Here is a 56,919-nt window from a genome sequence, read left to right as displayed (position 1 = left end):
CAGGGTACCGTCATATTTCAGGCCGGTGCCGTCATCCATGATGATGGCGGTGCCGGTGTAGCCGATACCGCTGCCATTGGTGGCGGTCAGGCCGAAGTTCTCGGGGCCTTCATAAATGTCGTCAGGGTTGATGGCGACCCGGACAAACAGGCTGCCATCGGCGGCCAGGGTGGCGGAGGTGGCGTACGAGTCCCAGTGCGAGGTGCCCGGATTCCAGACTTCCAGCGCGCTCGCGTAGTCGGCGGTGGCGGTGGCCGAGCCGCTGGCGAGCGCCAGGGTGATCACCTGGGCCGCGGCGCCGGTGATCTTGAAGACGGCGTGGGACGAGGCTTCGTTGACGGTGAGGTCGGTGACGGTCAGGGGGCGGTCGTCGTCCAGGCTGGCGGGGTAGCCGACACCGGACGTGTCGGGGGTGCCGGTGGTGTTGCCTTCCAGGAAGATGGCGCCGGTGCCGTCGTCGGCGATGCTGCTGGTGTTGGTGGTGCCACTGCCGGCGCCGTTGGAGGCGGTCAGTTGCAGGGACTCCACGCCTTCGTGGGTGGTGTCCTGGAGCACGGGCAGGCGCACCAGCAGGGTGGTGCCGGCCATGGTCACCGGCGTGCCGGAGTAGGCTTGCCAGCTGCTGCCGTCGAAGTACTGGAGGTTGCTGATGAAGTCGGTGCCGCTGGTGGCGGAGGTGCCGCTGACGGACAGGCTCACCAGTTGGCCGGCTGCGCCACCGACCGTGAAGAACACGAAGGGGGAAGCCTCGTTGACCGCCGTGCCGCTGACGGTGAGGGGGCGGTTGTCGGCGGTCACGGTGATGCCGACCACGTCCGTGTCGGTGAGGCCGAGGGCGTCGGTGCTGATCATGCGCAGGGCATCCGCGCCCGAATAGCCGCTGGTCGGTGTGTAGATCACCGTGCCGAGCATGGCCTGGACATCGGCGGCGCTGCCGGACAGCAGCAGGGGGCTGGCGTCCGTGCCGGCGCCGCTGAGGGTGCCGGCGCCGCTGGCGGTGGCCGACAGGCTGCCGTGGGATACGCTGAGGGCGACCGCGCTGCTGGTGGCCAGGTTACCGTCGGGGTCGGTGACGGACAGGCCGCTGATGGCCTTGGTCTCATAGCTGGCCAGGGTCTGGCTTGCGGGCACGGTGTTGACGGGCGCGTCGTTGGCGCCCGTGACGGTGATGCTGAGTACCGCCGTGTCGGTCAGGCTGCCGTCGCTGACGGTGTAGTTGAAGCTGTCGGTGACGGTGGTTCCGGCCGCCAGCGAATTGGCCGCCGTTTCATTGACGGTGTAGGTGTAGCTGCCGTTGGTGTTCAGGGTCAGTGTGCCGTAGCTGCCGTCAAGGCCGCTGCCCAGGCTTCCGGCGGTGCCGGCGCCTTCGGTGCCGCCGACGCGGATGGCCGAGACGACCTTGGTGCTGCCGTTGTCCACATCGGTGTCGTTGGTCAGCACATTGCCGCTGGCGCCCTGGCCGGTTGTGCCATTGGCGGTGCCGCCGGCCTCGGTGGCCCAGCCCACGTCGTCCGTGGCAACCGGGGCGTCGTTGGCGCCGTTGACGGTGACAGTCAGGGTCGTCGTGGAGAAGTTGCCGCCGCTGTCGGTGATGCGGTAGCTGAACACGTCGGTGAGGTGTTCGCTGCTATTGAGCGCATCGACGGTGCTGTTGGAACTGCTCGCCGTGTAGGTGTAGGTGCCGTCGTTCTTGATCGACAGGTCGCCGTAACGGCCGTGAATCACTACGTCGGTGGCGCCCACGGTCGTGTAGCTGGCGTCGGTCGGGCCGGCTGCAGCCACGACGGAGATCGATCCAGCGACGTTGGGCGTCGTGTCGGTGCCGGCCCCGGAGGCGGGCGTCACGTCACCGGTGACTTGTCCCGTGCCCGTGCCGTTATTGGTGCCGCCCTTTTCCGTCACGCTGGCGGTATCGGCGACGGCGGTCGGCGCGGCGGCCGCTGCCACGTTGATGGTGACGGTAAGGGTCGCGGTGGCGGTCGCGTTGCTCGAATCCTTGACCTGGTAGGAGAACTGGTCCGTGGCTCCGTTCGATACGCCGGTATCGGTCACCGTGTAGGTATAGGAGCCGTCAGACTGCAGCAGCAGGGTGCCGTGGGTCCCGGTGAGGGTAGCGCCGCTGGAGCCAATCGTGACATCGGTGCCGACCGTTGCCGTCAGGGCCTTGTCGATTGTCACGAGGCTAAAGCCGCCCGTCGCGGTGGTGACACCCGTGACCTTGGTGCCGCTGGGAATCCCGGTACCGGTGATGTCCATGCCGGCGCTGATTGTGCCGACCGGCGTGTCCATTGCGATCACGGTCGACGAGGACGTTACCAGGGTGGCGACCGTATCGCCGGTACCTCCAACGGTGATTGCCTGGCCAGCCGTCAGTGCGGCAGGCGTACTGATCGTCAGCGTCTTGGAGCTTCGGGCCGTAACCGTAGTGCCGGCGGGAATGCCGTTCCCCGTTACCGCATCGCCGACGGCTGCGCTGGCATTGCCGACCGTGAACACCGTGTACGTCGTCCGCTCGCCGGTCGGGGAGATGCTGGTCGATCCAATCGTTGAGGCGGTTCCCGCATTGAAGGCGCTGCCGGCGTTGGCGAGCACGACGGAGAACGTATCGCCGCTATCCGGATCGGAGTCGTTGGTCTTGACGTTGCCGCTGGGATTCGAGCGGTAGCTCGACGTGGCACTCCAGATGGCCTGGGCGGCGTCGTTCACCGCGGTGGGTGCGTCGTTGACCGCCGTGACGTTGAGGGTGATGGTGTTGGGCGTCGGGTCGAGGTTCTTGCCGCCGTTGGCGGTACCGCCGTCGTCCTGCACCTGGAAGGTGAAGCTGGCGTAGCTGGTGCCGTTGGCGTTGCTGGCGGGCGTGTAGGTCAGCTTGCCTGCCGCGATGTCGGCGGCGCTGATCAACTGGCCGGCGGTGACCGCAACGTTGTTTAGCTTGAGGCTGCCGGCCTGGGGCAGCGTGGCGATGAGGACTGCGCCGAGGGCGTTGGCGGATGCATCGGTCGGGTCGGTGAAGCCGAAGTCGCTGGCAGCGAAGGTCTTCGTGCTGTCTTCGTCGATGGTCAGCGTTGCATCGCTGCCCGCGGGGGCGTCATTGACGGGCGTGACGTTGACCGTGAGGGTGTTGTCACCGCTGAACAGGGCGCCGTCCCCGACCTGGAATTTCAGGGTCGTGTAGGCAGTGCCGTTCCCGTTGGCGGCCGGGGTGTACACCAGTTTGCCGGCGCTGATGTCGCTGGCATTGATGGATTGCCCGCTGCTGACCGCGGTGCCGTTGAGCGTGAGGGTTCCCAGAGCGGGCAGGGTCGTAATCTTGACTGCGGCGAGCGGTGTGCCTTCGGCGTCGCTGTAGCTGCCGAAGTTCGCCAGGGACAGAATTTTCCCCGCGTCCTCGAGGGTGGTCACGCTTGCATCGGTGGACGTCGGGGCGTCGTTGACCGGCGTGATCGTGAAAGTCAGGCTGGCGGAGCTGCTGCCGCCGTTGCCGTCCGAAGTCGTGTAGCGGATGACCGGAACGCTGCCGTTGTAGTTGGGCAATGGGGTAAAGCTGTAAGCCCCGCTGGCGTCCAGGGTGAAGGTGCCGACGCCCGCAATGGTGTTGGACGCACCGAGGGTGCCTGCCACGCCGCCGATGGTGAAGCTGGTGACGGTCAGCGCATCGCCGTTGGCGTCGGTGTCGTTGGTTAGCACATTGCCGCTGGCCGGGTTGTCTTCATTGAGCGTGACGGCGTCGTTGACGGCGGCCGGCGCGCTGTTGACCGGCAAGACGCTGTTCATCGAGCTGTCGACCCGGTCGGAGCTGCTGCCGATGTTGGCCGTGCTGTTGAAGTAGCTGTTGTCCAGGCTCAGGATGAAGGCGGTATCCGCTGCCGAGCCATTGTTGTTGTGATCGTTGTCGAGCCAGACGTAGAAGCCCTTGACCACGCCACCCACCTTGATCGGGCGGCTGGCCAGGCCGTCGAAGGTGATCGTCGTTCCACCTGCGTTCTTGTAGCTGATGGTGCCCAGCACGTTGTTGCCGGAGAACTGGATGCCGGCCTGGCTGAAGGTGACGTTGTTGGAGGACAGGGGCGTCGTGTTGATCGTGACGCTGTTGGTTTCTTCCCCGTAAAAGGTATCGGATGCGCCGCTGGCGGTGGTGGTGTAGATACCCTGGAGCTTCAGGGTGACGAGCTGGTGGTTCCAGCTGGCCGTTGCCTGGGTTCCGAAGACCAGGGCGCCATCCAGCGGGTCCTGCCGCTGCGGGGCTTGAAGTGACCAGTGCCGCTCGCCCGAGTCGCTGTCCCAGCCCAGGCGTCCCTTCGAGACAAAAACTTCTGCTCCGGTGAGGCGCGACAGCGTCTCGGCGAATTCATGGTTCAGCCCGAGTTCGCACACCCACAGGGCTACCCGGCGCACATTCCAGTGCATGAGCAGATGGGCGTTGCGCAGCAGGCTGCCTTGATCCACCCAGTTGCCGCCGATCTCGAAGCCGCCAATGTGCCCGTGGGCCACGATGTGCAGTACGTCCAGCGTTTCTCCGGCGAGCGCGGTGGTCAGAGCCTGCAGTGCGTCGTGGGCTTCGCCCAGGCAGAGGGTGGGAGCCTTGGCGTCCTGGATGAGCGTCAGGATCTCCGGTGCAAGACCGTCCGCAATGATCAACTCGTGCTTGCGGCTCCCTTGCAGGATCTGGGGAGCGGATGTGTGCAACATGGCTGTCGTTCTCGGGTGAAGGTTGTTTCTGGGCGGTGCCTTGGTAAGGGGGTTCCTACACTAAAGGCGATGCCGTGGGCATTGCAAGCAGCGGCTGGTTGGAGCGTGAGCTGGAGGATGGGCCGGCTTAAGGGTTGAAATGATGAACTACGGATCGATAGCGATTCGTTAAATGGTGTTATAAACGTTATTTTTAATAATTTTCACATAATCGGCATTATTGATAGTGTGACGATGTTGTCAGTGCGGCCCTGAAAACCAAAATGGCCTCTCCTCGGTATGAGGAGAGGCCATTCGGTCGGACTTTGTGGCGCGGCCTGTTCGTAGCGGCAAGCGCCGTCGGTGTCAGGCCCTGGAGGGCCCGGGTGCATGGCGCTGGGAGTGCGGGTCAGGGCTGTTTCGTTGTTGGGTAGCCGGCCTCGCTCAGCAGGCTGTTCCAGCCCGCCTCGGCGAAGCCGCTCTCCAGCGTCTTGCCCACCAGCAGGCTCGGCGCGACCGGGTCCTTGCTGAAGCGACTCTTGAAGGCCGCGACTTCGGCCTCGGTCTGCAGCAAGGCTTCCGAGAACGGAATCCCGCGTTTGTTGAGCAGCGTGCGCGCGCTATCGCAGGCCTGGCCGCAGTCCTTGCCCACGTAGAGGGTCACCGGAAAATCGGCGGCAGCCTTGCGGGTAGCATAGGACTGCTGCTGGGCGTTGGCGCGGTTGGCTTGCAGCTTGCGCTCCTCGAACTTCTTCACGGACTGGGGCGGCGGCTGGTCGCTGTATTGCACGCGTCCCTTTTCGTCCACCCAGCGGTAGGCGTTCTGGGCCGCCGCCGGCAGTGCGGCGGCCAGAAGCAGCAAGCCGAACAGCCGCCGGGCCGTCATGCCGGCACCATGCCGCTGTGGCGCAGCAGGGCGTCCACCTGCGGTTCACGACCACGGAAGGCCTTGAAGGAGTCGAGCGCCGGGCGGCTGCCGCCGACGGCGAGGATCTCGTTCCAGAAGCGTTCGCCGGTGTGGGCGTCGAGCACGCTGCCCTTCGGGCGCCCCTCTTCCTCGAAGGCGGCGAAGGCGTCGGCCGACAGCACCTCGGCCCACTTGTAGCTGTAGTAGCCCGCCGCGTAGCCGCCGGCGAAGATGTGACTGAAGCTGTTGGGGAAGCGGTGCCAGGCCGGTGGGGTGAGCACGGCGACCTCCTTGCGGACTTCGGCGAGCAGATCCATGACGTCCCGCTGGGCAGGGTCGAAGTCCATGTGGATCAGCAGGTCGAACAGGGAGAACTCTAGCTGGCGCACGGTCTGCATGCCGCTCTGGAAGTTCTTGGCGGCGAGCATCTTGTCGAACAGTTCCTTCGGCAGCGGCGCACCGGTCTCGCTGTGGGCGGTCATCTCGCGCACCACGTCCCATTCCCAGCAGAAGTTCTCCATGAACTGGCTGGGCAGCTCGACGGCATCCCACTCGACGCCGTGGATGCCGGACACCGCCAGGTCGTCCACCTTGGTCAGCAGGTGGTGCAGGCCGTGGCCGCTCTCGTGGAACAGAGTGATCACGTCGTCGTGGCTGAAGGTGGCCGGCTTGCCGCCGACCGGGCCGGGGAAGTTGCACACCAGGTAGGCCACCGGCGTTTCGATGCCGCTGGCGAGACGGCGGCGGGTGATCGCCGAGTCCATCCAGGCGCCGCCCTTCTTGGTGTCACGGGCGTAGAGGTCGAGGTAGAACTGGCCGACCAGCTGGCCGTCGCGCTCGATGCGGAAGAAGCGCACGTCCGGATGCCACACCGGGCCGGTGTCGGGTTTGATGCTGACGCGGTAAAGCTTCTGGATCACGCCGAACAGGCCGTCGAGCACCTTGGGTTCGGGCAGGTATTCCTTCACTTCCTGTTCGGAGAAGGCGTAGCGGGCGACGCGCAGCTTCTCGGAGACATAGGCTACGTCCCACGGTTCGAGCGGGTCGAGGCCCAGTTCGTCCTTGGCGAAGGCCTTCAGCTCGGCCAGGTCGCGCTCGGCAAAGGGCTTGGCCTTGGCGGCCAGCTCGCGCAGGAAGCCGAGGACCTGTTCCGGCGTATCGGCCATTTTGGGCACCAGCGATACCTCGGCGTAGTTCTTGTAGCCCAGCAGCGTAGCCTCCTCGGCGCGCAGGGCGAGGATCTGCTTGATCAGCGGGCCGTTGTTCCACTCCGCCTTGCTGAAGCCGTTGTCAATCTCGGCGGCGCGGGTGGCATAGGCGCGATAAAGGGTTTCGCGGAAGCCCCGGTTGTCGGCATACTGCATGACCGGTAGATAGGATGGCATCTTGAGGCCGAACTTCCAGCCGGTGGCGCCGGCCTTCTCGGCGGCCTCGCGGGCCGCGGCGATGACGTCGTCGGGGAGGCCGGCCAGCTGGGCTTCGTCGGTGACGATGTGGGAGAAGGCGTTGGTGGCGTCAAGGAGGTTTTCGGAGAACTTGGCGCCGAGGCCGGCGAGTTCTTCCTGAATGGCCTGGAAGCGGGGCTTCTGCTCGTCCGGCAATTCCGCACCGGAGAGGCGGAAGCCGCGTAGCTCGTTGTCGATGATGCGCTGGCGGGCCGGGCTCAAGGTAGCGAACTCGGGGCCGTTCTTGATGGACTTATACTTCTGGAAGAGCTTCAGGTTCTGCCCCAGCTCGGCATAGAAACGGGTGACCTCCGGCAGCATCGCGTTGTAGGCTTCACGCCATTCGGGGGTGTCCATCACGCTGTGCATGTGGGCGGCGACACCCCAGGCACGGCCGAGGCGTTCTCCTTCGTTTTCGATGGGCTCGACGAAGTTGGCCCAGGTGGGCGTGGCAGGATCGTCCTGCAGGCGTTCGACGGTGGCGCGCAGGGCGTCCAGCAGGCTGCGGACGGCGGGTTCCACGTGGGCCGGCTCAATCGCGTCGAAGCGTGGCAGGCCGGAGAGTTCGAGCAGGGGCGAGGTGGCTGGGGTGTTGGTCATGTTCTTTGGGTGATCGGTTGAGTGGTTTTATTGTGCCGAATTCTGCGCGGAGTGTCGCCCTTGGCGACAGGCGCGGAGCGGCCGGGTTGAGGGGGAACGAACAGTGAGCGACAAGGCATTGAATCTGGCGGAGCAGGCTTTCCTGCATACCGTTACCAAGGAGCTGGAGGAGGGCGAGCTGCGCTTTCCGACCTCGATGGAAGTCACGATGCGGGTGCTCGAGGCCCTCGACGTGCCCGACATGGAGGTGTCGAAGATCTCCGCGATGGTGTCGGCCGAACCCTTGCTGGCGGCGCGGACCGTGGCCCTTGCCAATTCGGTCTGGTACAACCCGAGCGGACGCCTGGTGACCGATGTTCCGAAGGCGCTGGTGCGCATCGGCTTTGGCAAGCTGAGGGCGCTGGCGATGGCGGTGACCGCCGAGCAGTTGCTGCACCGGGACATGCTGGGGCCGTACCAGCCGTTGATCCGCAAGCTGTGGGCCCACAGTGTGGATGTGGCGGCAACCGCCTGCGTGCTGGCCCGCCGGTGCACCCGGCTCGATCCGGATGCGGCCTTCTTTGCCGGCATGGTGCATGACATCGGCCAGTTCTTCCTGCTGGCGCGGGTGTGGGAATACCCGGAGATGCTCAGCGAAGACAGTCCCCTGTCGGACCTGGTGCGGATCTGGCACGCGCCGGTTGGTCGGGCGGTGCTGGCGGCGATGAACATGCCGCGGGAACTGGTGGATGCCGTGGACAACCCGGAGATCTATGGCGGCTCCTGGCCTCCGACCACGGTCTCCGACCTGATCTTCATCGCCAACCTGGTGGCCGAGACACGCAATCCCTTCACGCCGGAGACGGAAACCGAGGATCTGCGTCACGGCCTCGCCAAGGCGGCGACGCTCGGCCTGGATGAAGTCAAGCTGGCGGAAGTGCTGGAAGAGTCGGCGGAAGAACGCAAGGCACTGATCGACATCTTCCACGTGGGCTGACGAGGCTGTAAACGACACAACCCGCCGTAGCGGGTTGTGTCCGGGACGATCACCTTCCTGGTGTGCGAGCCGGGGCGTGAACCCGTTTGGGCGAATGCATTCGCCCAAACACGGTGTCCACCTTACAGCGTGTTGCCGGTCAGCTTCTCGTAGGCTTCCACGTACTTGGCCGCGGTGCGTGCGACAACCTCTTCCGGCAGCTTGGGCCCCGGGGCGACCTTGCCCCAGTCCAGGGTTTCCAGGTAGTCGCGCACGTACTGCTTGTCGTAGCTCGGCGGGCTGATGCCTTCGGCGTAGCTGTCGGCAGGCCAGAAGCGCGAGGAGTCAGGCGTCAGGGCCTCGTCGATGAGGTGCAGCGTGCCGGCGGCATCGATGCCGAACTCGAACTTGGTGTCGGCGATGATGATGCCGCGGGTGGCGGCATAGTCGGCGGCCTCGGTGTACAGGCGGATCGCTGCGTCGCGGGCTTCGGCCACCAGCTGGGCGCCGGTTTTGCCGGTGCCCTTGAGGGCGTCGGCGAGCAGTGCGTCGGTGCGTGTCTGGGCCTGTTCGAAGCTGATGTTCTCGTCGTGATCGCCGACGTCGGCCTTGCTGGCCGGGGTGAAGATCGGGGACGGCAGCTTCTGGGCCTGCTTGAGGCCGGCCGGTAGCTCGATGCCGCAGATGGCGCCGGTGTCCTGGTAGTCCTTCCAGCCGGAGCCGATCACGTAGCCGCGCACCACCGCCTCGATGGGCAGCGGGGTGAGGCGCTTGACGACCAGCGCGCGGCCGCGCACCTGCTCGGCTTCGTCAGAAGCGACGACGCTGGCCGGGTCGATGCCGGTCAGCTGGTTGGGGACGATGTGACCGAGCTTGGCGAACCAGAAGTTGGCCATGGCGGTGAGCACTTCGCCTTTGCGGGGAATGGGATCCGGCAGGATCACGTCGAAGGCCGACAGACGGTCGGAGGTGACGATGAGCAGCTTGTCGGCGTCGATGGCGTAGATGTCACGCACCTTGCCGCGGCCCAGCAGGGGCAGGCTGCGGATGGAGGATTCGAAGAGCGGAGTGGTCACGGTCTGTCAGGTCCGTTGGACAAAACGCGATTATACCGACGCAGCGTGAGCTGAGTGAGTGACGCTCATGTTCCGTGGAGGCGAACCCCTCTGGCTCCACGGAACATGCTTACGAATGGCCCTCGGCGGCGGCCAGATGCTTGCGCATGCGATGGGTACCGACGGCGACCAGCGCGGCGATGACCGGGATCGCCACCGCGGTGATGCCTTCCGGCGTGAAGGGTTCGATGTAGTGCTTCACGCCCTTGGCCAGGTATTGCACCAGCTGCGAGGCGTAGTAGGTGATGGCCACCACCGACAGGCCTTCGACGGTTTCCTGCAGGTGCAACTGGAGCTTGGCGCGGCGGTTCATCTGGGCCAGCAGCTCCTGGTTCTGACGTTCCAGTTCGACCTCGACGCGGGTGCGCAGCAACTGGCTGTTGCGCGCCACGCGGCTGGACAGGTCTTCCTGGCGGCGGGCCATCGTCACGCAGGTGTTCATCGCCGGCAGCAGGCGGCGCTCCATAAATTCGTGGAAAGTCGGCAGGCCGCTGATGCGCTGTTCGCGCAGTTCGGTGATCCGCTGCATGACCAGGCTGTGATAGGCCCGTGCGGCGCCGAAGCGGAAGGTGGTGCGGGCCACCGAGTGCTCGATCTCCGCAGCCATGGTGGTCAGGTCGGCCAGGACGCTGCGCTCGTCTTCCGGGTTGCGGGCCGAGCCGGTGCGGTCCATCAGGTCGGCGAGGCGCTGCTCCGCAGCGCCGATCGTGCGGCCGACGTCCTTGGCCACCGGGAAGGCTAGCAGGGCCATCAGGCGGTAGGTCTCGATCTCGACCAGGCGTTGCACGGTGCGGCCGGCCTGGCGGCGGGTCAGGGAGACGTCGATGATCAGGAAGCGCGAGAAGCCTTTCTCGAACAGGAAATCGGTGAACACCCAGGCAGCGCCATCGGCCACCTTGGCACCGACCATCTGGTTGCCGGTCGGCGACAGCTTTGCCATCACGCTCTCGGGGGTGATTTCGGCGACGCTGCGCAGTTCCACGTGGGTGGCGACGATCAGCTTGCCGGGCATGCTGCGCAGCCAGGCCTCCGGCACTACGGCCAGCGCCGAAGTGGGCTGGTCGAGGCCCTCACCGTGACTGACCTTGCGGAAGAAGGTGTAACTGGAGAACTCGTTGTGCAGTTCCCACTTGAGCTGGAAGCTGCCGAAGTCGATCAGGCTGTGGCGGCCGTCGCTGTCGATCGGGCGCTCGAGGAGCTTGCCGAGGGCGAGCAGATGCTGCAGCGCGGCGTCGGGGGCGTCCTCCGCGTGGTGCATCGCCAGGTAGCTGATCAGCTGGGGGCTTTCCAGCGGCACCGGTGGCCGGGCGTGGAATTCGTCGTTGAGGGCCTGGCGCTGGTCGTGCTCGATGAATAGGTCGGGCAGGGTCATGGTGGCGGCTCTGCGGCGCTGTCGGCCGGACTGGGTCGGGCCGTCATCTTGCCGTTACGGCAGGGGCGCTGGCAAGGGTGCCTGCCGCAGCGGCGTGCAGCGGGTCACTCTGAATGTTGCGGCGCAACAACGATCAGCGTAAGAGGCTGGCGACGAACGCGACGGCAAGCAGCAGCAGGCCGCCGCCGAGAATCTGCACGCGGCGGCGCAGGGCCTCGGCGGCACGCACGAGTTCGGCGTTCTGGGCGGCGAGCAGTTCGGCGCTGTCCTGCTGGCGGGCCTCAAGCTCGGCAAGGCGGGCATCGATGGCGCCAAAACGGGAATCGGGATCGGTGGTCGCCGGCGCGGCAGGTGCTTCCGTTTCGTCGGCGTGATGCTTGCCGACCTTTTGCCACAGCTTGCGGGCGCCCTTGGCGACGGTCGGGGCATGGGCGATTACGTCGGACCAGGGGATTGCGCTGAACAGGGCGGACCAGGGGGCGGCCATCGGGGGCTCCTTTGGAACGGGGGGAACGGGTTAGGTAAAGGGGGCGTAGGGCTGGCTGTTGGGCAGGCGGGAGGGCGAACAAGTTCGCCGCGACAGGACGCTTGCAGGATGCTCCATGGAAAACGGGGCCGTCAGGCCCCGTTCGATGACTACCGGCGAGACAGGGGAGAGCGTTCCCCGTATCTGGCTCAGCGGACGATCTGGTTCAGCTCACCGCTCTTGTAGCGTGCAGCGATCTTGTCCAGGGATACCGGCTTGATCTTGCTGGCGTTGCCGGCGGTGCCGAAGGCCTCGAAGCGGGCCTTGCAGACCAGCTTGGCGGCTTCGCGGGCCGGCTTGAGGAACTCGCGCGGGTCGAACTTGGAGGGGTTCTCGACGAAGAACTTGCGCACCGCGCCGGTCATGGCCAGACGGATGTCGGTGTCGATGTTGATCTTGCGCACGCCGTACTTGATGCCACGGACGATTTCCTCGACCGGCACGCCGTAGGTTTCCTTCATGTCGCCGCCGTACTCGCGGATGATCTCCAGCAGCTCCTGCGGCACCGAGGAGGAACCGTGCATCACCAGATGGGTGTTGGGGATGCGGGCGTTGATTTCCTTGATGCGCTCGATGGCGAGGATGTCGCCGGTGGGCTTGCGGGTGAACTTGTAGGCGCCGTGGCTGGTGCCGATGGCGATGGCCAGGGCGTCCACGTTGGTCTGGCGGACGAAGTCGGCGGCCTGGTCGGGGTCGGTCAGCATCTGGGAGTGGTCCAGCGTGCCTTCGGCACCGATGCCGTCTTCTTCGCCGGCCTGGCCGGTTTCGAGGGAGCCCAGGCAGCCCAGTTCGCCTTCGACGCTGACGCCGATGGCGTGGGACATCTCGACCACGCGGCGGGTCACGTCCACGTTGTATTCGTAGGAGGACGGGGTCTTGCCGTCTTCGAGCAGGGAGCCGTCCATCATCACCGACGAGAAGCCGGAGCGGATGGCGCCCTGGCAGACGGCGGCGGACTGGCCGTGGTCCTGGTGCATGACCACCGGGATGTGCGGGTAGGCCTCGACGGCGGCATCGATCAGGTGACGCAGGAAGGCCTCGCCGGCGTATTTGCGGGCGCCGGCGGAGGCCTGCATGATCACCGGGCTGTCGGTTTCCGCAGCCGCTTCCATGATGGCCTGGACTTGTTCGAGGTTGTTGACGTTGAACGCGGGCAGGCCATAGCTGTTTTCGGCAGCGTGGTCGAGAAGCTGGCGCATGGAAACGAGAGGCATGGTTTTTCTCCGATGGCCGGAAGATCGGCCGGGTATAGACGTAAAAAACGGAATTCTAGCGTGGCGGCATGCCGCCTGCGCGTTTGGCGGGGCAGGAGTTTATCCCGTAATTCATGCCGTTGTGCTGAATGCTTGCAGGGGGCCGGGCTTCGGGGTGTCGCCGACACGCACGATCTTCATCGTGTTGGTGCCGCCAGCGGCGCCGATGGGCTCGCCGATGGTGAGCACGATAAGGTCGCCGTACTGCACGACGCCCTGTTCGAGCAGGATCTGCTCGGCTTCCCAAAGCAGCACGTCGCGGTCGGCGTGGACTTGCGACATCAGCAGCGGGTAGACCTCCCGGTAGAGGGTCATCTGGTTGCGTGCCGAGATCTCCGGCGTCAGCGCGTAGATCGGCACGCCGCTGTTCAGGCGGCTCATCCACAGGGCAGTGGAGCCGGTCTGGGTGAGGGAGGCGATGGCCTTTACCTTCAAGTGGTAGGCGGTCCACATCGCTGCCATGGCGATGGACTGGTCGATGCGCGTGAACACCCGGTCGAGGAAGTCCCGGTCCATCGTCACTTCGGTGGATTTCTCGGCTTCGAGGCAGATGCGCGACATGGATTCGACAACCTCCACCGGGAACTTGCCGGAGGCGGTCTCGGCGGACAGCATCACCGCGTCGGTGCCGTCTAGCACCGCGTTGGCCACATCGGACACTTCGGCGCGGGTCGGTACCGGGCTGTGGATCATCGACTCCATCATCTGGGTGGCGGTGATGGCGAGTTTGTTCTTCTCGCGGGCCAGCCGGATCATGCGTTTCTGCAGCGCCGGCACGGCGGCGTCGCCCACTTCGACGGCCAGGTCGCCGCGGGCCACCATGATGCCGTCGCTGGCGTCGAGGATCTCCTCGAGGTTGGCAACCGCTTCGGTGCGTTCGATCTTGGCGATCAGTACCGCGCTGCTGCCCGCGGCGCGGAGCAGCTGGCGGGCCATGTACATGTCGGCGGCGCCCTTGGGGAAGGAGATGGCGACGAAATCCACCCCGATCAGCGCGGCGGTCTTGATGTCTTCCATGTCCTTGGCCGTCAGCGCCGGGGCGGTGAGGCCGCCACCCTGGCGGTTGATGCCCTTGTTGTTGGACAGCTCGCCACCCACCTTGACCTTGGTGTGGATCTCGTGGCCGAGCACGCGCTCGACGCTCAGCTTGAGGCGGCCGTCGTCGAGGAGCAGCACGTCACCGGGCTTCACGTCGCGGGGCAGATCCTTGTAATCGAGGCCGACCCGGTGGGCGTTGCCAAGCTCGCACTGGGCGTCGAGGATGAAGGCGGCGTCCTTGTGCAGGGTGACCTTGCCCTCCTCGAACTTGCCGACACGGATCTTCGGGCCCTGCATGTCGGCGAGGATGCCGACCGGCCGCCCCACCAGTTGGGACACCTCGCGGACCTGGCGGGCGCGGGCGATATGGTCGTCCGCCTTACCGTGGGAGAAGTTCAGGCGCACCACGTCCACGCCGGACTGCACGAGGCGTTCGAGCACGGAGGCGTCGGAGGAGGCGGGGCCGAGGGTGGCGACGATCTTGGTATGACGGGACATGGTGTCTCCAGGTGTGGGCGCGACGGACGGCGGGGATTCTAGAAGGAGGTCCGGCGGCAAGTAAATCGCGGCGTTTCAAGCGGCGTCGGTGGCCGCCGTGGTTCCGTCGCGGCCACCCTGCTTGGCGCGGTACATGGCGGTGTCGGCGCTGCGGGTGAGGGTTTCCAGATCCTGGCCGTGGTCGGGATAGAGGGCGATGCCGATGCTTACCGAGACGGAGCAGGGCTGCCCGTCCAGCGAGAAGGGTGCGCTGATCGCCCGGCGGATCTTGTCGGCGACGTGCAGGGCTTCGTCCACACTGTGCACGTCGTGGAGCAGGGCCAGGAATTCGTCGCCGCCCTGGCGGGCGAGCATGTCGCTGGCCCGCAGGCAGCGGCGCATGCGGCGCGCGGTTTCGATCAGAAGGGCGTCACCGGCGGCGTGGCCGAGGCTGTCATTGACCTCCTTGAAGTGGTCCAGGTCGAGGAACAGCAGCGCGAAGCGTGTCTGGTGGCGCTGGGCAATCAGCAGGCTGTTGTTCATCTGCTCCATGAACATGGCGCGGTTGGTCAGGCCGGTCAGTGGGTCGTGGGTGGCGAGATAGCGGATGCGCTCCTCCGACGCTTTGCGCTCCGATATATCGGTGAGGGTCAGGATCGAGCCCAGCAGTACACCGCCGTCGTCGATGTGGGGGGCATGGGTGATGATGAGGGTGACCAGCCGTCCGTCGGCATTGCGCACCTGTTCTTCCCAAGTGGCTGCTTCGCCGCGGCGCAGGCGTTCGATGAGGAAGTCGCGGTGAGCGGCGTCTTCGGCCGGCCACAGGCTGTCGAAGCGGCGGCCGAGCAGTTCCGTCTCCGGGAAGCCGAGCAGCTTGAGCAGGCGCGGGTTGAGATAGGTGAAGCAGAGCTGGGCGTCGAGGGCGGCGATGCCGTCCTCGGAAAGATTGACCAGGGTGGCATAGCGGGCCTCGCTGCGGCGCAGGGAGGCGCTGATGCGGGTCAGTTCGAGGGCCCGCTGGCGGGCGGCGCAGAAGAACGTGGTCAGCAGCACGAACAGGCCGGCGATCAGCACGATGGCCGCCTGCTCAAGACGCCATTCGGGAGGCGTGGCGGCCAGTTCCGGCGTGCTGTCGAAGACCAGTGTCCACACCCGGCCGTCCATCTCCAGTGTGCTGCGGCTGCCCAGCCTGCTCTGTTCCGGTAGATCAGGGTGGCTGTCGAAGAGCAGCGTCGCGGGGGTCGGGTCGTGGCCGTCGTAGATCCGCAGGTGCACGCGGGGAGTTGTGTCCCCGAGGGTGCCGGTGATCAGGTCGTTCATGCGGAAAGGGCTGTACACCCAGCCGAGGAAGGCGGCCTCGCGCTGGGCCGGGGTGGCCAGGGGCGCGTCCTGCCGGAAGACCGGCAGATAGAGCAGGACCCCGGCCTGGGGAGCGGTGGCGGTCTCCTGTACCAGCCTGACCTTGCCGCTGAGGCTGGGGGTCCCCAGCTCGCGGGCACGCGCCATTGCGGCGTGGCGCACCGGCTCCGAGTACATGTCGAAACCGAGGGCCCGCTGATTGCGCCAATCGAGAGGTTCCAGGTAGAGGATCGCGGTGTATTCGGCGCGCTTGCCGGGGGGGCTCAGCTGGTAGCCAGCGAAGCCCTGTTGATGCATCGCCCGTTCGTGCCGGCTCACCTCGGTGGCTGGCACTGGTACCGCAAACCCGACCCCCTGGATGCCGGGATAGTCCTCAGGCAGGCGCAGGGCGTCTACGTATTGTCGCCATTCCTCGCGGGTTACCTCGCGGGAGGCCGCAAACAGGGCCCTGGCGCCGCGGAGGACCTGCCGGTAGGCCTTGACGCGCTCGTCGATCTTCAGCGCGATCTCGCTGCTTTTCGCATCGAAGACCCGCTGCTGGGTTTCCTGGTGGGCTGCCTCGATACGCTGCCAGGCCATGCCACCCGCGACCGTCCCCAGAATGAGGGCGGTCAGGCTCGGAATGACTATCGCAGGCCGCAGGTAGCGCAGCATCCTGTCCTCTTCAAAGACCGTGAAACCCTTCCATCATGCCGTAATTCCTCGACCCCGACGGCATTCTCCGCACAGAATCAGTGCCACACTCTGGTTGCCGCGAGCGCAGCTTTTCGATGGGTGAGATAATGCAGCGGCTTGTCGAGCGGATGTCACCAGGCTTTGGCGACGGGTGTTGCGGCGGGCCAGGTTTGTCATAATTCACACTGAATAGTTTAACCAAGGACTTCCATGATTCTCGTAACCGGCGGCGCTGGCTTCATCGGCGCCAACTTCGTACTGGACTGGCTCGCAACCCGTGACGAGCCGGTGCTCAATCTGGACGCCCTGACCTACGCGGGCAACCGCGAGAACCTGGCCTCCCTGGAGGGCGACGCGCGGCACGTGTTTGTGCACGGCGACATCTGCGACCGCGCCCTGATCGACCGTCTGCTGGCCGAACACCAGCCGCGCGCGATTGTGCACTTTGCCGCCGAAAGCCACGTGGACCGCAGCATCCACGGCCCGGGCGAATTCATGCGCACCAACGTCGAAGGCACCTTCACCCTGCTCGAAGCCGCCCGTGCCTACTGGCAGGGCCTCGACGGCGAAGCCAAGGCCGCCTTCCGCTTCCATCACGTGAGCACCGACGAAGTTTACGGCTCCCTCGGCCCGAACGACCCGGCCTTCACCGAAACCAAGACCTACGAACCGAACAGCCCGTACTCCGCCAGCAAGGCCGCCTCCGACCACCTTGTGCGCGCCTGGCACCACACCTACGGCCTGCCGGTCACCACCAGCAACTGCTCCAACAACTACGGGCCGTACCACTTCCCCGAGAAGCTGATCCCGCTGATCATCAGTAACGCCCTGGCCGGCAAGCCCCTGCCTATCTACGGCGACGGCCAGCAGATCCGCGACTGGCTGTACGTCACCGACCACTGCAGCGCCATCCGCGCCATCCTCGACAAGGGCACCCCCGGCGAGGTCTACAACGTCGGCGGCTGGAACGAGAAGCCCAACATCGACATCGTCAAGACCCTCTGCGCGCTGCTCGACGAACTCAAGCCCGACCCCGCCGGCAGCTACAGCCGCCTCATCACCTACGTCGCCGACCGCCCTGGCCACGACCGCCGCTACGCCATCGATGCCCGCAAGATCGAACGCGAACTCGGCTGGCGCCCGGCCGAAACCTTCGAAACCGGCATCCGCAAGACCGTCGAGTGGTACCTCGCCCACCAGGACTGGGTCGCCCACGTGCAAAGCGGCGCCTACCGCGAATGGGTCGAAAAGAACTACGCCGCCCGCTGAAGGACGCCCTGATGAAGATTCTCCTCTTCGGCAAGAACGGCCAGGTCGGCTGGGAACTGCAGCGCAGCCTCGCCCCCCTCGGTGAGGTCATCGCCCTCGACCACGACGGGCTCCCGGGTCTGTCCGGCAACTTCGCCGACCCGGACAGCCTGGCTGCCACCGTCGACGCCGTCGCCCCGGACCTCATCGTCAACGCCGCCGCCCACACCGCCGTCGACAAGGCCGAAAGCGAACCCGACTTCGCCCGCGCCCTCAACGCCCTCGCGCCCGGCGTGCTCGCCCGCGAAGCGGCCCGGCGCGGCGCGCTGCTCGTCCATTACTCCACCGACTACGTCTTCGACGGCAGCGGCGACACCGCCCGCAGCGAAGACGCCCCCACCGGCCCGCTGTCCGTCTATGGCCGCACCAAGCTCGAAGGCGAAGACCTCATCCGCCAGAGCGGCTGCCGCCACCTCATCTTCCGCACCAGCTGGGTGTATGCCGCCCGCGGCGGCAACTTCGCCAAGACCATGCTCCGGCTGGCCGCCGAGCGGGCGCAGCTCACCGTCATCGACGACCAGCACGGCGCCCCCACCGGCGCCGAACTCCTCGCCGACGTCAGCGCCCACGCCGCCCGCGCCACCCTCGCCAATCCCGAGCTCGGCGGGCTGTACCACCTCGTCGCCGGCGGCGAGACCACCTGGCACGCCTACGCCCGCCACGTCATCGAATTTGCCCGCGCCCGCGGCGTCCCCATCCAGGTCGCCGCGGACGCCATCCGCCCGGTGCCCACCAGCGCTTTCCCGACCCCGGCGGCCCGCCCGGCCAACTCCCGCCTCGACACCCGCAAGCTGCAGGCCGCCTTCGGCCTCACCTTGCCCCCGTGGCAGCAGGGCGTTGACCGCATGCTCACCGAAATCCTGCCATGACTGGCTGGGGGCCTGCAGGGGCGAATTCATTTGCCCTCAGCGCCTCGAACCACACCCCGCGGGCGAATGAATTCGCCCCTACAGAATTGACTTGAAAGAGACCCGAACCATGCAACGCAAAGGCCTCATCCTCGCCGGCGGCTCCGGCACCCGGCTCCACCCCGCCACCCTGGCGGTGTCCAAGCAGCTCATCCCGGTCTACGACAAACCGATGATCTACTACCCCCTCAGCACCCTCATGCTGGCGGGCATTCGCGACATCCTGATCATCTCCACCCCCCAGGACACCCCGCGCTTCACCCAGCTGCTCGGCGACGGCAGCCAGTGGGGCCTCAACCTGCAATACGCCGTCCAGCCCAGCCCGGACGGCCTCGCCCAGGCCTTCCTGATCGGCGAAGACTTCGTCGGCAACGCCCCCAGCGCCCTCGTGCTTGGCGACAACCTCTTCTACGGCCACGACCTGGCGACCGAGCTGCGTGCTGCCAGCCAGAAGGGGGAGGGCGCCACCGTCTTCGCCTACCCGGTCACCGACCCCGAGCGCTACGGCGTCGTCGAATTCGATGACCACGGCCACGCCATCAGCCTCGAAGAGAAGCCCAAGGTGCCCAAGAGCCGCTACGCCGTCACCGGCCTCTACTTCTACGACAAGCGTGTCGTCGACGTCGCCAAATCCATCCAGCCCAGCCCGCGCGGTGAGCTCGAGATCACCGACGTCAACCGCCGCTACCTGGAGTGGGACGCCCTCGATGTGCAGGTCATGGGCCGCGGCCACGCCTGGCTCGACACCGGCACCCACGAAAGCCTGCTCGAAGCCAGCCTGTTCATCCAGACCATCGAAAAGCGCCAGGGCCTCAAGATCGCCTGCCCGGAAGAGATCGCCTGGCGCGCCGGCTGGATCGACGCCGCCCACCTGCAAAAGCTCGCCGCCCCGCTCGCCAAGAACGGCTACGGCCAGTACCTGCTGCGCATCCTCGAAGAGAGGGTGTTCTGATGAAGGTCACCCCCACCCGCATCCCGGGCCTCCTGATCCTCGAACCGAAAGTCTTCGGTGACGCCCGCGGCTTCTTCCTGGAGAGCTTCAACGCCCAGGTCTTCCGCGAGGCCACCGGCCTCCAGGTGGACTTCGTGCAGGACAACCACTCCCGCTCCGCCAAGGGCGTGCTGCGCGGCCTGCACTACCAGGTCCAGCACCCGCAGGGCAAGCTCGTGCGGGTCGTCAAGGGCCGTGTCTTCGACGTGGCGGTGGACCTGCGCAAGAGCTCGCCGACCTTCGGCCAGTGGGACGGCGTCGAGCTCAGCGAGGACAACCACCGCCAGCTGTGGGTGCCGGCCGGTTTTGCCCACGGCTTCGTGGTGCTCAGCGAGACGGCCGACTTCCTGTACAAGACGACCGACTACTACGCCCCGCAGTTCGAGCGCAGCCTGGCCTGGAACGACCCGACGGTGGGCGTCGCATGGCCGCTGCACGAACTGGACGGCCCGCCGCTGCTGTCGGCCAAGGATCAGGTCGGCAAGGCACTGGCGGAGTGCGAGACCTTCGCCTGACGCTTGTGCTGGCATGTCGGGCGGCTCCATTGTCCGCCTGACAACTATTTCTCTGTTGGTGCCGCCGGGGCGGGCGATAATGTGCCCCTGTCATCTTTTGTCTGTGGAGCCCCCGTATGTCCCGTTCGCTGATCTACCTCGTCGCCGGCGCGCGCCCCAACTTCATGAAGATCGCGCCGATCGTGCGGGCCTTGCAGGCTCGCGCGGACCGCTTCGAGTTCAAGATCGTCCACACCGGCCAGCACTACGACCGGGAGATGAGCGACGTGTTCTTCGATGAGCTGGGGATCCCCAAGCCCGACTATCACCTGGAAGCCGGTGGCGGCAGCCATGCCACCCAGACCGCCAAGATCATGGTGGCCTTCGAGGAGATCTGCCAGCAGGCGCGCCCTGATTGCGTGCTGGTGGTGGGGGATGTGAATTCCACGCTGGCCTGCTCCATCGACGCCAAGAAGCTCGACATCCCGGTGGCCCATGTGGAAGCGGGCCTGCGCAGCGGCGACATGCGCATGCCGGAGGAGATCAACCGCCTCGTCACCGACAGCATTTCCGACTGGTTCTTCTGTACCGAGCCGGCGGGTGTCGACAATCTGCTGAAGGAAGGCAAGGCGCCGGCCGCGGTCTTCCACGTTGGCCACGTGATGGTAGACAACCTGCTGTACCAGCGCGATCAACTCGACGCCTCCGACAAGAGCGGTATGGAGTCCCAGGCGCTGAAGGCCCGGTACCCCCGCTATGGCGTGGTGACCCTGCACCGCCCGTCCAATGTGGATGACGAGGCCAACCTGCGGGGCATCGCCGGCGCGCTGAAGCAGATCGCCGTCGATCTGCCGCTGATCTTCCCGGTGCATCCGCGCACCCGTGGCAACCTGGAAAAGTTCGGTCTCGATCTGGGCCCGAACGTCGTGCTCACCAAGCCCCAGTCCTACATGGAGTTCCTCAACCTGTGGAAGGACGCGGCACTGATCATGACCGACAGCGGCGGCCTGCAGGAGGAAACCACCGCCCTGGGCGTGCCCTGCCTGACCCTGCGGGAGAACACCGAGCGCCCGGTGACCATCGACGAAGGCAGCAATGTGCTGGTTGGCACCGATCCGGCCCGTATCCTCGAAGAAGCCGCCAAGGTACTGGCCGGCCAGGGCAAGCAGGGGCGTCGTCCGCTGCTGTGGGATGGCAAGGCCGCCGAGCGTATCGTCGCCGAGCTGGATCGTCTGCTGGCGTCCTGACCTCACCCCAAGGCAGCGGCTCTGGTCGCGGAGCTGCCGCCTTGTCCTGCCAGCCCGTCCTCAATCCGCTTTCGATGGGCTGTGCAGCTGGATCGCCACGTCGGCGATCCGCCCTTCCTCTTCCGGCGCACCCAGTGTCAGCGCCAGCTCCAGTTCTCCATGCAGCCGGCAGTGGGCCACCCCCAGCAGCCAGGTCGGCGCGGCCGCGTCGAAATGGCGGGTGACGTCTGTCAGTTCGACGCGCAGGCGGGTCATCCTCAGTCCGAAGCCCGGCGTGGCACCCGTCAGGTCGATGACGTTGAGGGATTCGAAGGTGGCCAGCACGGTTTGCAGGCTGCGCGCCAGAAGCGTGTCGATGCTGTCCCGGTCCTTGGCCCAGACCCGTAATTCCAGGTCGATGTGTCCTTCGCTGCGCTCCCGGTAGCCGGCGCTCGGTGCGCCGCGGGTGCGCACGACGACTTGGCCCGGCGGGGCGCGGAAAAAGCGCAGCTTGCGGCCATCCAGCAGGTAGGCGTCGCCGGCGGACAGGATCCGTCCCGGCGGGCTCTGTACTTCAGCCAGCTCGCCGACGGCCTCCGTCGGCAGCGGAAAATCCAGCGGGTGTGCCGCATCGCTTGTCAGTGTTCCTTGCCAGCCCTGGCTGGCCGGATCCCGGGTCGGCGTTGCTTCGCCGTCTGCCGTGCGGCGCGGCCGGCGCAGCCGGGTGGCGTGGAGGGCGACGCGGCTGTCACCCTGGGAAGGGGCGGTGGCCGGACCACCCTGCAGGTCCTGGGCAGAACCGAAGGTCTTCCGCAGGGCGGGCAGCAGCAGGTTTTCAAGGGCTCCGAGCATGGGATTGTCCTCAGGTGGTGGCCGGGGCCACCTCCAGCACCCCGACCCGCAGTTGCAGCCAGGGGGCTTCACCCGGCCCGTCGAGGGGCAGCCAGGGGCCGTCGGCGGTCTGGTAACGGCTGTCCGTCACCCGCGGCGGTCGGTCCGGGTCGGCGTACCACAGTACGGCGCCTTCGCGCACCCGGCACACCAGCCACCAGGTGCCGGCCAGGGTTTGCGGAGCGGGAATGCGCGCCGTCAACCAGGCCGAGGCCGCGGTGGAAGGTTCGTCTGCCAGCAGCTCGAAGTCCATGGACAGCAGCGGCTTTTCCTGTGGCAGCGCGCCGCTTGCGAGATGGATACACAGCTGCCCCCGGGTGGGCTGGCCAAGGGGGCGCAGGCGCAGCGCGATGCTCGACAGCGTGCCACTCTCGATGGGGGGCAGCACGACGGCGGCCGCATGGTGGCTGTCACACAGGCGGGCCAAGGCCGTGCAACCCTGGCCTTCCGGGAGCCAGGGCTGTTCGCCGGGGCGCGGCGTGTCCGCCGGGCCGGGGGGCGGAATGGGCGGCGTCGGTGAGGGCGGCAGGGCTTCAAGTCCGGCCTCGAAGGTCGATACCACGAAGGCCTGATTGCCGGCGCAACGGATCTGCAGTGGCAGGCTGGTGGCCTGCGGATGGTCGCTGCGGTAGCGGTTCAGGGCCCGTGCCAGTCCGCCCACCTCGATGGGCGTGATCGGCAGCGGCCCGTCCAGCGTGAAGAAGGGGGCGTCGTCGTCCACCGCCACCGTCAGGCCGCAGGGTTGCTGGCTGAGGTGAATGCTGAGCTGTCTGAGCGCCAGGGCGCCGGGGATGAGGACGCCGGTGGCCGTGTCGCCGACCTTGCCCTCGACGAGGGTTTCCACGCTCAGGCGGCTGGCACTCTGGGGTGGAAAACCCTGGCGGCTGCCGGTGGGCAGAGTGTCGAGGGGCATTACCGGCAGCCAGTTGCCGCGGCTGAAGAGTCGAGCACGCAGCCCGTTTCTGGGCTGCGGGTTGTCGGCGATGACGGTGAGGCCGACGACGGCACGCTCCTCGCCCCAGTCAGCGGTGGCCCAGTGCAGCGTGACCGCGGCATTGCCGTCCAGCGTCTTGTCGCCGGCGTCGCTTTGCAGCGCCGGCTGGATGGTCTGGACGCTGCCGTCCGCGGCCGCCAGCAGCAGGCGGGCGTAGGCGAGTCGGCGGCCGGGGGGGACGCCGACCGTCAGCCGCAGGCCGTCGGCAGCCGTGAACTGCCGCTTCCCGGCCGGCAGGCCGTCGGGGCCGCAGAGCGTCACCGGTCCGTCCATCGATGGCCTGCGTTCAGTTGGCGACTAGGCGCGGGCCGCCGGCATCGCTGCCGGCGTCGGCGGCCGTTTCGGTGGCCAGGACTTCTTCCAGCACCTGGATGGCGCCACTGATGCGCAGCAGGGTGCTGCGCAGTTCGTCCTGCTTCTTCTGTAGATCGCCCAGTACCTTGGTGCCGGCGTCGTATTCGTCGCGGAGTTCGTTCAGGCGGGCTTCGAGTTGGCTTTTCATGATGGTCTGCGGGATGGTCAGCGGAGGAAAACGAAGATGTCGATGAGGCCCTGTTCGCCGTCGAAGGCGTCGAGGGCCTTGCCGATGGTGGTGCCGACAGGCGCCGCGCCGGCGCGCATGGCGTGGCCGGGCAGGCTGGCGCTGGTCAGCAGGTCGCCGCGGCGGATCGGGCCGTTCTCGCCGCTGACCTTGCAGGGCACCCGGCCCGACAGGGCGACCGGGTATTCGCCAGGGCGCGGGATGCGGCGGGCCGGATCGGCGCCCAGCAGCAGGCCGGGTTGGGACGACACCACGCCGAGGACCAGCGGGTCCTCGCTGCGCCGGCTGCGCCGCATGCCGCTGCGGTCGGGGTCGAGGCTTACCACATCGCCGGCCTCCAGTTCTTCGACGGTGTCGAAGTTCTCGGCCAGGTCGCGGTTGCCGGTCTGTACGTTGTTGCGCGCCCAGATGGTGGCCTCGGCCTCGATGTCGTAGGTGTGGATGCCGCCGCTCCAGCCCGGCGTCTTGGGGGTTGGCGAATAGCCGTGGGTGCCCAGGTTGCCGGCGATGAAGACGTTGTCCCAGATCTTCACGACCCGCCCCAGGGGGCCGCCGGTGGAGCGGCCGAGGATCATCAGCGCGTTGTAGTCGCCGCCGTCGTTCTCGAGGGCCGCGTAGCCGGTCCGGTTGCCGAAGCCGGTGTGGCGGTGGGTGGTTTCAGTGAAATAGAGGTCGGAGCCGCCGGCGTGGATCGCCCCGCGCACGTCCAGGCGTCCAGCCGGCGCGCTGGTGCCGATCCCCAGGCTCGCTTCGGTGATCGCGCAGATCTTGCTGCCCAGGGTGGCGACGTTGCGCAGGTTGCTGCCGTCGGCCTCGACCCGCAGGAAACGGAACTCCTGTCCGTCGGCATCCGGGTTCATGTGCAGGTTGACGCCGGCCTTGCCGCTGTCGATGCGTTTCCAGGTGCCGTCGTAGTAGGCATTGGAGCCCAGGTTGGTCCACGCCTCGTTGCGGCTGCCGGCGTCGATGGTGGTGAGATTGCCCAGTTGTAGGCGGCTGCTTGGCGGGCGTTCGCTGCCCAGGGTCAGGCGCTCGCTGATCGACAGGCTGCCCTGGATGGCGCCGCCGCTGCGGCCGAGTGCGTTGCCGAGGCTGGTGAGGATGTCGTTGATCTGGGTGGCCAGGTCGTGGGTGCTCAGCTTGAGGCTGCCGCGTACCTCCAGATTCTGGAGCGTGACGCTGGCGCCTGGGTCGATACGGCTGCCGTCGATGGCCTTCTCGCGGATACCCTCCCGCGGGATCGGGGTGCCATTGCCGCCGCCGTGGTCGTGGCTGGCGAGGGCTTCGCGGGCCTGAATCTGGGCTTCGTTCCAGTCGTCGGCACGGATGATGTCGCCGGCGCTGCGCTTGACGTAGGGGTCGGGGCGTTCGGCCATCGGTGTGCTCCGTCAGCTGCGTTGTGCCAGCGAGGCGCGCAGCGCATCGATCATTGCCTGCTGCTCCTTCACCGCTTGTACCAGCAGGGCCAGCACCGCGGTCGTGTCGATGCCCTTCCAGCCGTCGGGGCCTTCGCCGACGGCTTGCGGCAGCACTGCTTCCACGTCCTGCGCGAGCAGGCCGAGCACTTCCGTCGAGGTGTCGCTTTTCCAGTTGAAGCTGACGCCACGCAGCCGGCCCAACCGCGGCAGGGCTTCGCCTATCTCGCGGATGTTGCATTTCAGGCGCTGGTCCGACTGCTGGTACTGGCCCTGCATGGTCCACATCTTGGAGGCCGCGAAGCCGCCCCAGTAGGCATTGTTGGCCACGTTCTTGAGCCGCAGCCAGTCGTCGTTGGCCTCGTGGTCGCCGATGCCGGACAGGCGCCACTTGTCGCCGAGGCGCAGCACGTCGGTCTTGAATATGCCATTGATGGTATCGAAGTGCATGCGGATACCGCGGGTGCTGTCGCGGACGTACAGGTTGTCGTCCACGTTGAGGTACACCTGCCCCTGCCAGCGGTAGAAGGTGCCGTCACCGTTGAGGTGCTGGGGAACCTCCGTGCTGACGTCGAGGCCGCGGGAGAAGGTGCTGCCGTTTACGTCCAGGCGGTCCCATACGGAGACGCGGCGGCCGAGGCCGGCGCTGCCATTGCCGACGATCATCAGGGTCTTGTAGATCTGCGTGTCGTTGCTGATTTCGGCGCTGTTCCCGCCGTTCCCCAGGCCGGTCCAGGCGGATGAGAAGCGCAGCGGATTGTTGGCGGGAAAGAGGTCGACGGTTGGCGTGTCGGTGCCATCCTCCGCCTTGGCGGCGTGCACCTTGAGGCGTAGTGCCCCGGCGCTGACCAGGGACAGGGGGTGGAGGCTTTTGGTGCCGACGATCATGCCGGCTTCGGCGCCGAAGAAGCCGCCGGTGTGGCTCATCAGGCGCCCGTCGATGTCGCCGGCGCGGACCGACAGCTTGGCGTGTTGGGCGCCGACCAGGTCGGCGACCCGGTTCCAGCCCTCGGCGTTCTCGGGGCTGTCGGTGCCGATGCCGAGGTCGCCGGCGGTAGTCAGGCGGGCGCCCGAGAAGCTCGCCAGCGCGGCGCGGATGTCGGCGAGCTGGCTGGTGCCGGTCACCTTCAGTGCCCCGCCGATGCTGAGTTCCTTTACGCTCAGCTTGATGTCCGGGTCGATCTTGCTGGCGTCGATGGCCTTGTCCTTGATGCCATCGCGGGGGATCTGGCGGGTGGCGTCGCCGGTATGGTCGTGAACGCGCAGCTCGGTGCGGGCCCGCACCTGCATTTCGTTCCAGTCGGCGGCGAGCATGATGTCGCCGGGGTCCTTGCGGAGATAGGGATCGGGTGTGTCGGCCATCAGAAGATCACCTCCCAGGTCAGGGTCATTTCGAGGTTGCCTGCCCGGTTGATGAGCGGGAAGGTCACCCGGTTGTAGAGCACCGCTTCGGCGCCAGGCAGGCTGATCAGGATGCCGGCCTCCTGCAGGGCCTGGGGGTCGGCACTGCCGGAGGCCGGCAGCGTGGCGGTGACCCGGGCGGTAATGCGCGGCAGCCCGTCGTGGTCGGCCAGCGCGATGCTCGGAATGCTGGCCGGGGCCGAATCGAGCGGGTCGCCGAGGGCGGTGTCGTCGAGGCTCACCGCGCCGCCCTGGCCGCCGACCGCGATGCGTAGTTCCGGCCCTTGTGCGGCGCCGGCAAACAGGCGGGCGAGCAGCTTGCGGCCGGCGTTGGTTATCAAGTTGTCCACCCGGCGCCGTTCCACGACACGACCGCTGGGGTCGCGCAGTTCGATCGACAGGCGGCCGGCGAGGCTGTGGCATTCCTTCATGGGCATCTTCCTTCACTCCTCGGGGTGGCTCACCCCGCGTGGCTCCAGTCCAGGCGGGTGGTGTCGAAGACCACCTGCATCGAAAAGCATCCTTCGGCGGGCTCGTGCCGCTCCCGGGCGGTCAGGCCGAGGCCGGTCTGTAATCCGCCGTCCGCCGGCGCGGCGTCTTCTGTCCAGCGTTGGGCGATGGCGAGTGCGGCCAGTCCGTCAGCGGGCATGACATCCTCGCGGTGGGGTGGCTCCGGGAAGTCCAGCATCGGCCGCACGCCGGCGGCGGTGGCCCGGCTGATGTCGCTGCGGACCAGCTTGAGGGCGCCACGGGCTGCCGCGGCTGCAACCCAGCCGGTCTTGGGAATGCGCAGGCGGTAGCTGGCCGGCGGGCGCGACATCCAGTCGAGGCGCAGGGACAGGCGTGGCGCGTTGGCGGTGGTCTCCTCGCTGGCGCTGCCGGTGTCGGTCTTGCTGAAGGATTCGAACAGGATGGAGGCGTAGCGGGAGTCGCTGCGGCTGATGGAGCCGTCGAGCAGTGCGAAGCTGGTGCCGCCGACGTCGTCGTGCCCGGCGAATCGGGAGGTATGGACGGTGGTCGTGGCGTCGGCGAATTCGGCGTCGGGCTGGGCGAAGCTCAGCAGCATCCACCGGTTGCTGCCCCGCTGCAGGCGCGGCGTGAGGACCCGCTGGTCGAGTACGCCGCAGCGCATGGCGCCGAGGGCCGACTGGGGATCGTCGAAGCGGTTGCCCCACAGGTAGAAGATCGAATGGCTGACGTCCCGCTCGCTGCCGTCGGGCCCGATCAGCAGCGCCTGCCCGGTTGGGTGGGCGCTGAGCCAGGCGTGGTGGCCGGGGGCGTCGAAGCCGTCGAAGGGGGCGGCTTCGGCAGGCGTGACGGCGGGGTAGAGCACCAGGGTTTCGCCGGGTTTGACGGTGCCCGCGTAGAGGGTGATCTCGCCGGTGTCGATGCTGCGGATGGCCGGGTAGGCCGCCGGCTGTTCGCTGATCGTGAGGCTCAGCACCGGGCGGTCGGGGTGCAGGCTCGGGTTGTCGATGGAGAACGGGCGGCGCAGGCGCGGTGCGCTTTCGGCATGGCTGGCCGGCAGGCTGGGGTTCTCGGTGAGCCAGGCTTCGATGACGGCCTTGCTGCGGTTGGGGCAGGGCATGTCGCCCTTGCCGCTGCAGGCACTGCAGCGCTTGCGGGTGCCTGGCGGCATGCCGAAGGCGAGGGTGCTGTCCTGCCGGCGCTGCAGGCGCGGGCAGGGCTCGGCGCCGAGGTCGGCAATCGCCAGGGACAGCAGCGCCCGCGGGGTGGCCAGGCCGCCGGTGCGCACCTTGGCGGTGACCAGCAGGCGCTGGCGGTAGGTTTCACCGGGCTCCGGATCGAGCACGGCCCGGAAGGGGGCGAGGTCGTCGGAGCTGGCCATGTTGCCGGCGGTGACGCTCAGGCTGCGTTCATCGCTGCCGAGCGTGAAGGTGAGGCCCGGGAACAGGGCGCCGAGGGCTTCCGCCGGGTCGAGGGGCGGGCGGCCGTTGCGGGGGCGCCGCCAGCCTTCGCCGATCAGTTCGGTGAGGGCCTCGTCCAGCGGGGCCGTGTGGTCGAAGCGGACCTCCAGCCGGTCGGGGGAGGGCAGGTCGTAGCCGGCGTGATTGAGGCGGGGAGGCAGGCGCGCAACCTGCAGCAACTGACCAAGCTGCTCCACCGCGCTGGCATCTTCCACGTCACGTCGCTGGGTACTGGCCAGGCCGACCCAGCGGTCGTACTGCACGCGGGTCAGTGCATCGTCGAGGCTGGCCAGGCTGGTGGCCATGCCGCTGACGACGGCCCCCACCGCGCTCCGCTCCGGCTGCGCGGTGTAGATGCGCGGCAAGAGCTGCAGCAGGCGTTCCCGGCGCCGGCGTGGGTCAGACATCACTGTTCTCCACGCGTAGGGTGATCGTCCGCGGCATGGGTTGTTCGCGCACGCTGACGTGGGCCAGCCCGCTGGCGTCGTCCAGCTCTTCGGCGAGGCCGTCCCGTTCGTGGATGACGGTGACGCGCAGGCGAGCGATGGCGCTGTCGCCGGTGACCGCAGCCACTGCAGCGTGCAGGGCGGCGTAGGCGATCTCGGCCGGGGCGTCCTCGCCCGCCTGGCGGGCGGCCTTGTCGAAGGCATCCTTGAGGGCACTCGTGACGCGGGCCTGCAGGCCGTTGGTCGGCGTGCCGGCGGCGAGGGTCAGGTTCGCATCCACCCAGACGTTGAGCTTGGGCGGTTCGATGCTCAGACGCAGCGGCAGCGCTTCCGGGTAGAGCCCGATGCGTTCGCCGGGGCTGGCCAGCACGTCGCCGTTGCCAAGCAGGGCACGGTAGGCCACCGATTGGAGGCCGTTACCGTCCTGCCACACGAAGGGCTCCAGCAGCGGGCGCTGGCCGGTCCGGCTGCAGCCGACCACCGCTTCATGGCCGAGCAGCAGGGAGCGCACCTTGGCCTCGCGTACTGCCTCGCCGACCTTCAGCTTGCCGAAGTAGTCGGTGAGGATGGCGCCGAGGCGCTTCTCGATGTCCTTCTGTTCCCGTTCCGGGACCTCGGCATTGAGGGTCAGCGTCGCCGTGACCTGCACGAACACCGGGGTCGCCGGCCCGCAGCGCAGCACGATGCCGGCCGGGCGCACGTCCTCCAGGCGGTTGCGCACTTCTTCGAGCAGGTCGGCGGGAATGTCCTTGTCGCCGAGGATCACCTCCACCTCGCCGGGGCGCCCGCCGGGGTTCTCCATCACCTGTACTTCCTGGATGCCCAGGCTGCGGGCGGCCTGTTCCAGCGCCGACACCGTGCCGGTGTTGGAGGACTGCACCAGCCGGCGGGCGCGGGCGCGCAGTTCGTCGTCGGTCTCCTCCCGCTGGCGGAGGACCAGGTCGCCGGGGTTGCCGACCGTGTCGATGCCGGCGATGGGCCGTGGCAGCGTGGCGAGGGTGTTGGCCTTGACGGTGTTGCCACCCGGCTCCACCGCACGGACGCCGACCATCAACTGGCGCTCGCCCTTGCCGAGCACCGCGTTGGCGGTGGTCGCGAAGAGGGGCACGTCGCGCCCCGCAACCAGGGTGCCGAGGGGGATGTGGATGTCTTCCGGGGCCGGCTGGCCGCGGCCGAACAGGGCCGTGCCTTCCAGGTGGCCGCCGCGCTGGCGTTCGATGCCGAGTAGCGCAACGACGTTGTCGAGGGCCGGGCCGCTGGCGCTCTCCAGGTAGGCGTTGCGATACACCGCGTCGAGCTGTTCGTAGCAGACCGCCAACTCGCGGGCGAAGGCTTCGGCGAGGGTGCGCACCACGCTGCCTTCGTTGGCGTCGGTGAGCGCCACGCGGCCGCCCATGCCCGAGCCGATGTCGGCCAGCAGTGCTTCCACCACCCCGGCGAAATCCTTCTTGATGAAGACCCGGTCAAGCGGCATCGATGCGTACCTCCACGCCGGCTTCCTGGCCACCGACAGCGCGGACCCGGGCGACTACGTCCACGCCGTCGCGGCGGGCGTCGTGGGGGGTGACGGTGACCTGCAGCACCTCCTCGACGCGCGGGTCGCGCAGCAGCTCCTGGCGCACGTAGCGGCGCAGCAGTTCGAGGTTGGGGCGGTCGAGGGGCTCGCCGATCAGGTCACGGATGCGGCTGCCGTAGCGGGGGTGGGCGAGGCCGGCCAGTTCGCCGCGGTCCACCAGCAGGCGCAGGGTCAGGGCCTGGACCAGGTTCTCGAGGCCGCTGACGGTTTCCAGGTCCTGCAGGCCGAGGGCCAGGTCGATGCCGGTCTCCCCGCTGGAGAAGACCAGGCGGAGGTCGGTGCCGAAGGGATCGGGGGCGGTCGCCATCGTCGTGGCCTCCTTCACATCAGTCGTCCGGGGCCGGCGCTGGCGCCGGGCGGGCAGGGGATTCCGGGCGACACCAGGACCTGGGACGCGAACAGGGTGAGGGCCAGGTCCACGCTCTGGGCGAGGGCCTGGGCCAGCTTCGGCGCATCTGCGCCGCGCAGGCCGTTCTGGCTGAGCAGGCCGTTGGCGAAGCCTTCCAGCGGGGACTGCAGCGGCACTGGCTGGAGCATGCCCGGCGCCGCGCTGACAAAGCCGGCCACGGCGATACCGGGCATCACCATGCTTTGGGCGCAGAACAGGTTGATCGCCTGGGCGATGGTCCCGGCGATGGTCTTGGCCAGTCCGTCCGCATCCTCGCCACGCAGGCCTTGTCCCTGGCACTGGGCGCTGGCCAGTCCTTCCAGCTGTGATGCGCCGGGGCCACCGGCCGGCGGCGGCATCAGTTTGCCGGGGCCGGCAGTGGCGCCGCTGCCGGTGATCGGGTCGGCCGCTACCGGGATGCCGGGCATCACCATGGCCTGGGACAGGAACATCGTCAGCGCCTGGCCGGTGGTGTTGGCAATGGCCGCGGCGAGCCCGGGAATGTCTTCCCCCAGCAGGCCGGCGGCCTTGAGGAAGCCGCTGGCCGGGGATTCGATCTGGCTGGAGGTCGGGGCGGGCATGTCTGGCTCTCCTTGCTTCAGCCCTTGGCCTTGACGGTGCCGGACGGCACCAGGGCCTTGCCGGTGTAGTAGCACTTGTGGGACTGCTCGGTGATTACGCCGGCGCCGTTCTTGCCCAGGTCCACGTTGCCCGAGGCGTCGACGGTGAAGTCGGTGCATTTGATCGTGAGCTTGCCCTTCACCTCGATGGCCAGGTCGGCTTCGCCCTTCACCTCGACGTTGCCGTCCTTCTTCACCGTCACAACTGTTTTGCCGGCGGTGACGATGCACGATTCGTCTGCGTCGATCGCGAAGCTGCTGACCCCGTCGGCGGTGGCGAAGGCGTGCCATTCCTTCTCTTTGTGCACCGGCGGATTGATCTTCTCGGAATACAGGCGGCCGACGACGACGGCCCGGTTTGGGTCGCCGCCGACGTAGCTGAGCAGCACCAGGTCACCGACCTGCGGCGGGCTCACCATGCCGACGTGGGGCGTGGCAATGGGAACTTTGCGCAGTTCGAGGCCGCCTTCGCGCAGCTGGACCGTGCATTCGTGGTTGTTGCCGTCGTCCTCCCCGGTGTGGGGGAAGACGCTGGTCACCACCGCCAGGTCGCCGAGGCGCAGGCTGCGCAGCTCGTCGCGGACCACCGCGCGGATGATGTCGATCGGATCGCTCATGGCCGGATTGGTCGCGTTTGCCGGATCAGGCCGGGGCCTTCAGGGGGTCGAAGCCCTTCGGCAGCGCGTCGGCCTTGAAGCGCTTGGCACGCTTCAGGTTCTTTGCGTCGTAGTCCAGGTGCAGCAGCCGGTTGAGGGTCGCGTTGTCGAGCTTGCCGGTGACCGGCAGTTCGTTGATCTGCTGGAAGGTGCGCAGGCGGCCGGTGAACTCGGCGCTGAAGACCTTGCGGTCAGCCACGTTGGGGGTGACGTAGCCGAGGGCTTCGAGGATCGCGTTGGCGTCCTGCACGTCGCTACCGGCCTTGTCGGTGGAGAAGTCGAGCTCCCACACGGTTTCCACGTCGGGGGCTTCGCCGAACTTGCCGACCGACTTGAGCGGCAGCTTGTCGGCACCGGCTTCCCACAGGCGGCGGGCGCCCAGGCGGTTGATGTCGAGGGACGACACGCTGGCGCCCTTGCCGAAATTCTGCAGCTTGAAGTTCTGGTCGAAGCCGAACTGCAGCAGGCGCAGCGTGCCGGTGTGGGCGAGGACCACGTGGCTCTCGGTGGCGGTGCCGAGCTTGGCTTCGTCGAGGGGAGCCTGTTCGATGCCGAGCAGCTTGTAGAGGGAGGCGCCGATGACCTTCAGGTCGTCCGGTTCGGGCACCTTGTCGGCGATCTGGACGATCTTGTCGATGATGTTGGCGACGTCGGGGATCGGCGAGTCGGGGCTCGGATCCTGGCCCACCGCCAGTTCGAGGGAGTTGATGAACTCCTTGCTGGTGGCGGTCTTGATGAACTCGGCGGAGACCTCGACAAGGGCCTTGGCGGCGTCGCCCTGGATCAGCAGGTCGTTGGCGTCGAGGGTGAAGCGCTGCAGGTAGGCGACAGCCAGCGTGAGCACGTCGAGGGCTTTCATGACGCCCTTGGCGATGGCGTCGTCGCGGAACTCGCGCACCCGCACGACACGCACCCAGCGTGGGGCCTGGTCCTGGCGCTTGCTGTTCTCAAGGGCGACGCGCACCCCGTCGAGCAGGATGGCTACGGCACGGAAGGGGTTGTCGGCGCGGCCGTCGGCGGCGGGCGCGGGAACGGGCGTGTTGTCGGGCATGGTGCTTATCCTCCAGAAAGAGCGGCGCCGGGCACGGCGCTGGCAGGTGGGGTCGCGGGAGCAGGTGTCTTGAGGGCCTTGAGAGCTTCGGAGAGATGGTCGAGGGCGGTGATGAGGCCGCGCCATTCAGCGGGAGCGAGCAGCGAGACCGCGCCTTCGGCGATGTCCACGCCCATGTCGAGGACGCCGGACACCTGGCGGACCGGCCCCGACACCTGCCGGGCGGCACCGGCGGCATCCCCCAGGCCGATGCCGAGGCGGGCCAGCCAGTCGCCGGAGGCGTCCGCGGCTGCACCGATACCGCCGACGAAGCCCGGGATGCAGCCGAGCAGGGCGACCAGCGCATCGGCATCGATGGCGGTGCGGCGCAGCGGCACGGCTCCCGCGCGGATTTCGCTGAGCACCCGGCCGAGCGCGTCGACGCCCTGGGCCAGCTGCGGCTGGGCGCCGAGGTCGCGGGCGATGTTGGGAATCTCCTTGGCGGTCTTGGTCTCCAGCAGGGCGGCCAGCGCCTGCACCAAGACGGCGAGATCGCGCACGATGTCGGCGGCGCTGCTCATTTCAGCCCGCCCTTGACGATACGGTCGAGTTCAGGCGGCAGCTTGAGGTCCTTGATGTCGCCGGCCAGACGGCCCGCCGCGTCGAGTACCTTCTTGAGCTGGTTGAGGAATTCCAGGCCGCCGGAGAAGGCCTTCATCAACGAGCTGAACTTGGATGGATCGAGCTGTTTCAGGAAGGCTGCGCCTTCCTGGACATACTTGGACAGCATCGGGCCGAGGGCGCCAGCCTTGCCCAGCGCGTCGAAGAAGCCGCTGGCCTTGCCCGGATCGGCGGCGGCGAGGGTGTCGAGCACGCCGTTGAGCTGGCCCGTGTCCAGGCTGTCGAGCTTGTTGGCGACGGCGTCGCCGAGGGCGTCCATGTCGAGGCTGTCGAGCAGTGCCGGCTGGGCGGCCAGGGCCGCCGACAGGGAGGCCGGGTCCTGCAACACACCGGCGGCGGCCAGGCTGTTGTCGCTCCACGCGCCGGCATCGGCGGCGACGCCGCTGTTGACGTCGGCCAGCGCGGCGTCGCTGGCCTGGGGCGGTTCGATGTGCTCGCGCAGGCGCAGGCTGAAGCGGAAGCGATCCCGGTAGCCGGCCACCTGTCGAACCTTGAAGTCCTCGATAACGACTTCGGTGAGCTCGGTGCCCACCACCAGGTCCGCTGCGAAGGATTGAGGCTCGGCCTTGGCATGGGCCTGGCGCAGGGTTTCGAGGGAGGACAGGGCTTCTTCGCCGAGCAGCAGGCCATCGATGAGGATGGTGACCGGCTCGCGTCCCAGGTCCTGGAACACGCTGCCCTGCTGCTCTGGCACCCGTTGCTCGACGAGGGTGCGCGCTTCCTCGGTGTGCAAGTCCTGCACACCGGTGAGTTCGATCTTGCCGATGCGCACGCTCATGTTCAGAAGCCCAGCCGGGTGATGGCGCCGCGCTGGCGATCCAGCCGGTGGCAGACGTGACGGACGCGCAGTGTGCTGCCCTGGCCGAGCAGGCTGGCGGCGGCATGGTCGGCGGGCAGGTTGTCGATCGACACGAGGTCGCCGGGCTGGACCTTGGGGGCAGCAAAGGTCTCCAGGCTGCCGCCCAGCAGGCGGGCAGCCAGGCTGGCGGCCCAGGCCTTGGCGACCGCTTCGACGGACTCGCCGGAGCGCAGCGCGCCTTCGCGGAGCCTGAACGGGCGCGTGCCTAGCTTGCCGGCCTGGACCTGCCCGTCGCTCAAGACGGCGGCCTTGGCGCTGACGCCGGCCAGGTCGGTGCTGAGCCAGTGGGCCTTGTCGGCTCCCTTGGCGCTGGCGGCGCCTTCCCCCCACACCTCGATGCTGTCGAAGGCCGGGATGCGCTTCTCGACGGCCAATCGGATCACCGTTTCGCCGAACTTGAAATGGTGATCTGCGCTCCCCGTCTTTGGCGCGGCGCAGTGGATCTTGCCGTCGCCGCCGGCAAACAGGTCGGCGCCGCACAGCAGGGCTAGGCGGCGCAGGTGGCCGAGGGCCGTGGGGCCGCGGTGCAGGGCCCAGCCTGACAGCTCGGGCCCCTTGCTGATGCTGCCGGCCGCTGCGCCGACCTTGTCGATCAGGTCCTTGATGATGAAGTCGGCTGAGACGCTGTCGTAGGCGGCTTCCACCTCGCTGCGGCCAAGTTCCGCCAGTGCGCCGTGGGCGATGATCGTTTGGCCGGTGGCGCCGGCCCGGGTGCCCGCGACGGTGCCGGTGAAGACGGTTTGTGCGCCATCGCCGGCGTCCAGCTCGATGGTGACCGGATCACCGGCGGCCGGTGGCGCCACGTTGCTGTCGGCCAACTCGATGGTGCATGCCGCGCCAGGGCCGTCCATGTTCAGGTCGACGCAGAGTTGCAGCAACTGGCGCTGGGACTCGCTGGCCTTGCTGCTGGCGAGTGCGCTACCGATGTGCACCTGGTAGGCGCTCTGGAGGCGGGCTTTCATACGTCCAGTCCCTGGCGGCGGGCCGCATCGCGCAGCAGGGCGACGAGGGCGGTTTCGAGCTCCTGGGCGTCGCGGGGGGCCGCGCCGTCGCCGGCCAGCGCGACGCTGACGTGGAAGTGGTTGTTCACGCGTGGGCCGCCGGACATCGGGGCGGCGGGGTCGATGCCCTCGTCCTGGCGCAGGCCAGCGTCCGTCAATTGCCAGGCCTTGTCGAGCACCGGTTCCAGGGCGTCGGCCACGCGACCGATGGCGGCGGCTCGGGGGGCGGCCGCAACAGGCGCGGCGGGGCTGCGGGGCATTCGTGGAGTGTCGGTGTCCGCCGGTGCTGCCGTGTGTCCGGTGGCGGGGCCGGGGAGGGCGCCAGCGGCCTGTTTGTTGAGCCGCCAGCGTCCGGGCGTGCTGCGGGTGGGCGTGGCCACAGAGAGGAGCGTTGCCGCGGCCTGGGCGGGTGGTGTGCCGGGTGCTGCCTGTCCGGCGCCAGGCGCCGGGGTGAATCTGCCATCCGGCGCCAGTCCGCCGGGGGCCGGGTGTGGAGCCGGGCTAGCCACCGCGGCGAAGTCCGGGGCGAAGGGGGCGGGTGTGGGCGGCACGCTGCGCAGGAAGAAGGGCGCCTTGTGAGGCGAATGTGATGTCACCGGCGCATCTGCGGTGGTACCGGCCCCGGCGGATGATGGCTGCGGTGCCGGTATGGGGGACAGGAGGGGCGCAGTGGCGTGCTCTCCGCCGGGATGGGCGACGCCGGGCCCCGTGGCGCCGGCGACCGGGTGCAGCAGCAGGGGCTTGTGGCTGGCGGGGGCCGTGAGGGACGAGCTCGGGCTGCCGTGCTGGGGTGCCGGTGCGACGCTTGTTTCCGGATGACGGGCTGGAGCGCCTGCAAGGCCATGGTGCTCCTTGGAGGCGGACGTGCCGGAGCCCGGGCGGGGCAGATGCGGAATGGGGGGGTGTGCGGCTTCCGCCCCTGCGGACGCCGGTGCGTCGGAGGCCGTGGGCTGCGTTGCCTTGGCTGACTGCGCAGCACGACCGGGCCATGAAGCGGGGCTTGGGGAAGGCGCCGGGAACAGGCCCGCTGCGGCGCGCGCCGTGTGCCGGTCACCCCCGTCGTCCGGCGGCTCGTCAACCTCCAGGGCGAGCTTGCGCCGGGCCTCCTCCAGGCTGCGGTCGAGGGGGTGAAGGATGCGGGCGACGAGGAGTTCGGTGCTGGTCGTCACCGGGACATCCTTTCCGGCTGGTCGGTATTGTCCGTGCCGTCGTCCTCGATGCGGATCACGGTGGCGTCCGGATGGTCGGCCAGGCTGCGCCGCTGCGGTGTCCGGGCGGGCTGCAGCAGATCGAGCATGCGCAGCAGCCGATCCACCTCGGCGGCGGGGGTTGCCCACACCTTGGCAGGCGTCCAGCCCAGCGCCTGGCACAGCCGCAGGGTGCGGGCGGCGCACTGGCGGGCGGCCTCGCCGCCCTGCAGCAGGCGATCGGCTTCCTCGTCGAGGACGTTCAGTGCCACGGTGGCATGGAGCAGCAAGGCGGTGGCGCGGGCGTCGAGATCATCGATACCGCCCGGCGCATCAAGGGTGGCGACGGTGGCTTCCACCATCCTTTCCAGGTAGCGCACCGGGTCGAACAAGGTTTCATCGTCGAGTTCGTCGGACAGGGCCGCGTCGAGTGCCGCGAGGCGCTGGTGTTCGGTCCACGGGCGCAGGCGCACGCGGGCCGGGTTGTCATAACTGCCGAGTTCGAGCCATTCCCCCTCCGCGGGCGGCTGCGCCAGCGGAGCGTCGCCGCCCGCTGCCCACCACAGGGCGATGGGGGCGATCAGCCGCCGGCTTTCGTCGTCCGCCACCAGGCCGTTGAGCACCGCGTCGCAGAGGATCCGGCTGTCGAGGCGCAGGCCCGAGGGGGAGGGCGCGGTGCACAGGCGCAAGGTGTCCATGTGACGGCGATAGGTCCAGGGCGGGAGGGTGATCGTCAGCGTGCCGACGCTGACCCCGAGCGGCCGGTGGAAGCCCCCGAAGTCGAGCCGGTAGGCCGTGCCGGCGAGGTTCAGCTCCAGCGGACCCAAGGGCTCATTCCTCGCGGACCCGCGTGGCGCTGAAGGTGTAGGCGGTGACTACGGTACCGCCTGCGCCAAGGCTGAAGGCCTTGTCCTCGATGTAGCAGTCGTCGAAGGAGACAGTGCGTTTCGGCGAGTCGGCGGCGTCGTCCTTCTTGAGGTTGGCGACGAGCTGGAAGCGGGCCTGCTTGTCCAGGTGGCCGTCGAGCTTGAAGCTGGCCGAGCGGACGGTGATCTCGCCCTGCACGGTGCGCAGGCCGAAGCTCACCGCGACGCGCTCGTCGCTGCCCACGGCGCGGATGTCCTCGCGTTCGGTGACGACACGGTAGGCCAGGGACTGCAGGCCTTCGATGGCTTCGCCGTCTACCAGCACGCTGGAGCGATTGGCGGAAAAAACGGTCGGCATGGCGGACTTCTCCGGAGAGGCTGGGGGCTACGGGGAAAACGGCGGTTCGGGCTGGGTGCGGCTCAGACCTGGACCAGGACCGTGGCGTAGATGTAGTCGATGGCCCGCACCGGGCGGACGGCCAGGTCCACCCGGACGATGCCCTGGGCGAAGTCCTGCTGGCTCGAATAGACGTTGAGCTTGAAGGCCGGATCGGTGCCGTCGGTGGAGGGAACGATGGCACCTTCCTTCTGCATCTGGACCAGGAACTCGACCAGCTTCTGCTTGAGGGCGCCGCGGCCTTCCTCGTTGTTGAGGCGGCCGATGAAGAGCTCACCGATGGTCTTGACGCCGCGCACCGCGTGGTCGGCGACCCGGCGTACGCTGATCTGGTCGCCATCGGTGGTGAGGCCGCGGATCACGATGATGCCGCGGCCGCGCTGGGCCACGATGGGTACCACGTTCTTGCGCAGGAGCTCCTGCTGGGCTTCCACGCCGAGGGCCGGGGCGGGCTCGCCGAGGCCGGACAGGCGCTTGAAGGTGGGGGACTGGAAGTAGTCGAGGCTGCCGGTGGTGCCTGCCACCGCGCCGACGACACCGGCCGGGGCGACCAGCACGAAGCGGTCGGAAACCAGGGTGCCGGTGAGCTTGTCGGCGGCGCTGGCGATCTCCGCCGCCGTTGCGCCGGGAACCTCGCCGAAGCCGATGCGCCCCTGGCTGCGGGCGCTCATGCGGTCGCAGTGGCTGACCACGTCGGCGTAGATGCGACCGACCCGGGTGGCATCCCTGGTGTCCTGCACGGACACCAGCACCATGTCCACGTCGGCCTCGTTTTCGAGTTGCGCGAGGGCCTGGCGGTAGGCGTCGGGGTCTGCGTCGCTGGCTCCGGCCAGCGCATAGGCGGCGGCGCTGGGATCCTTGCCGTCGGGGCTGTCCTTGGGGGCCTTGAGCTTGTCCCGGTCCTCGGCGATGCGCAGCAGCTGGGACTGTGCCGCCAGCACGTCGCGGGCGTTGCGGATCTGGTCGGCCGGGTCGGCGGACAGATTGCGGTGCACTTCCTTGTAATCGCTGCCGGCGTAGCGGGCGGTGAGGTCGAAGACCGTGCGGGTCTCATCTTCTCCGCTTTCGAGCTTCTTGCCGGTGGGAACCTGGCGGGACACGATGCTGACCGAGATGGCATTGCCCCACGGCCCCGGTGCGCGGGCGAGGAGGGTGAAGGCGGCGGAGTTGCCCGTGGCGGCCGGAACCTTGACGCTGGCCGTGCTGCTGCAGGCAACCGGACAGACGACCAGCTCGAAGACCCCGTTGCCGAGGGCCTGGGCGGCTTCGGGCAGGCTGAAGGCGCTGGCCGAGCCGAAGCCGTCGATGAAGCTGCGCCAGCTGGCCGCCCGGCCGACGCCGGAGCCTGGATTCTCGACGATGCCGACCAGTCCGAGAACGCCCGACGGGGCGAGCTGGGGCGCCAGGACTTCCTTGACGACCTTGACTTCGACGCCGGGGATGATCAGTGCCATGGGATGCCTCCTCCCGATCCTGTCTGTGTGAACGCGTCGCCTGTTGTGCGGCAGATTATTTTTATGTCATTGCTGTTGGGGCCGCTGCGACGCGTGACCTGATTACTCAGATTAGATGCCGCTTTGCCAATGTCAAGGCCGCGGCGCAGCGCCGGGCGGGCAGCCGGGCAAGGCGCGTCCGGTGTCGGGCGGCGGAATCCGGCTGATCAGCACGCAGGCCAGGCGTACCCATTCCGAGGGTGTGCCGCTCGAGAGGGTGATGCCACCCTGCCAGTCGGCGGAGACGAGGCCGAGGCCGTCCGGCAGCCACGCCAGGGCCAGGATGGGACTGCCGTGGTGGAGCAAGGGGGCATGCAGGTTCTGGCCGGATTGCGCATCCCACAGGCGCAGACGGCCTTGCCGGTCGAAGCCGGCGAGGGTCCGCCCGTCCGGCGACATGGCCAGGCCGAGCAGGGTGCCGCCGGAATTACCGAGCGGGTTGGGGGGGGCTGCGTCGGCCTTCCAGCGCAGCAGCCCCTGCTGCTGGCTGGCGAGCAACAGTGCCCCGTCTCCGGGCTGCCAGGCCGCCCCGTAGAGGGCGCCGCTGCTGCTTGCCGCCGAGGTGGCCAGTCGTCGTCCGTCCTTGCTGTCCCATACCAGGGCCCGGCCGTCGTAGCCGACGCTGACGAGGCGGCTGGCGTCCGGGGCAAAGGCCAGACTGGCCACCGGCCCACCGTGCTCCAGCAGGAGCGGCTGCGGCGTGGCGGCGGGCATCTCCCAAAGGTGGATGCGGCCATCCCGCCCGGCGGCGGCGAGAAGGTGCCCGTCGGGGCTGAAGAGCGCCCGCTGCAGCGGTGCGCCGTCTGCCAGCAGGGGGCGCGGCGGTCCTTCGCCGCCCGCGTCCCACAGCAGCAGGCGGCCGTCCTGGCCGGCGCTGGCGAGGTGCCGGCCGTCGGGGCTGAAGGCCAGGCTCACCACCAGCGCGGTGTGCCCGTCGCGGGGAGCGCCGACCGGTGTGCCGCTCTTCCCGTTGCGCCATTGCAGGCGGGCCCTTGCATCGGCGCTGACCAGGCGCCGCCCGTCCGGGCTGAAGGCGAGCGCCCACACGGTGTCCTTCGTGGGGGCCAGCGGCCTGCTCAGCGGGCCGTGGCCGCTCGTGTCGTGGCGGATCAGCAGGTCGTCGTCGCCGCCGCTGAGGAAACTGCCGTCCGGCAGGAAGATGGCAGCCTGTGCGTTGCCCGTGTGACCTGGGCGCTCGACGGCGCTGCGGCCTGGCTGGGTGAGTTCATGGACGCGCACCTGGCGCTGTTCGCCAACCGCCACGAGGCGGCGGCCGTCGGGGCTGAAGGCCAGCTTGCGCACCCCGGCCTCGTAGCCGCCGAGCGGATCGCCGAGCTGGATGAGGCGGGGGGCCTGCCACAGCAGCACGTGCCGGTCCGCGCTGGCGGTGGCGAGGGTCTTGCCGTCCGGCGCGAAGGCCACGTCATGCAGCACGGCCGGGTGGCTGGCCTGGGCGACCGGAGTGGCGCTGCCGTCGAGGCGCCACAGGAACAGGTTGCCGTCGTAGCCGACCGAGGCCAGGGATTCGCCGTCGGGGCTGAAGGCCAGGCCGGTGACGGTGTCCGCGTGGGCCAGCAGCGGGGCGCCCAGTGGCGCGCCGCTGAGTCCGTCGCGCAGCACGATGCGCCGGTCGGCGCCGGCGCTGGCGAGGCGCCGTCCGTCCGGGCTGAAGACGAGCGCATGCACCGGGCCTTCGTGGTCGTCGAGGACCACCCGGGCACGATGCTCAGCCAGCTGCCACAGCACGATGCGGTGATCGGCGTCGGCGCTGGCGAGGGTCTGTCCGTCGGGGCTGAAGTCGAGGGCCAGCACGGTATTGGCGTGGGCCTGCAGGGTGGCGACGATGCTGCCGCCCCGCCACAGCCGGATGCTGCCGTCCTTGCCACCGCTGGCGACGAGCTGTCCATCGGGGCTAACGGCCAGTGCCTGTACGCCTTTCTGGCCGGCCTGCCACCAGTCGAGGGGTGATTGGGCGAGGGCCGCGAGCAGGCTGTCGCGGGCTTCGAAGGTCGGCTCGCGGGCGTAACTGGCGGCGGCCAACTGCAGGGCTCCGGCCAGGTTGCCGGTGGCCAGTTCGCTGGAGGACTCGGCGGCCAGCTGGCGGGACAGGGCGATCTCGCCCGCCTTCTCGGCCCGCTGCCACAGGAAGCCGGTGACGCCGGCGACCAGCGTGGCGGCGGCGATGGCGACGACGGTGACGCGCCACACCCGCTGGTTGCGGCGCCTCTCGGCTTCTGCCCGCCTCTCGGCGGCCGCCCGTGCCTGCTCGGCGGCGGCGGCTTCGTCGCGGGCCCGGCGGCTGGCGTCGAGGAAGGCCAGCGCGGGTTCGAGGGCGCGGCCGTATTGCTGGGCCCAGGCCGGGGTCGGTTGCGCGCGGGCCTGCCAGTCGAGAGCGAACTGCAGTTCCGGGTCGCGCCACAGGCTGGCTTCGCCAGCGGCGTGGAGTTCGGCAGCATCGGCCAGGCGGCGCAGCATGCGAGCCGACTCCGCTTCCCGGGCGCCCCAGTCACGCAGGCGATCCCAGATGCGCATCAGGCTCTCGTGGGCCAGGTCCACGATGCTGCTGGCCTGCAGCGGAACGTCGGCGGGGGGCATCAGGAAGGCGACGCCGGGCACCCGGAATGGTGCCAGCGTGGCGTCCAGTTCGGTGGCGTTGGCTCCGGCGATGGCGGCCAGGTCGCCAAAACGGGTCGGCCGGCGGATACCGCGGCTGTCGGTACTGGTGTCGGTCAGCGCGCGGAAGGCCCGGGCGCACAGGGCCTGCCGTGCTGCCGGCAGGCTGGCGTGGATCTCCTCGGCATGCTGGTTGAGGGCTTGGTTTAGGGTGCCGATGGCGTCGTAGTGGCGGCCGTCGATGGGGCTCGGCTCGCCGCTGGCCCGCCAGTGGGCCCAGGTGCGTGCGAGGGCATGCTGGAGCAGGGAGAGCTGGTCCGGGTCATCGCCGACGTCGTTCACCAGGCGGGTCAGCAGTGTTGGCGCGATGTCCGCGCCGAAGACCCGCGCCGGTCCGACGATGGCGGAGCGGCGTTCGTCCCGGCTCATCCGCGGCACCAGGTACTGGCCGCCGTTGATGGCCTCCGGCAGGCCGGCGAAGCGCGCGCAGTCGCCGAGGAAGTCGGAGCGCATCGTCATCACCACGTGGATCGGGGTGTCCGCCTGGCGGGCTTCGAGCAGCAGATTGACGAAAGCGGTGGCCTGGTCGTCCTGCTGGTCGGCCAGGTAGCGGTAGCGGAACAGCTCCTCGAACTGGTCCACCACCACCAGCAGCTGCGTGCCGGCGGGCACGGCGGCTTGGCGAAAGGCCTCGACGAGGCCACGGCGGCTCATCGCCAGCGTGGCTTCGACGAGCTCGGCGGCGCTGAACGGCCCCGCTGGTGCTGACCGGTACAGCGCGCCGGGTTGCGCGAGGGCTTCGGCCAGCGCGCGCAGGGGCTGGCCGCCGGGCCGGCAGCTGGCCATCCGCCAGGCGCTGCCGGCACGGGCCAGCAGGCCCCGGTGCAGGGCTGGGCGCAGGCCGCAATTGACGAGGGAGGACTTGCCACAGCCGGAACTGCCGATGACGGCCAGGAAGCGCTGGCGGGCGAGGGTGTCCACCATCGCGTCCACCTGCGCCTCGCGGCCGAAGAACAGGTATTCCTCGTCCTCCCGGAAGGGGCGGATGCCCGGGTAGGGGCAGGTCGGGGTGGTAGGGGCGCTCATGGCGCCGGCTCCAGGCCGAGGGCGGCCGCAAGCGGGGCCAGTGCTTGCGGCTGGAGGCCGTTCAGGCCGTCGAGGGTGTCTGTGTCGGCGAGGGCCTGCAGCACTTCCTTGTCGTCGCTGAGGGGCGGGGCGAGCAGTGTGAAGCGGGCGCGCAGCGGGCGCTGCCGGTCGAGCCCCTGCAGTTTGCGCAGCTCGTTTTCCTGGTGGTACTTCCAGGTCTCGTCGCCGGCCCCGTAGTAGAGGATCAGCGCATCGCAGTCGAGCACGCGCTGCCGGTTGGCTTCGCGAACCTCCGCGGCGTCGCCGGCGAACAGTGGCAGCGTGACGTCCACGCCCAGGCTGCGCAGCTGCTTGATGAGCGGGACGCTGTCCTTGCGGTCGCGGGCGTCGCACAGCAGGTGGATCCGCGGTGCGCTGGTTGCGCCGCTTTCGGCAGGTGCGTCGGGGGGCGCTTCGGGTTTCTTCAGCGCGGCATGGATGGCCGCCTTGAGGGTTTCCAGATCGCCGTTCACCAGGTCGGCGCCCAGCTGCAACGCGGCATCCTGCTGCAGTGCATCGATGAAGGCCTGCTGGGCCGGCTGCGTGGCGGCGGTGCCGGCAGGGAGCCAGATCACCCGGCGCAGGCCGGTGCTGCGGCTGCGCTCGGCGGCCAGCCGGTTCTGCAGCACCACGACGGACTCGGCGCTGTCGCCGTCCGGTACGCGTCCGTAGCCTTCGCCGATGAGGTGGATTGACAGTGCGCTGCGCTCCAGCAGTTCGCCGACGGCGGCCAGGTATTCGTCTTCGTCGTCCGGCAGGCGCCGGTCTGGCAGCACGGTGTAGCCGCAACAGGCCAGTTCCGCCTCGATGCACTCGCGGGCGTCGCGGCGATCCCGGCTGCATTCGGCGAGGAAAACGGTGGGCTTGCTGGCCTCGGCGTTACCGGTGGCATCGTTGGCAGCGGGCTGCTGGAGTTGTTCGAGCTGGGCGGCCAGATCCCAGGCGAGCTTGTTGGCCTTGCGCAGGAAGGCCTGGCGGGGCTGGTCGCCATAGGCGGGATCCAGCTCGCGGGGCGTGCGGTCTTCGTCGAACTCGAAGAACTCGTAGCCGAGCAGCTGGCCGACCGCCTCGGGCAGCGCGCCGCTGCCGTCGATCGGCAGTTTGAGCACCTTGATGACGCGCGCCTTGTTGCCGACCACCAGGCGGTGTTCGTCTTCCGCCCGCCGGCAGAAGTTGGTGATCTCGCGGGTGCACCACTCGGACTTGAGGTAGCGGGGCGTGAGCACCGACACGAACAGCGCAGTGCGGGCCAGCTGATCGAGGATCTCGTCGGAGAACACGTCGTTGCCGCGCAGCTTGTCATCCCGCCAGATGTCGGCAGGGGCGCCCAGGCGCTGGCTGAGGAGGGTCTGCAGGGTGCTGTGGAACAGGCTCACCCAGCCCAGCTGGTCGGCCGTCAGCGGCTGGTTGTCCAGGTGGGCGTAGCTGATGAAGACCTGCCGTTCGAAGCTCATCGGGCGAGCGCCGGTGACAGGGGGATGGACTGGCCCGGCGGTACGAAGCGCTGCAGCCAGTCGGCGTAGGTGAATGGACACCACAGCTTCAGGCCGAGGCTTTCGAGGTGGGCGAACTCGTCGGCGCTGGGCATCGAGCGGTAACGCCGTTGCCGGCGGTCCTGGGGATGGCCGGCGGGGCGGCGCCCGGCCGCGCATTCGTCGATGACCGCGCGCAGGGTCGGGATCGCCAGCGGATACAGCTCGCGCACCTGGCTGAGCAGGCAGCGCCGCGTTTCGATGGGGTGGCGGTGCACATCGAGCAGGGGGCCGTCGTCGATCCCCGGGGTGATCCAGTGGACGCTGCAGGCGAAGGCGTCGGCGCGATCCAGCACGGCGCGCAGTGGAGCGTGAAGGCCGGCATAGATCGGCAGCTCGCCGGGGTGGACGTTGAGCATGCCGAAGCGCGGGATGGCGATGGTCTCGGCGTCGAAGAGCAGGCTGAAGCGGGCGGAGATGACCAGGTCCGGTTCCAGCGCCGCCATCCTTTCCCGGGCGGTGGAACTGTTGACGTCGCCGACCACCTGCACAGGGACACGGTAGCGCTCGGCGAGGCCGGCGAAGGTCGCTTCGGACGGCACCGCGCCCGGCGGCAGCGCGTCGACCAGCGGGAAGACCAGTTCCTCCGGCAGGGTCCGCTCGAGGAAGCGCAGGGCGACCAGGCCCGGCACCGCGTTTTCCGCCTCGCGGGTTTTGTCCGATAGCCAGACCTCCAGCAGGCGGTGGCCTGCCAGGGCCGGCAGCAGGCGGTTGAGGAAGTGCAGGCCGTGGAGGTCCCGCTTCGAGCAGACGAGGATGCGCATCTCAGTGTTCTCCACTGTCGATGCCGACGATCTCGGCGACGTCGAGCAGCTTGAGGGGTGGGTAGCGGCCGAGCTGGAGGGCGACCGGCAGGTTGATCAGGTAGGAGAAGTTGCGCGGCAGCGTCACCGGGATGTCCGCCGGCGAAGTCTTGTCGCGGAGGATGCGGACCGCCTGGGCGGCGGTGAAGCGGCCGACGTCCTCGTACTTGTTGACCACGCCGAACAGCGCGCGGGACTGTTGTACCGGCGCTTCGGCCGCGGCGAAAACGGGTAGGCCGCGGGCCAGCGCGCCGTCGGTGAGGGCATCCCGGCGGCTGTTGAGGAAGCTGTCCGGCCCCTGGTAGAGCAGGTCCACTTTCTCGCGGGCGAGTTCGTCCAGAAGGCCCGGCAGCGCGTTGCCATCCGGGGTGCCGGACGGGGACACCGGTAGCCGGCGCTCGACCAAGGTGAAGCCGTTGCCGGCGGCGAGGCCGCGGAGTTCGTCGCGGGTGCTGACCGAGTTGGATTCGGTCTCGTTGAGGATGTAGCCGATCCGTTTGAAGTCCAGATAGCTGCGGGCGGCCTTGATCTGGGTTTCCACCGGCAACAGGTAGAGGGTGCCGCTGACGTTGCGGCGCGGGCGGTCGAGTCCGGGCACGATGCCGGCGGCGACGGGGTCGGAGACGATCATGAAGAGCACCGGCCGGTCGGTGATGTGGCGTTGAGGATCGATGTGCCGCCAGTCGCCGACCGTTTCCTGGGTGACGGTGGTTCCCCAGGTGACGACCAGGTCGGGCTTGCTGCGGCGCGTCTCGTCCACGAAACCGGCGACGCGGCGCTTGTCTTGTGCCGCGTCGCGCAGCGTGAATTCGGCAGCGATGCCGCGCTGGCGGAAATAGGCCTGGAAGCCGCGGCAGGCTTCCTCGCAGCCGCGGAACAGCAGCATCGTGATGCGGTAGGGGGCGCCTTCCGCCGCGGCCGGCAGCGGGCCCAGCAGGCTGGTGGTCGCGGCGGCGAAGGCGAGCAGCAGGCGGAGCGGACGGTTCACGCGGCTTTCCTTTCCTGGGTCTGAAGGAACGCAAATCCGAGGCTGGCAAGGATCACCAGCGCGCCTATCGCGGCCATCACGCCGCCGTAGGCGGCCAGCGTCAGCAGGCTGCCGGCCAGCAGCGGGCCGATTACCGCGCCGAGGCGCTCGACAGTGCGCAGCAAGACCACCGCCGCCGGACCGTTGCGCCCGAGCATCGCCTGCAGTGCAGCGGCCGACAGGCCGGTGCCGATGCCGAGGGCTGCGATGCCGGCGAACAGTGCCGGAGCGCCGCCGAACAGGCCGGCCAGGCCACCGAGGCCGATCACCAGCCCGCCGAGCAACACCAGTCCCCGTTCCCAAGCGTAGCGGTCGGACAGCCAGGATGCCATCGGGTTGCTGGCGGTGACCAGCAGAAAATACATCATCATCGCCCTGCCGGTCGACCCGCTGCCGAAGCCCTCCTGCTGCAGCGCCAGTGGAACCAGGTAGAACAGGAAGCCGGCGAGGGCCAGCTTGGCCGGCAGCGCGGCGGTGAGCAGCGGGACCAGCACCCGGCGCTGCAACAGCAGCCCGAGCAGCGGTGGCGACGCATGGGTGGCGGCCGGCGGTGGACAGGGGTGGTCCAGGCGCTGCACGAGCAGGGCTAGCAGGCTCATGCCGACGGCGCCGGCAAACACTGCGGCGGCGCCAAACTGCTCGGCCAGCAGACCGCCGATCGGGGCACCGCAGATCGCGGCGGTCTGCACCGCGCCGACGAACAGCGCGAGGGCGCGGGCCCGTTCGCCGTCGGCCGCGGCGCGCAGGAAATACTGTTGCATGGCCATCGTGCCAATGGCGTAGCCGGCCGCGCACAGGCAGCGGGCGGCGATGAAGGCCACGTAGCCGCCGCCCGCCAGCGCCCAGCCGAAGCCTGCGGCGGACAGCGTGGCGCCTATCGCGAAGGTGCGGGTGGTGCCGAAGCGCTCGGCCCAGCTGCCGGCGAAGGGCGTCAGGAGGGCGAAGCTCGCCATGTAGGCGGAGATCGGCAGGCCGATCGCCGTGGCGCCCTGCGCTCCGGCTGCCTCGGCCAGGCCGCTGATGTGCAGTGGCAGGAAGGCGCGGGTCAGCTCCTCCGACAGGATCAGCAGGAACACCGCCAGCCGCGCCAGGCCGAGACGCCCGCGGCCGGCGGAGGCCGGGTCGAGGCGGTCGCCGGCGAGGATTGCGCCTAGGGTTTCGTTGAAGAGCACGACGGCGACCAGGAACACGATGGCCAGGTCGACGGCCTGGCTGAGCATCTCCCGGTGGACCACGTGGCCGTCGGTGCTGGCCGTCAGCCGGGCCAGGGGCTGGCCGTCCGGGCTGGTGACGACGGCTTCGATGTGGTGGCCGGTTTCGCCCGGGTGTTCGCGCAGGTAGCTGTGGGCGGGGCCCTGCAGGCGCAGGGACAGGATCTCGGGATGGCGGGCGAGGGCGTCGTCAAAATAGGCTTCGACGCCGTTGAGGCGGTCGAACGGAATGCCGAGGGCGAGCGCCGCGGAGACCCGCCCGGCCATGGTGCCGGCCAGGGTGCGGGCCTTGGCGTCGAGGGCCGGGGCGAGGCGCTCGGAGAAGCTCGGCAGGGTCTGCAGGCTGAGGGCCAGGCTGCTGCTTGCGGCGAGCAGCAAGGCGGCCACCAGGATGCGGACGCGTAGCCTTGCCCGCTGGCCGCCCCAGCGGGCCGCCGCTGTCAGCAACAGTGGCAGTGCGGTCGCGACCCCCGCCAGCGTGGCGAGCAGGCGGGGCCAGGCGGCCCCACGGGCGGCCTGCAGGGTGGCCGACAGCGCGCCGGCATCGACGTCGAACAGCACGCTGCCGACGATCTCGCCGCCGCTGTCGGCCAGGCGCAGCCCAACCCGCAGCGGTCCTTGCCCCGGCAACTGCGACCAGGCGCTCCTGCTCTTGAGGATGGTGTCGAGTTCGCCTGGAGTGAGGGCTGGGCCCGGTGTGCCGCTCTCGAACAGGAGGTGCCCGTCGGCCGCAACGACGCGGATGGCCCGGAGGTCTGGATCCGCGGCCTGCAGGCGGGGCAGCAGGCGGCGGACGCCGGCCGACTCGGCGAGGAGCAAGCCATTGGCGGAACTGCGCTGGAAGGTGGCCTGGACCTGGTCTGCGGCGATGGCGATGCGGGAGACGGTGATCCCGACCAGCAGGTCGTGCTCTTTATGGAGCAGCAGCAACGCCTGCAGGCCCAGCGCGAGAGCCTGGGCGGTGAACAGCAGCAGGCCGATACGCAGCCAGCTGCCCAGCGGAAAGGGGGAGGCCGGCGTGTCGGCAAGGTGCCCCGCCCGGCTGGCCGGGCGGGAGTCGGGGGCTGGCTGCATCCACGTCTCTCCGCTGGAACGCGGAGCGCGGATCGCCGTGCGTCAGGCGCGCCCCGTCATTCCGGAAGAATAGGCGACAACGCGGGGCAGTGCACGCCGCATATGACGTGCGACAGGCTGGGTCAGTCGGCCTGCTCGGGGGCGCCGCCGACCGGCGTGAACAGGGCGTCCACGAACTCCTTGGCGCGGAAGGTCTGGAGGTCGTCGATCTGCTCGCCGACGCCGATGAAGCGCAGCGGCTTCGGGCTCTGGCGGGCGATGGCGGCCACCACGCCGCCCTTGGCGGTGCCGTCGAGCTTGGTGAGGACCAGGCCGGTGACACCGATGGCGGCGTCGAAGGCCTTGACCTGCTGCAGCGCGTTCTGCCCGATGTTGGCATCCAGCACCAGCAGCACTTCGTGGGGGCCGGAGGGCTCGGCTTTCTGGACGACCCGGCGGACCTTGGCGATTTCTTCCATCAGGTGCAGCTGGGTGGGCAGGCGGCCGGCGGTGTCGGCCAGCACGATGTCGATGTTGCGGGCGCGGGCGGCGTTGATCGCATCGAAGACCACGGCGGCCGGGTCGCCGGATTCCTGGGCGATGACGGCCACGCCGTTGCGTTCGCCCCAGGTCATCAGCTGTTCGCGGGCGGCGGCGCGGAAGGTGTCGCCGGCGGCGAGCAGCACGCTCTTGCCCTGGTTCTGGAAATGCTTGGCCAGCTTGCCGATGGAGGTGGTTTTACCGGAGCCGTTCACGCCCGCGATCATGATGATGTAGGGCTTGTGGCCGCTGATCTCGAGGGGCTGTTCGAGGGGGGCGAGGATGGACAGCAGCCCCTCAGCCAGCGCCCCCTGCAGCTGGTCGGCGGTTTCCAGCTTGTCGCGCTTCCAGCGCAGCCGCAGTTCCTTCAGCAGGTGCTGGGTGGCCTCGACGCCGCAGTCGGCCATCAGGAGCGTGGTTTCGAGTTCTTCGAGGAGTTCCTCGTCGATCTTGCGGCGGGAGAACAGGCTGGTCAGGTTGCCGAGGCCGCCGCCGATCTGCTCGCGGGTGCGGGACAGGCCGGCGCGCAGGCGGTCCATCCACGAGCGCTTCTTTTCGGGCTCGGGCGCCGGGGTTGCCGCGACGGAGGCCGGGGTCGGGGCCTGCTGCACCGGAGCCTGCGGGGCGGGCGCGGCAGGGATGTCCGCTTGGGGCACGGCGGCCGGCGCTTCGGGAGCCGGAGCCGGAGCGTCGCCGGGCTTGAGGGCTTTCTTGAGGAAACCAAACATGGGGTGCTGAGTCTGAAGGTGGGTCGATCGGACCGGACCACGGGGCGAAAAGGCCCGTCATGCCCGGTTGGCCGGGTCGCCGGAATGCCGCTATGATGCCGCGCCACACGCCGGCCCGCGGCCATTGTTCCTCAATTTTACCAGATGCTTCAACAGCCTATGATGAAACGCAGTTTGCGGATCGCCTCGTCCGCTGTCGCCCTTGCCGCGGCGCTGGCCGCACCGGCCTGGGCCAATCCTTACGAGGCCGTGCTTCCGAATGGAATGAAGTTGATCGTCAAGGAGGACAAGCGGGCGCCGTCGGTGGTGCATATGGTTTGGTACAAGGTGGGCGCAATGGACGAGGTGGATGGCACCTCGGGCGTAGCCCATCTGCTCGAGCACATGATGTTCAAGGGCACCAGAAAGGTCGGGCCCGGCGAGTTCAACAAGCTCGTCGCCGCAGCCGGGGGCCGCGACAATGCCTTCACTAGCCACGATTACACGGCATATTTCCAGCAGGTGCCGAAGGAGGCGCTGGGCCGCATGATGACGTTGGAAGCCGACCGCATGGCCAACCTGCAGGTGACAGAGGCTGGTTTCAGCAAGGAGATCGAGGTCGTCAAGGAAGAGCGCCGCCTGCGCACTGATGACAAGCCGCGCTCGCTGGTCATCGAGCAGTTGATGGCGACCGCCTTCCAGGCCCACCCCTATCGCCGGCCGATCATCGGGTGGATGAGCGATCTGGACAACATGACTGCCCGCGATGCCCGCGAGTGGTACCAGCGCTGGTATGTGCCCAACAACGCGACGCTGGTGGTGGTTGGCGACGTGGATCACAAGGCGGTCTTCAAGGAGGCGGAGCGCACTTATGGCCAGGTGAAGAGTCGTCCGCTGCCGCCGCGCAAGCCGCTCGTCGAACCCGAGCAGACCGGGCCGCGGCGAACCGTAGTGAAGGCTCCGGCCGAACTGCCCTACGTGGCGCTGGCCTGGCGCGCGCCGACCTTGCGCAACGTGAAGGGGGATGACGATTACTACGCGCTGCAGGTGCTGGCCGCCGTGCTCGACGGCTACGAGGGCGCCCGCCTGGCTAAGAACATCGTGCGCGGCAGCCGCGTGGCGGTGACCGCTGGCGCCGGCTACGACGGCTCGGCCCGCGGCGAATCCCTGTTCATCCTCGACGGGGCACCGGCCGCCGGCAAGACGATTGCTGACGTTGAGGCCGCGCTGCGCGCCGAGATCAACCGCATCCAGAACGAAGGCGTGTCGGACGAGGAGCTGCGCCGCGTGAAGGTCCAGGCGGTGGCCGGTCAGGTCTTCAAGCGCGACTCGCTGATGGGCCAGGCGATGGAGATCGGCATGGACGAGATGGTCGGCCTGTCGTGGAAGGACGACGACCTGATGCTGCAGCGCATCCGTGGGGTCACCGCGGCCCAGGTGCAGGCTGTGGCCAAGAAGTACTTCCGTGACGAAACCCTGACCGTTGCAGAGCTCGACCCGTTGCCGGTCGATCCCCAGGCCCGCGCCAAGGCCGGCGCGCCGCATCAACACTGAGCGCTCCCGCTTCCGAGGTGATTTTCCGATGATTTCCCGTTATCAACGTCTCGGGGCGGCGCTGGCGCTGACCCTGGCGACCCTGTCGGCCCACGCCGGCCTCAACATCCAGACCTGGACTGTCGCCGGCGGGGCCAAGGTGTTCTTCGTCGAAAGCCATGCCCTGCCCATCGTCGATGTGCAGGTGGATTTCCGCGCCGGTGGCGCCGAGGTGCCGGCCGGCAAGGCCGGCATCGCCGGGTTGACCCGCGGCCTGCTCGATGCCGGCGCAGGCAACCTCGACGAGGAGGCCATCGCCAACCGCGTCGCCGACCTGGGCGTGCAGCTCGGCGGCGATGCCGACATGGACCGGGCGTCCCTGTCCCTGCGGACCCTCAGCAATCCGGAGGAGCGCAAGGGCGCAATCGACCTGCTGGCTACGCTGATCCAGCAGCCGACCTTCCCGGCAGCCGCGGTAGAGCGGGAAAAGGCCCGCAGCATTGCCGGCCTGAAGGAGGCCGATACCCAGGCCGACGCGATCTTGGCCCGCCGCTTTGCCGCCGCTGTGTTCCCCGACCATCCCTACGGCCGTCTGCCGAGTGTCGAAACGGTGTCGTCGATTACCCGTGAAGATCTGGTGGATTTCTACAAGCGCAACTACACCGCCGCGCGGGCCGTGGTGAGCATCGTCGGTGACGTGTCGCGGGCCGAGGCCGAAGCCATCGCCAGCCGCCTGACGGGGGGGCTGCCGGCGGGAGAGGCACCGGTCGCGACGGCCAGCTCTGCACTGCCACATGGCCAGACGATCCGCGTGCCGAATCCGTCGGCCCAGGCCCACATCTCCATCGGCCAGCCTGGTATCCGCCGCGGCGATCCGGACTTCTTTCCGCTGGTGGTGGGCAACTACATCCTCGGTGGTGGCGGCTTCGTCTCGCGGCTGACCAAGGAAGTGCGCGAAAAGCGCGGTTACGCCTATAGTGTCTATAGCTATTTCATGCCCCAGCGCGACGTGGGACCCTTCGAAATCGGCCTGCAGACCAAGGGTAGCCAGGCCGATGATGCGCTGAAGGTGGTTTCGGCGACCCTCGCCGAGTTCCTTGCCAAGGGGCCGACGGAGGCGGAACTGCAGGCGGCGAAGGACAACCTGATTAACGGCTTCGCGCTGCGCCTCGATTCCAACCGCAAGATGCTGGAGCAGGTGGCGGTCATCGGTGGCTTCGGTCTGCCGCTGGATTATCTGGATACCTACCGGGACAAGGTCCGCGCGGTGACCGTCGCCCAGATCCGTGAGGCCTTCAAGCGCCATGTGTCGCCGGACCATCTGGTGACGGTGGTGGTCGGTGGCGATGGTGACAAGACCGCGCCGGTCAAGACGGGGGCTAAGCCTTGAGCCGCGTCCGAATCATCGGTGGGGAATGGCGTTCGCGCCTGATCGATGTCAGCACGGTGAAGGGCCTGCGTCCGACGCCGGATCGGGTACGTGAAACCCTGTTCAACTGGCTGGGGCAGGAACTGGACGGCCGGCGCTGCCTGGATCTGTTCGCCGGCAGCGGTGCGCTGGGCTTCGAGGCGGCATCCCGCGGCGCGGAGAGTGTGACGATGGTCGAGCAGGATGCGGTGGCTTTCGCGGCGTTGCGCGACAACGCGAAAACCCTCCAGGCAACACGTGTACAGCTTGTGCGGGGCGATGCGCTAAAATTCGCGCGCTCCGCGCCTCAGCCCTTCGATGTGGTGTTTCTCGATCCGCCATACCGGGCGGGCTGGATTGAACGGATCGCACCACTGCTGCCCGGCCTGCTGAGCAAGGACGGGCTGGCCTACGTGGAAGCGGAGCACGGGATTGAGAATATCGACGGATTGACGCGAATCAAGCACGGAACGGCCGGACAGGTGTATTACCACCTCTTCGCCGCCTGCGCCTGACGGCCGCGTGGTTTTAGGGAAGGGCGGCAGGATGAGGGACGGCATCGCGGTATATCCGGGGACTTTCGACCCCTTTACGCGGGGACACGAGGATCTGGTGCGACGTGCATCGCGCCTGTTCGAGCGGGTCATCGTTGGCGTTGCAACCAGTGGTGGCAAGGGGCCGATCTTTACCGTCGAGGAGCGGGTCGAGATCGCCAAGGAAGTGCTGGCGGCTTACCCGAACGTAGAGGTGAAGGGCTTCTCGTGCCTGCTGATGGAGTTCCTCCATCAGAACGGTGCGCGCGTCATCCTTCGTGGCTTGCGTGCGGTGTCGGATTTCGAGTACGAGTTTCAGATGGCCGGCATGAACCGCAAGCTCTATCCGGACGTGGAAACGGTTTTTCTGACCCCCTCCGACGAGTTCATGTTCGTGTCGGCGACGATGGTGCGCGAGATCGCACGCCTTGGCGGTGATGTGAGCAAGTTTGTGCAGCCCGGCGTGCTCGAGCGGCTGCGTTTGAAGATCAACAGTTAGTAACGAAGGAAGTAAAGCAAAATGGCTTTGATGATTACCGACGAGTGCATCAACTGCGACGTCTGCGAGCCGGAATGCCCGAATGGTGCCATTTCCCAGGGTGAAGAGATCTACGTGATCGACCCCAATAAGTGTACCGAGTGCGTCGGCCACTTCGATGAACCCCAGTGCCAGCAGGTCTGTCCGGTGGACTGCATCCCCTTCAATCCGGAGTTCCCGGAGAGCAAGGAAGATCTGATGGAGAAGTTCCATAAGCTGACCGCCGAGAAGTAAGCCCCGGCTCCAGCCCTCAAAAAGCAAGGCCGGACGCTCCTGTCGGAGCGTCCGGCCTTGTTGTTTTTTGGGAGAGTCTCCCCGCTGTTCAGGCTGCCAGCGCGGCTGTGGTGCCGGTGTCGGCCGGCATGCCGAGGGCTTGCTCGATCCGTCCGGACAGGGCGTTGAGCTGGCGGAGTTGCTGGACCAGCAGTTCCTCCGCCTGTTGCAGTTCGCCGACCCGGTCTTCCAGGGTATCGGTGGCCTGGTGGATGCGCTTGACGCTTTCCAGGCGGCGCTTGAGCTGCAACTGATACTCGCGCACCTGGGTTTCCAGCGGCGCCATCACCGCGCGCAGCCATTGTTCGGCATCCCGGTTGGCGACTTCGAAGGTGCGCCGTGCCTGCACGGCGACGGTTTCGAAGAACTTCTGCGTCAGGGTGTGCTTCTCGGTGGTGACGATGGTCAGCACCGTGTTGAACTGGCTGTTGAAGGCTTCTTCCAGGCGTTCGATCTCCTTCTCGTAGCGCAGCGTCGAGAAGGCGGTCGGGGCGGCCAGCTTGAGGCCGTGCTCGACGGTGAAGCGCTTGTACATGGCGTCGAGCATCTTGGAGATCTCGCCGATTTCGTCGGTGGATTTCCGGAGGTTGCCGCGCAGGTGCTCGAAGAAGCCCTTCATGGCTTCGCGCAGGCCGCGGGAGAAGGCTGCGTCGAGCATCGCCTCGCGGGTGCGGCGGGTTTCATCGCGCAGGGCGTCGAGGCCCAGGTGGCCGAACAGGTTGTTGGACAGGTTGGAGAAGACGCTGCGCACCGCGTAGTACTTCTGCAGGCCCTGTTCGAACTCGTCCTTCTCGGAGCGCACTTTGCGCATCATGTATTCGATGACGTTCTGGTTCTTGCCGCGCAGGTCGGTGAGTTCCTGCAACTGCTCGCGCAGGCCGGTGAGGCGCGCATTGAGGAGCTCGCGGCTGCGGCTGACGATGTCGTTCACGTCACCGTAGGTGTTGTCGCGGACGATGTCGCGCTTGGTCGGCAGCAACTCGGTGGACAGGGCTTCCTCGAGCTCGACGATGCGGCTCCGGGCGAGCAGGTCCTCGTCGTTATTGACCTTGGCGACGAGGCCTTTCTGTGCGGAAACCGGATAGACCTGGCTCGGGTCGATTTCCAGCGTGTCGGCGACGCTGGCCACCTGGCCGCTGATCTCCCGCTCGATGTCGGCTTCACTGCGCAGGCCATCCCACAGGCCGTCGATCTTGTTGAGGGCCACCAGGCGGCCGCGTTGGCGGCGGCCGGCGTTGACGTGCTCGCGCCAGACGGCCAGGTCGCTCTGGGTGACGCCGGTGTCGGCGGCCAGGATGAACAGCACCGCGTGGGCGTTGGGCAGCAGGTTGAGGGTCAGTTCCGGCTCGGCGCCGATGGCGTTGAGGCCCGGCGTGTCCAGGATGACCAGCCCCTGTTCGAGTAGCGGGTGCGGAAACTGGATGATGGCGTGCCGCCAGCGCGGAATCTCGATCGTGCCGTCAGCATCGGGGCGCAGGCCGGCATCACCGCTGTCATCTACCGGGAAGCCCAGATCGTCGGCCTCACTGCGGCTGACCAGGCGGGTTTCGCCGACCTGGGCGAGGGCCTGCTGGAGGCTTTCGGCCGAGCTGGTGTCGAGGGCCCGGATCTGCCATTCCTCCGGGTAGCGCTTGAGTTCGGTGATGCTGGCGTTGGTCTTGCGGCTCTCGATCGGCAGCAGGCGGATCTCCGGCCTGTCGCCTTGCTTCCACTGCAGTTCGGTCGGGCACATGGTGGTGCGCCCGGCGCTCGACGGCAGGATGCGGTTGCCATAGCCGGCGAAGAACACCGCGTTGATCAGCTCGGACTTGCCACGGGAGAACTCGGCCACGAAGGCGACGATCAGCTTGTCCTCGCGCAAGCGGTCCAGCAGGTACTGTAGGCGCAGGTCGGATTGGGCATCACCGATTTCGTTGAGGTGCAGCCATTTGCGCAACTCCTCGATCCCGGCGGCAACGTCGCCGCGCCACTGGGTGTAGGCGGAGAAGTGATCTGCAAGCATGTGGGCGTCTTTCACGGGCTTGATTCCTTGCTGGGCGCCGCTTCATCGGCACGTACGTCGAATATCCCAAGCATAAACGTGAACGCTGTCGGCAGGAACTGCTTTCAATGCTGGCAGTGTGGGCAATAGAAGGTGGCGCGCTGTCCCATGATGCGTTTGCGGATCGGTGTGGCGCACTTGCGGCAGGCTTCGCCGTCGCGGCCATAGACGAAATACTGCTGCTGAAAGTAGCCGGGCGCGCCGTTGCTGCCGACGAAATCCCGCAAGGTGCTGCCGCCGGCGGCGAGGGCGTCCTGAAGAGTTTCGCGGACGCATGCAGCGAGGCGCGCGCAGC

At 68.2% G+C, this 56,919-nt stretch carries 47 protein-coding genes (2 of these 47 only partly in view); 11 read left to right on the top strand and 36 right to left on the bottom strand.

The features are described 5' to 3' along the window. From ACE3RX_RS07795 to ACE3RX_RS07785, 3 genes are all read right to left on the bottom strand, one after another. Nucleotides 1-4,689 carry part of the coding region annotated (locus ACE3RX_RS07795) for a tandem-95 repeat protein (protein WP_374482033.1) on the bottom strand (this coding region is incomplete at its 3' end). 2,306 nt of the annotated region lie to the left of the window's left edge, so 4,689 of the 6,995 annotated nt are shown. Between the two features lie 388 nt (nt 4,690-5,077). Next, nucleotides 5,078-5,554: a glutaredoxin family protein gene (locus tag ACE3RX_RS07790; protein ID WP_374482031.1), complete on the bottom strand. Its 477-nt coding sequence runs from the start codon at nt 5,552-5,554 to the stop codon at nt 5,078-5,080. Further along, nucleotides 5,551-7,620: a M3 family metallopeptidase gene (locus ACE3RX_RS07785; RefSeq protein ID WP_374482029.1), complete on the bottom strand. Its 2,070-nt coding sequence runs from the start codon at nt 7,618-7,620 to the stop codon at nt 5,551-5,553. Before ACE3RX_RS07785 ends, ACE3RX_RS07790 begins: the two co-directional genes overlap by 4 nt. Before the next feature lie 103 nt (nt 7,621-7,723). On the opposite strand from ACE3RX_RS07785, the gene ACE3RX_RS07780 reads away from it, so the two are divergent. Continuing rightward, nucleotides 7,724-8,596 carry an HDOD domain-containing protein gene (locus ACE3RX_RS07780; protein WP_374482027.1) on the top strand — a complete coding sequence of 291 codons (873 nt, stop codon included), beginning with the start codon at nt 7,724-7,726 and terminating at the stop codon, nt 8,594-8,596. A gap of 122 nt (nt 8,597-8,718) precedes the next feature. Here ACE3RX_RS07780 and ACE3RX_RS07775 read toward each other — a convergent pair whose 3' ends face one another. The 6 genes from ACE3RX_RS07775 to ACE3RX_RS07750 form a co-directional block, all read right to left on the bottom strand. Continuing rightward, nucleotides 8,719-9,651: a phosphoribosylaminoimidazolesuccinocarboxamide synthase gene (locus ACE3RX_RS07775; RefSeq protein ID WP_374482025.1), complete on the bottom strand. Its 933-nt coding sequence runs from the start codon at nt 9,649-9,651 to the stop codon at nt 8,719-8,721. Between the two features lie 109 nt (nt 9,652-9,760). Continuing rightward, nucleotides 9,761-11,062 carry a DUF3422 family protein gene (locus ACE3RX_RS07770; protein WP_374482023.1) on the bottom strand — a complete coding sequence of 434 codons (1,302 nt, stop codon included), beginning with the start codon at nt 11,060-11,062 and terminating at the stop codon, nt 9,761-9,763. A gap of 133 nt (nt 11,063-11,195) precedes the next feature. Continuing rightward, entirely contained in the window at nt 11,196-11,549 is a 354-nt protein-coding gene (locus ACE3RX_RS07765) for a hypothetical protein (protein ID WP_374482021.1), read from the bottom strand. 188 nt (nt 11,550-11,737) lie between these two features. Continuing rightward, on the bottom strand, nt 11,738-12,802 hold the full coding sequence (gene fba / locus ACE3RX_RS07760) for a class II fructose-bisphosphate aldolase (RefSeq protein WP_374482019.1): 1,065 nt from the start codon (nt 12,800-12,802) through the stop codon (nt 11,738-11,740). Nucleotides 12,803-12,913: 111 nt separating this feature from the next. Next, on the bottom strand, nt 12,914-14,377 hold the full coding sequence (gene pyk / locus ACE3RX_RS07755; RefSeq protein ID WP_374482017.1) for a pyruvate kinase: 1,464 nt from the start codon (nt 14,375-14,377) through the stop codon (nt 12,914-12,916). A gap of 75 nt (nt 14,378-14,452) precedes the next feature. Further along, a complete protein-coding gene (locus ACE3RX_RS07750) occupies nt 14,453-16,369 on the bottom strand; it encodes a CHASE domain-containing protein (RefSeq protein WP_374482015.1) in 1,917 nt (638 codons plus the stop codon). A 231-nt stretch (nt 16,370-16,600) separates the two neighbouring features. Between ACE3RX_RS07750 and rfbB the strand changes: the two genes are divergently transcribed. The 5 genes from rfbB to wecB all read left to right on the top strand — a co-directional run bounded on the left by rfbB (nt 16,601) and on the right by wecB (nt 21,338). After that, nucleotides 16,601-17,659, top strand: a complete 1,059-nt coding sequence (gene rfbB, locus ACE3RX_RS07745; protein WP_374482013.1) for a dTDP-glucose 4,6-dehydratase — start codon at nt 16,601-16,603, stop codon at nt 17,657-17,659. 11 nt (nt 17,660-17,670) lie between these two features. Continuing rightward, the gene (gene rfbD / locus ACE3RX_RS07740) at nt 17,671-18,567 is read left to right on the top strand and encodes a dTDP-4-dehydrorhamnose reductase (RefSeq protein ID WP_374482011.1); all 897 of its coding nucleotides are present in this window, start codon (nt 17,671-17,673) and stop codon (nt 18,565-18,567) included. Between the two features lie 109 nt (nt 18,568-18,676). Next, entirely contained in the window at nt 18,677-19,558 is an 882-nt protein-coding gene (rfbA, locus tag ACE3RX_RS07735; RefSeq protein WP_374482009.1) for a glucose-1-phosphate thymidylyltransferase RfbA, read from the top strand. Further along, a complete protein-coding gene (rfbC, locus tag ACE3RX_RS07730) occupies nt 19,558-20,112 on the top strand; it encodes a dTDP-4-dehydrorhamnose 3,5-epimerase (protein ID WP_374482007.1) in 555 nt (184 codons plus the stop codon). The genes rfbA and rfbC overlap by 1 nt, the downstream gene beginning before the upstream one ends. A gap of 116 nt (nt 20,113-20,228) precedes the next feature. Continuing rightward, nucleotides 20,229-21,338 (top strand): non-hydrolyzing UDP-N-acetylglucosamine 2-epimerase, encoded by a 1,110-nt coding sequence (gene wecB / locus ACE3RX_RS07725; protein WP_374482005.1) that lies wholly within the window; start codon nt 20,229-20,231, stop codon nt 21,336-21,338. Between the two features lie 60 nt (nt 21,339-21,398). On the opposite strand, the gene ACE3RX_RS07720 is transcribed toward wecB, so the two are convergent. The 25 genes from ACE3RX_RS07720 to ftsY all read right to left on the bottom strand — a co-directional run bounded on the left by ACE3RX_RS07720 (nt 21,399) and on the right by ftsY (nt 50,319). Continuing rightward, complete coding sequence (locus ACE3RX_RS07720; protein WP_374482003.1) at nt 21,399-22,169, bottom strand: hypothetical protein; 771 nt, start codon at nt 22,167-22,169, stop codon at nt 21,399-21,401. A gap of 10 nt (nt 22,170-22,179) precedes the next feature. Beyond that, nucleotides 22,180-23,475 carry a hypothetical protein gene (locus ACE3RX_RS07715; RefSeq protein WP_374482001.1) on the bottom strand — a complete coding sequence of 432 codons (1,296 nt, stop codon included), beginning with the start codon at nt 23,473-23,475 and terminating at the stop codon, nt 22,180-22,182. Nucleotides 23,476-23,488: 13 nt separating this feature from the next. Beyond that, nucleotides 23,489-23,704: a hypothetical protein gene (locus ACE3RX_RS07710; RefSeq protein WP_374481999.1), complete on the bottom strand. Its 216-nt coding sequence runs from the start codon at nt 23,702-23,704 to the stop codon at nt 23,489-23,491. Between the two features lie 17 nt (nt 23,705-23,721). Then, nucleotides 23,722-25,119 carry a hypothetical protein gene (locus ACE3RX_RS07705; protein WP_374481997.1) on the bottom strand — a complete coding sequence of 466 codons (1,398 nt, stop codon included), beginning with the start codon at nt 25,117-25,119 and terminating at the stop codon, nt 23,722-23,724. A 12-nt stretch (nt 25,120-25,131) separates the two neighbouring features. Further along, nucleotides 25,132-26,520: a tail fiber domain-containing protein gene (locus ACE3RX_RS07700; RefSeq protein ID WP_374481995.1), complete on the bottom strand. Its 1,389-nt coding sequence runs from the start codon at nt 26,518-26,520 to the stop codon at nt 25,132-25,134. Then, nucleotides 26,520-26,996, bottom strand: a complete 477-nt coding sequence (locus ACE3RX_RS07695) for a hypothetical protein (RefSeq protein WP_374481993.1) — start codon at nt 26,994-26,996, stop codon at nt 26,520-26,522. Before ACE3RX_RS07695 ends, ACE3RX_RS07700 begins: the two co-directional genes overlap by 1 nt. 23 nt (nt 26,997-27,019) lie before the next feature. Further along, complete coding sequence (locus tag ACE3RX_RS07690; protein ID WP_374481991.1) at nt 27,020-28,894, bottom strand: hypothetical protein; 1,875 nt, start codon at nt 28,892-28,894, stop codon at nt 27,020-27,022. Then, complete coding sequence (locus ACE3RX_RS07685) at nt 28,887-30,407, bottom strand: baseplate J/gp47 family protein (RefSeq protein WP_374481989.1); 1,521 nt, start codon at nt 30,405-30,407, stop codon at nt 28,887-28,889. Before ACE3RX_RS07685 ends, ACE3RX_RS07690 begins: the two co-directional genes overlap by 8 nt. Further along, complete coding sequence (locus tag ACE3RX_RS07680; protein WP_374481987.1) at nt 30,397-30,816, bottom strand: hypothetical protein; 420 nt, start codon at nt 30,814-30,816, stop codon at nt 30,397-30,399. Before ACE3RX_RS07680 ends, ACE3RX_RS07685 begins: the two co-directional genes overlap by 11 nt. 14 nt (nt 30,817-30,830) lie before the next feature. Further along, a complete protein-coding gene (locus ACE3RX_RS07675) occupies nt 30,831-31,478 on the bottom strand; it encodes a hypothetical protein (RefSeq protein ID WP_374481985.1) in 648 nt (215 codons plus the stop codon). Nucleotides 31,479-31,495: 17 nt separating this feature from the next. Then, nucleotides 31,496-32,134 (bottom strand): phage baseplate assembly protein V, encoded by a 639-nt coding sequence (locus tag ACE3RX_RS07670; RefSeq protein ID WP_374481983.1) that lies wholly within the window; start codon nt 32,132-32,134, stop codon nt 31,496-31,498. 25 nt (nt 32,135-32,159) lie between these two features. After that, complete coding sequence (locus ACE3RX_RS07665) at nt 32,160-33,224, bottom strand: peptidoglycan-binding domain-containing protein (protein ID WP_374481981.1); 1,065 nt, start codon at nt 33,222-33,224, stop codon at nt 32,160-32,162. A gap of 5 nt (nt 33,225-33,229) precedes the next feature. After that, nucleotides 33,230-33,784, bottom strand: a complete 555-nt coding sequence (locus ACE3RX_RS07660; RefSeq protein ID WP_374481979.1) for a hypothetical protein — start codon at nt 33,782-33,784, stop codon at nt 33,230-33,232. Then, nucleotides 33,781-34,662, bottom strand: coding sequence for a hypothetical protein (locus ACE3RX_RS07655; protein ID WP_374481977.1), 882 nt, complete (start codon nt 34,660-34,662; stop codon nt 33,781-33,783). Before ACE3RX_RS07655 ends, ACE3RX_RS07660 begins: the two co-directional genes overlap by 4 nt. 2 nt (nt 34,663-34,664) lie before the next feature. Then, complete coding sequence (locus tag ACE3RX_RS07650) at nt 34,665-35,705, bottom strand: hypothetical protein (RefSeq protein ID WP_374481975.1); 1,041 nt, start codon at nt 35,703-35,705, stop codon at nt 34,665-34,667. Further along, nucleotides 35,702-36,913 (bottom strand): hypothetical protein, encoded by a 1,212-nt coding sequence (locus ACE3RX_RS07645; RefSeq protein ID WP_374481973.1) that lies wholly within the window; start codon nt 36,911-36,913, stop codon nt 35,702-35,704. Before ACE3RX_RS07645 ends, ACE3RX_RS07650 begins: the two co-directional genes overlap by 4 nt. Beyond that, nucleotides 36,910-37,758, bottom strand: coding sequence for a hypothetical protein (locus ACE3RX_RS07640; RefSeq protein ID WP_374481971.1), 849 nt, complete (start codon nt 37,756-37,758; stop codon nt 36,910-36,912). Before ACE3RX_RS07640 ends, ACE3RX_RS07645 begins: the two co-directional genes overlap by 4 nt. Nucleotides 37,759-37,762: 4 nt before the next feature. Then, a complete protein-coding gene (locus tag ACE3RX_RS07635; RefSeq protein ID WP_079432571.1) occupies nt 37,763-38,155 on the bottom strand; it encodes a hypothetical protein in 393 nt (130 codons plus the stop codon). 62 nt (nt 38,156-38,217) lie between these two features. Continuing rightward, nucleotides 38,218-39,648, bottom strand: coding sequence for a phage tail sheath subtilisin-like domain-containing protein (locus ACE3RX_RS07630; protein ID WP_374481969.1), 1,431 nt, complete (start codon nt 39,646-39,648; stop codon nt 38,218-38,220). A gap of 132 nt (nt 39,649-39,780) precedes the next feature. Continuing rightward, a complete protein-coding gene (locus ACE3RX_RS07625; protein ID WP_374481967.1) occupies nt 39,781-43,386 on the bottom strand; it encodes an AAA family ATPase in 3,606 nt (1,201 codons plus the stop codon). Further along, complete coding sequence (locus ACE3RX_RS07620; RefSeq protein WP_374481965.1) at nt 43,383-44,879, bottom strand: TIR domain-containing protein; 1,497 nt, start codon at nt 44,877-44,879, stop codon at nt 43,383-43,385. The genes ACE3RX_RS07625 and ACE3RX_RS07620 overlap by 4 nt, the downstream gene beginning before the upstream one ends. After that, on the bottom strand, nt 44,876-45,721 hold the full coding sequence (locus ACE3RX_RS07615; RefSeq protein WP_374481964.1) for a formyltransferase family protein: 846 nt from the start codon (nt 45,719-45,721) through the stop codon (nt 44,876-44,878). The genes ACE3RX_RS07620 and ACE3RX_RS07615 overlap by 4 nt, the downstream gene beginning before the upstream one ends. 1 nt (nt 45,722) lies before the next feature. Further along, nucleotides 45,723-46,748 carry an ABC transporter substrate-binding protein gene (locus ACE3RX_RS07610; protein ID WP_374481962.1) on the bottom strand — a complete coding sequence of 342 codons (1,026 nt, stop codon included), beginning with the start codon at nt 46,746-46,748 and terminating at the stop codon, nt 45,723-45,725. Then, entirely contained in the window at nt 46,745-49,072 is a 2,328-nt protein-coding gene (locus tag ACE3RX_RS07605; RefSeq protein WP_374481960.1) for an MFS transporter, read from the bottom strand. The genes ACE3RX_RS07610 and ACE3RX_RS07605 overlap by 4 nt, the downstream gene beginning before the upstream one ends. A gap of 122 nt (nt 49,073-49,194) precedes the next feature. Further along, nucleotides 49,195-50,319 (bottom strand): signal recognition particle-docking protein FtsY, encoded by a 1,125-nt coding sequence (gene ftsY, locus ACE3RX_RS07600; RefSeq protein WP_374481958.1) that lies wholly within the window; start codon nt 50,317-50,319, stop codon nt 49,195-49,197. A 162-nt stretch (nt 50,320-50,481) separates the two neighbouring features. On the opposite strand from ftsY, the gene ACE3RX_RS07595 reads away from it, so the two are divergent. Genes ACE3RX_RS07595 through ACE3RX_RS07575 form a run of 5 tightly spaced genes read left to right on the top strand, consistent with a single transcriptional unit; the run spans nt 50,482 to nt 54,544 of the window. Continuing rightward, entirely contained in the window at nt 50,482-51,852 is a 1,371-nt protein-coding gene (locus tag ACE3RX_RS07595; RefSeq protein ID WP_374481956.1) for a M16 family metallopeptidase, read from the top strand. Nucleotides 51,853-51,880: 28 nt separating this feature from the next. After that, nucleotides 51,881-53,221: a M16 family metallopeptidase gene (locus ACE3RX_RS07590; RefSeq protein WP_374481954.1), complete on the top strand. Its 1,341-nt coding sequence runs from the start codon at nt 51,881-51,883 to the stop codon at nt 53,219-53,221. Beyond that, on the top strand, nt 53,218-53,754 hold the full coding sequence (gene rsmD, locus ACE3RX_RS07585) for a 16S rRNA (guanine(966)-N(2))-methyltransferase RsmD (protein WP_374481952.1): 537 nt from the start codon (nt 53,218-53,220) through the stop codon (nt 53,752-53,754). Before ACE3RX_RS07590 ends, rsmD begins: the two co-directional genes overlap by 4 nt. A 31-nt stretch (nt 53,755-53,785) precedes the next feature. After that, the gene (gene coaD, locus ACE3RX_RS07580) at nt 53,786-54,271 is read left to right on the top strand and encodes a pantetheine-phosphate adenylyltransferase (protein WP_374481950.1); all 486 of its coding nucleotides are present in this window, start codon (nt 53,786-53,788) and stop codon (nt 54,269-54,271) included. Nucleotides 54,272-54,292: 21 nt separating this feature from the next. Beyond that, nucleotides 54,293-54,544: a YfhL family 4Fe-4S dicluster ferredoxin gene (locus ACE3RX_RS07575; RefSeq protein ID WP_374481948.1), complete on the top strand. Its 252-nt coding sequence runs from the start codon at nt 54,293-54,295 to the stop codon at nt 54,542-54,544. Nucleotides 54,545-54,632: 88 nt separating this feature from the next. On the opposite strand, the gene ACE3RX_RS07570 is transcribed toward ACE3RX_RS07575, so the two are convergent. Next, a complete protein-coding gene (locus ACE3RX_RS07570; protein WP_374482102.1) occupies nt 54,633-56,585 on the bottom strand; it encodes a dynamin family protein in 1,953 nt (650 codons plus the stop codon). 104 nt (nt 56,586-56,689) lie between these two features. Then, nucleotides 56,690-56,919 carry the 3' portion of a bifunctional DNA-formamidopyrimidine glycosylase/DNA-(apurinic or apyrimidinic site) lyase gene (gene mutM, locus ACE3RX_RS07565; protein ID WP_374481946.1) on the bottom strand. It continues 580 nt past the right edge of the window, so the window shows 230 of its 810 coding nt (coding positions 581-810); its start codon lies off the right edge, out of view — the gene reads right to left on this strand; it ends in the stop codon at nt 56,690-56,692.

The sequence above is a fragment of the Zoogloea sp. genome, from assembly GCF_041914405.1.
Classification (GTDB): Bacteria; Pseudomonadota; Gammaproteobacteria; order Burkholderiales; family Rhodocyclaceae; genus Zoogloea.
The sequence above is the reverse complement of the archived record's forward strand: the minus strand, read 5'-3'. Positions and strand labels throughout refer to the sequence as shown.

What these genes read in the sequence shown, in the direction of transcription:
- ACE3RX_RS07685 (WP_374481989.1), bottom strand. Translation starts at nt 30,407, where the DNA reads ATGCCGCTTGACCGGGTCTTCATCAAGAAGGATTTCGCCGGGGTGGTG.
- rfbD (WP_374482011.1), top strand. Translation starts at nt 17,671, where the DNA reads ATGAAGATTCTCCTCTTCGGCAAGAACGGCCAGGTCGGCTGGGAACTG.
- ACE3RX_RS07790 (WP_374482031.1), bottom strand. Translation starts at nt 5,554, where the DNA reads ATGACGGCCCGGCGGCTGTTCGGCTTGCTGCTTCTGGCCGCCGCACTG.
- ACE3RX_RS07700 (WP_374481995.1), bottom strand. Translation starts at nt 26,520, where the DNA reads ATGGCCGACACACCCGATCCCTATCTCCGCAAGGACCCCGGCGACATC.
- pyk (WP_374482017.1), bottom strand. Translation starts at nt 14,377, where the DNA reads ATGTCCCGTCATACCAAGATCGTCGCCACCCTCGGCCCCGCCTCCTCC.
- rfbC (WP_374482007.1), top strand. Translation starts at nt 19,558, where the DNA reads ATGAAGGTCACCCCCACCCGCATCCCGGGCCTCCTGATCCTCGAACCG.
- ACE3RX_RS07680 (WP_374481987.1), bottom strand. Translation starts at nt 30,816, where the DNA reads ATGGCGACCGCCCCCGATCCCTTCGGCACCGACCTCCGCCTGGTCTTC.
- ACE3RX_RS07615 (WP_374481964.1), bottom strand. Translation starts at nt 45,721, where the DNA reads ATGCGCATCCTCGTCTGCTCGAAGCGGGACCTCCACGGCCTGCACTTC.
- fba (WP_374482019.1), bottom strand. Translation starts at nt 12,802, where the DNA reads ATGCCTCTCGTTTCCATGCGCCAGCTTCTCGACCACGCTGCCGAAAAC.
- ACE3RX_RS07665 (WP_374481981.1), bottom strand. Translation starts at nt 33,224, where the DNA reads ATGCCCGACAACACGCCCGTTCCCGCGCCCGCCGCCGACGGCCGCGCC.
- ACE3RX_RS07650 (WP_374481975.1), bottom strand. Translation starts at nt 35,705, where the DNA reads ATGAAAGCCCGCCTCCAGAGCGCCTACCAGGTGCACATCGGTAGCGCA.
- coaD (WP_374481950.1), top strand. Translation starts at nt 53,786, where the DNA reads ATGAGGGACGGCATCGCGGTATATCCGGGGACTTTCGACCCCTTTACG.
- ACE3RX_RS07630 (WP_374481969.1), bottom strand. Translation starts at nt 39,648, where the DNA reads ATGGCACTGATCATCCCCGGCGTCGAAGTCAAGGTCGTCAAGGAAGTC.
- ACE3RX_RS07670 (WP_374481983.1), bottom strand. Translation starts at nt 32,134, where the DNA reads ATGAGCGATCCGATCGACATCATCCGCGCGGTGGTCCGCGACGAGCTG.
- ACE3RX_RS07750 (WP_374482015.1), bottom strand. Translation starts at nt 16,369, where the DNA reads ATGCTGCGCTACCTGCGGCCTGCGATAGTCATTCCGAGCCTGACCGCC.
- ACE3RX_RS07625 (WP_374481967.1), bottom strand. Translation starts at nt 43,386, where the DNA reads ATGAGCGCCCCTACCACCCCGACCTGCCCCTACCCGGGCATCCGCCCC.
- ACE3RX_RS07570 (WP_374482102.1), bottom strand. Translation starts at nt 56,585, where the DNA reads ATGCTTGCAGATCACTTCTCCGCCTACACCCAGTGGCGCGGCGACGTT.
- ACE3RX_RS07675 (WP_374481985.1), bottom strand. Translation starts at nt 31,478, where the DNA reads ATGCCCGCCCCGACCTCCAGCCAGATCGAATCCCCGGCCAGCGGCTTC.
- ACE3RX_RS07690 (WP_374481991.1), bottom strand. Translation starts at nt 28,894, where the DNA reads ATGTCTGACCCACGCCGGCGCCGGGAACGCCTGCTGCAGCTCTTGCCG.
- ftsY (WP_374481958.1), bottom strand. Translation starts at nt 50,319, where the DNA reads ATGTTTGGTTTCCTCAAGAAAGCCCTCAAGCCCGGCGACGCTCCGGCT.
- rfbB (WP_374482013.1), top strand. Translation starts at nt 16,601, where the DNA reads ATGATTCTCGTAACCGGCGGCGCTGGCTTCATCGGCGCCAACTTCGTA.
- ACE3RX_RS07575 (WP_374481948.1), top strand. Translation starts at nt 54,293, where the DNA reads ATGGCTTTGATGATTACCGACGAGTGCATCAACTGCGACGTCTGCGAG.
- wecB (WP_374482005.1), top strand. Translation starts at nt 20,229, where the DNA reads ATGTCCCGTTCGCTGATCTACCTCGTCGCCGGCGCGCGCCCCAACTTC.
- ACE3RX_RS07705 (WP_374481997.1), bottom strand. Translation starts at nt 25,119, where the DNA reads ATGGCCGAACGCCCCGACCCCTACGTCAAGCGCAGCGCCGGCGACATC.
- ACE3RX_RS07595 (WP_374481956.1), top strand. Translation starts at nt 50,482, where the DNA reads ATGAAACGCAGTTTGCGGATCGCCTCGTCCGCTGTCGCCCTTGCCGCG.
- ACE3RX_RS07655 (WP_374481977.1), bottom strand. Translation starts at nt 34,662, where the DNA reads ATGAGCGTGCGCATCGGCAAGATCGAACTCACCGGTGTGCAGGACTTG.
- ACE3RX_RS07720 (WP_374482003.1), bottom strand. Translation starts at nt 22,169, where the DNA reads ATGCTCGGAGCCCTTGAAAACCTGCTGCTGCCCGCCCTGCGGAAGACC.
- ACE3RX_RS07710 (WP_374481999.1), bottom strand. Translation starts at nt 23,704, where the DNA reads ATGAAAAGCCAACTCGAAGCCCGCCTGAACGAACTCCGCGACGAATAC.
- ACE3RX_RS07635 (WP_079432571.1), bottom strand. Translation starts at nt 38,155, where the DNA reads ATGCCGACCGTTTTTTCCGCCAATCGCTCCAGCGTGCTGGTAGACGGC.
- ACE3RX_RS07715 (WP_374482001.1), bottom strand. Translation starts at nt 23,475, where the DNA reads ATGGACGGACCGGTGACGCTCTGCGGCCCCGACGGCCTGCCGGCCGGG.
- ACE3RX_RS07605 (WP_374481960.1), bottom strand. Translation starts at nt 49,072, where the DNA reads ATGCAGCCAGCCCCCGACTCCCGCCCGGCCAGCCGGGCGGGGCACCTT.
- rfbA (WP_374482009.1), top strand. Translation starts at nt 18,677, where the DNA reads ATGCAACGCAAAGGCCTCATCCTCGCCGGCGGCTCCGGCACCCGGCTC.
- ACE3RX_RS07620 (WP_374481965.1), bottom strand. Translation starts at nt 44,879, where the DNA reads ATGAGCTTCGAACGGCAGGTCTTCATCAGCTACGCCCACCTGGACAAC.
- ACE3RX_RS07785 (WP_374482029.1), bottom strand. Translation starts at nt 7,620, where the DNA reads ATGACCAACACCCCAGCCACCTCGCCCCTGCTCGAACTCTCCGGCCTG.
- ACE3RX_RS07695 (WP_374481993.1), bottom strand. Translation starts at nt 26,996, where the DNA reads ATGCCCATGAAGGAATGCCACAGCCTCGCCGGCCGCCTGTCGATCGAA.
- ACE3RX_RS07770 (WP_374482023.1), bottom strand. Translation starts at nt 11,062, where the DNA reads ATGACCCTGCCCGACCTATTCATCGAGCACGACCAGCGCCAGGCCCTC.
- ACE3RX_RS07765 (WP_374482021.1), bottom strand. Translation starts at nt 11,549, where the DNA reads ATGGCCGCCCCCTGGTCCGCCCTGTTCAGCGCAATCCCCTGGTCCGAC.
- ACE3RX_RS07590 (WP_374481954.1), top strand. Translation starts at nt 51,881, where the DNA reads ATGATTTCCCGTTATCAACGTCTCGGGGCGGCGCTGGCGCTGACCCTG.
- ACE3RX_RS07660 (WP_374481979.1), bottom strand. Translation starts at nt 33,784, where the DNA reads ATGAGCAGCGCCGCCGACATCGTGCGCGATCTCGCCGTCTTGGTGCAG.